General features: G+C 67.3%; 57 protein-coding genes (1 of these 57 only partly in view). 6 read left to right on the forward strand and 51 right to left on the reverse strand.

The genetic code is table 11. The annotated features are described in order from the left end of the window. The 8 genes from FHR84_RS09110 to infA form a co-directional block, all read right to left on the reverse strand. Window positions 1-258, reverse strand: the 5' end (the start) of a protein-coding gene (locus FHR84_RS09110) for a tRNA pseudouridine synthase A (RefSeq protein ID WP_179535058.1). Its footprint begins 621 nt before the window's first position; only the first 258 of its 879 coding nucleotides appear in the window; it begins with the start codon at window positions 256-258; its stop codon lies beyond the left edge, outside the window. A gap of 17 nt (window positions 259-275) precedes the next feature. Beyond that, entirely contained in the window at window positions 276-806 is a 531-nt protein-coding gene (gene rplQ / locus FHR84_RS09115) for a 50S ribosomal protein L17 (RefSeq protein WP_179535059.1), read from the reverse strand. Between the two features lie 46 nt (window positions 807-852). Further along, the gene (locus FHR84_RS09120) at window positions 853-1,974 is read right to left on the reverse strand and encodes a DNA-directed RNA polymerase subunit alpha (RefSeq protein WP_142078188.1); all 1,122 of its coding nucleotides are present in this window, start codon (window positions 1,972-1,974) and stop codon (window positions 853-855) included. A gap of 152 nt (window positions 1,975-2,126) precedes the next feature. After that, complete coding sequence (gene rpsD / locus FHR84_RS09125; RefSeq protein ID WP_017976781.1) at window positions 2,127-2,732, reverse strand: 30S ribosomal protein S4; 606 nt, start codon at window positions 2,730-2,732, stop codon at window positions 2,127-2,129. 23 nt (window positions 2,733-2,755) lie between these two features. Further along, complete coding sequence (gene rpsK / locus FHR84_RS09130; RefSeq protein ID WP_017976782.1) at window positions 2,756-3,160, reverse strand: 30S ribosomal protein S11; 405 nt, start codon at window positions 3,158-3,160, stop codon at window positions 2,756-2,758. A gap of 23 nt (window positions 3,161-3,183) precedes the next feature. Next, entirely contained in the window at window positions 3,184-3,561 is a 378-nt protein-coding gene (rpsM, locus tag FHR84_RS09135) for a 30S ribosomal protein S13 (protein ID WP_142078189.1), read from the reverse strand. A gap of 222 nt (window positions 3,562-3,783) precedes the next feature. Then, entirely contained in the window at window positions 3,784-3,897 is a 114-nt protein-coding gene (rpmJ, locus tag FHR84_RS09140; RefSeq protein WP_026152744.1) for a 50S ribosomal protein L36, read from the reverse strand. A gap of 53 nt (window positions 3,898-3,950) precedes the next feature. After that, window positions 3,951-4,172 (reverse strand): translation initiation factor IF-1, encoded by a 222-nt coding sequence (gene infA / locus FHR84_RS09145; protein WP_017976785.1) that lies wholly within the window; start codon window positions 4,170-4,172, stop codon window positions 3,951-3,953. Between the two features lie 462 nt (window positions 4,173-4,634). Here infA and FHR84_RS09150 point away from each other — a divergent pair, with 462 nt between their 5' ends. Then, window positions 4,635-5,291 carry a class I SAM-dependent methyltransferase gene (locus FHR84_RS09150; RefSeq protein WP_343075210.1) on the forward strand — a complete coding sequence of 219 codons (657 nt, stop codon included), beginning with the start codon at window positions 4,635-4,637 and terminating at the stop codon, window positions 5,289-5,291. A gap of 165 nt (window positions 5,292-5,456) precedes the next feature. Here the strand turns inward: FHR84_RS09150 and map are convergent, their stop codons facing one another. The 30 genes from map to FHR84_RS09300 form a co-directional block, all read right to left on the reverse strand. Further along, complete coding sequence (gene map / locus FHR84_RS09155; RefSeq protein ID WP_179535061.1) at window positions 5,457-6,245, reverse strand: type I methionyl aminopeptidase; 789 nt, start codon at window positions 6,243-6,245, stop codon at window positions 5,457-5,459. 217 nt (window positions 6,246-6,462) lie between these two features. Then, window positions 6,463-7,017 carry an adenylate kinase gene (locus FHR84_RS09160; protein WP_179535062.1) on the reverse strand — a complete coding sequence of 185 codons (555 nt, stop codon included), beginning with the start codon at window positions 7,015-7,017 and terminating at the stop codon, window positions 6,463-6,465. 282 nt (window positions 7,018-7,299) lie between these two features. Next, window positions 7,300-8,610, reverse strand: a complete 1,311-nt coding sequence (gene secY, locus FHR84_RS09165; RefSeq protein ID WP_179535063.1) for a preprotein translocase subunit SecY — start codon at window positions 8,608-8,610, stop codon at window positions 7,300-7,302. A gap of 406 nt (window positions 8,611-9,016) precedes the next feature. Then, window positions 9,017-9,466 carry a 50S ribosomal protein L15 gene (gene rplO / locus FHR84_RS09170; protein WP_179535064.1) on the reverse strand — a complete coding sequence of 150 codons (450 nt, stop codon included), beginning with the start codon at window positions 9,464-9,466 and terminating at the stop codon, window positions 9,017-9,019. Then, window positions 9,466-9,648, reverse strand: coding sequence for a 50S ribosomal protein L30 (gene rpmD, locus FHR84_RS09175; RefSeq protein ID WP_179535065.1), 183 nt, complete (start codon window positions 9,646-9,648; stop codon window positions 9,466-9,468). Before rpmD ends, rplO begins: the two co-directional genes overlap by 1 nt. A gap of 4 nt (window positions 9,649-9,652) precedes the next feature. Beyond that, window positions 9,653-10,264, reverse strand: a complete 612-nt coding sequence (gene rpsE / locus FHR84_RS09180) for a 30S ribosomal protein S5 (protein WP_179535066.1) — start codon at window positions 10,262-10,264, stop codon at window positions 9,653-9,655. A 65-nt stretch (window positions 10,265-10,329) separates the two neighbouring features. Continuing rightward, the gene (rplR, locus tag FHR84_RS09185) at window positions 10,330-10,737 is read right to left on the reverse strand and encodes a 50S ribosomal protein L18 (protein ID WP_218862604.1); all 408 of its coding nucleotides are present in this window, start codon (window positions 10,735-10,737) and stop codon (window positions 10,330-10,332) included. Between the two features lie 2 nt (window positions 10,738-10,739). After that, the gene (gene rplF, locus FHR84_RS09190) at window positions 10,740-11,279 is read right to left on the reverse strand and encodes a 50S ribosomal protein L6 (protein ID WP_179535067.1); all 540 of its coding nucleotides are present in this window, start codon (window positions 11,277-11,279) and stop codon (window positions 10,740-10,742) included. A gap of 16 nt (window positions 11,280-11,295) precedes the next feature. Next, window positions 11,296-11,694 carry a 30S ribosomal protein S8 gene (gene rpsH, locus FHR84_RS09195; protein WP_179535068.1) on the reverse strand — a complete coding sequence of 133 codons (399 nt, stop codon included), beginning with the start codon at window positions 11,692-11,694 and terminating at the stop codon, window positions 11,296-11,298. 258 nt (window positions 11,695-11,952) lie between these two features. Further along, window positions 11,953-12,138 carry a type Z 30S ribosomal protein S14 gene (locus FHR84_RS09200; protein WP_092525981.1) on the reverse strand — a complete coding sequence of 62 codons (186 nt, stop codon included), beginning with the start codon at window positions 12,136-12,138 and terminating at the stop codon, window positions 11,953-11,955. 43 nt (window positions 12,139-12,181) lie between these two features. Further along, window positions 12,182-12,757, reverse strand: coding sequence for a 50S ribosomal protein L5 (rplE, locus tag FHR84_RS09205; protein ID WP_017976796.1), 576 nt, complete (start codon window positions 12,755-12,757; stop codon window positions 12,182-12,184). A 3-nt stretch (window positions 12,758-12,760) separates the two neighbouring features. Further along, window positions 12,761-13,075 carry a 50S ribosomal protein L24 gene (gene rplX / locus FHR84_RS09210; protein WP_179535069.1) on the reverse strand — a complete coding sequence of 105 codons (315 nt, stop codon included), beginning with the start codon at window positions 13,073-13,075 and terminating at the stop codon, window positions 12,761-12,763. Then, the gene (gene rplN / locus FHR84_RS09215; RefSeq protein WP_017976798.1) at window positions 13,075-13,443 is read right to left on the reverse strand and encodes a 50S ribosomal protein L14; all 369 of its coding nucleotides are present in this window, start codon (window positions 13,441-13,443) and stop codon (window positions 13,075-13,077) included. Before rplN ends, rplX begins: the two co-directional genes overlap by 1 nt. 127 nt (window positions 13,444-13,570) lie before the next feature. After that, the gene (gene rpsQ, locus FHR84_RS09220; RefSeq protein ID WP_179535070.1) at window positions 13,571-13,855 is read right to left on the reverse strand and encodes a 30S ribosomal protein S17; all 285 of its coding nucleotides are present in this window, start codon (window positions 13,853-13,855) and stop codon (window positions 13,571-13,573) included. Further along, window positions 13,852-14,094 (reverse strand): 50S ribosomal protein L29, encoded by a 243-nt coding sequence (gene rpmC, locus FHR84_RS09225; protein ID WP_017976800.1) that lies wholly within the window; start codon window positions 14,092-14,094, stop codon window positions 13,852-13,854. Before rpmC ends, rpsQ begins: the two co-directional genes overlap by 4 nt. Then, window positions 14,094-14,513 (reverse strand): 50S ribosomal protein L16, encoded by a 420-nt coding sequence (gene rplP / locus FHR84_RS09230; protein ID WP_017976801.1) that lies wholly within the window; start codon window positions 14,511-14,513, stop codon window positions 14,094-14,096. The genes rpmC and rplP overlap by 1 nt, the downstream gene beginning before the upstream one ends. Window positions 14,514-14,516: 3 nt before the next feature. Then, window positions 14,517-15,431, reverse strand: a complete 915-nt coding sequence (gene rpsC / locus FHR84_RS09235) for a 30S ribosomal protein S3 (RefSeq protein ID WP_092525977.1) — start codon at window positions 15,429-15,431, stop codon at window positions 14,517-14,519. Continuing rightward, on the reverse strand, window positions 15,431-15,853 hold the full coding sequence (gene rplV, locus FHR84_RS09240; protein WP_017976803.1) for a 50S ribosomal protein L22: 423 nt from the start codon (window positions 15,851-15,853) through the stop codon (window positions 15,431-15,433). Before rplV ends, rpsC begins: the two co-directional genes overlap by 1 nt. A 69-nt stretch (window positions 15,854-15,922) precedes the next feature. Then, window positions 15,923-16,204 (reverse strand): 30S ribosomal protein S19, encoded by a 282-nt coding sequence (gene rpsS / locus FHR84_RS09245; protein ID WP_017976804.1) that lies wholly within the window; start codon window positions 16,202-16,204, stop codon window positions 15,923-15,925. Between the two features lie 18 nt (window positions 16,205-16,222). Continuing rightward, complete coding sequence (gene rplB / locus FHR84_RS09250; RefSeq protein WP_179535071.1) at window positions 16,223-17,062, reverse strand: 50S ribosomal protein L2; 840 nt, start codon at window positions 17,060-17,062, stop codon at window positions 16,223-16,225. Window positions 17,063-17,110: 48 nt separating this feature from the next. Continuing rightward, window positions 17,111-17,410: a 50S ribosomal protein L23 gene (gene rplW, locus FHR84_RS09255; protein ID WP_017976806.1), complete on the reverse strand. Its 300-nt coding sequence runs from the start codon at window positions 17,408-17,410 to the stop codon at window positions 17,111-17,113. Then, the gene (rplD, locus tag FHR84_RS09260) at window positions 17,407-18,105 is read right to left on the reverse strand and encodes a 50S ribosomal protein L4 (RefSeq protein ID WP_179535072.1); all 699 of its coding nucleotides are present in this window, start codon (window positions 18,103-18,105) and stop codon (window positions 17,407-17,409) included. The genes rplW and rplD overlap by 4 nt, the downstream gene beginning before the upstream one ends. Continuing rightward, on the reverse strand, window positions 18,105-18,755 hold the full coding sequence (rplC, locus tag FHR84_RS09265; RefSeq protein ID WP_142078199.1) for a 50S ribosomal protein L3: 651 nt from the start codon (window positions 18,753-18,755) through the stop codon (window positions 18,105-18,107). Before rplC ends, rplD begins: the two co-directional genes overlap by 1 nt. A gap of 51 nt (window positions 18,756-18,806) precedes the next feature. After that, window positions 18,807-19,112, reverse strand: a complete 306-nt coding sequence (gene rpsJ, locus FHR84_RS09270; RefSeq protein ID WP_017976809.1) for a 30S ribosomal protein S10 — start codon at window positions 19,110-19,112, stop codon at window positions 18,807-18,809. Between the two features lie 524 nt (window positions 19,113-19,636). Continuing rightward, on the reverse strand, window positions 19,637-20,830 hold the full coding sequence (gene tuf / locus FHR84_RS09275) for an elongation factor Tu (protein ID WP_179535073.1): 1,194 nt from the start codon (window positions 20,828-20,830) through the stop codon (window positions 19,637-19,639). 160 nt (window positions 20,831-20,990) lie between these two features. Further along, window positions 20,991-23,093, reverse strand: coding sequence for an elongation factor G (gene fusA, locus FHR84_RS09280; protein ID WP_179535074.1), 2,103 nt, complete (start codon window positions 23,091-23,093; stop codon window positions 20,991-20,993). 78 nt (window positions 23,094-23,171) lie between these two features. Beyond that, a complete protein-coding gene (rpsG, locus tag FHR84_RS09285; protein WP_017976812.1) occupies window positions 23,172-23,642 on the reverse strand; it encodes a 30S ribosomal protein S7 in 471 nt (156 codons plus the stop codon). Then, on the reverse strand, window positions 23,642-24,016 hold the full coding sequence (gene rpsL / locus FHR84_RS09290; protein ID WP_017976813.1) for a 30S ribosomal protein S12: 375 nt from the start codon (window positions 24,014-24,016) through the stop codon (window positions 23,642-23,644). The genes rpsG and rpsL overlap by 1 nt, the downstream gene beginning before the upstream one ends. Window positions 24,017-24,516: 500 nt before the next feature. Next, entirely contained in the window at window positions 24,517-28,836 is a 4,320-nt protein-coding gene (locus FHR84_RS09295) for an ADP-ribosylglycohydrolase family protein (protein WP_179535075.1), read from the reverse strand. A gap of 207 nt (window positions 28,837-29,043) precedes the next feature. Beyond that, complete coding sequence (locus FHR84_RS09300; protein ID WP_179535076.1) at window positions 29,044-29,520, reverse strand: carboxymuconolactone decarboxylase family protein; 477 nt, start codon at window positions 29,518-29,520, stop codon at window positions 29,044-29,046. Window positions 29,521-29,565: 45 nt separating this feature from the next. On the opposite strand from FHR84_RS09300, the gene pdxR reads away from it, so the two are divergent. Together pdxR and FHR84_RS22340 are read left to right on the forward strand one after the other, a co-directional pair. Next, window positions 29,566-31,011: a MocR-like pyridoxine biosynthesis transcription factor PdxR gene (gene pdxR, locus FHR84_RS09305; protein ID WP_179535077.1), complete on the forward strand. Its 1,446-nt coding sequence runs from the start codon at window positions 29,566-29,568 to the stop codon at window positions 31,009-31,011. Between the two features lie 108 nt (window positions 31,012-31,119). Continuing rightward, window positions 31,120-31,563: a DUF6319 family protein gene (locus tag FHR84_RS22340; RefSeq protein WP_179535078.1), complete on the forward strand. Its 444-nt coding sequence runs from the start codon at window positions 31,120-31,122 to the stop codon at window positions 31,561-31,563. Between the two features lie 174 nt (window positions 31,564-31,737). On the opposite strand, the gene FHR84_RS09315 is transcribed toward FHR84_RS22340, so the two are convergent. Then, on the reverse strand, window positions 31,738-35,649 hold the full coding sequence (locus FHR84_RS09315) for a DNA-directed RNA polymerase subunit beta' (protein ID WP_179535079.1): 3,912 nt from the start codon (window positions 35,647-35,649) through the stop codon (window positions 31,738-31,740). A gap of 92 nt (window positions 35,650-35,741) precedes the next feature. After that, a complete protein-coding gene (gene rpoB / locus FHR84_RS09320) occupies window positions 35,742-39,224 on the reverse strand; it encodes a DNA-directed RNA polymerase subunit beta (protein ID WP_179535080.1) in 3,483 nt (1,160 codons plus the stop codon). Window positions 39,225-39,906: 682 nt separating this feature from the next. Here rpoB and FHR84_RS09325 point away from each other — a divergent pair. Together FHR84_RS09325 and FHR84_RS09330 are read left to right on the forward strand one after the other, a co-directional pair. After that, a complete protein-coding gene (locus FHR84_RS09325; protein WP_179535081.1) occupies window positions 39,907-43,152 on the forward strand; it encodes a CHAT domain-containing protein in 3,246 nt (1,081 codons plus the stop codon). Window positions 43,153-43,210: 58 nt separating this feature from the next. After that, the gene (locus FHR84_RS09330) at window positions 43,211-44,140 is read left to right on the forward strand and encodes an ADP-ribosylglycohydrolase family protein (protein WP_179535082.1); all 930 of its coding nucleotides are present in this window, start codon (window positions 43,211-43,213) and stop codon (window positions 44,138-44,140) included. Between the two features lie 154 nt (window positions 44,141-44,294). On the opposite strand, the gene FHR84_RS09335 is transcribed toward FHR84_RS09330, so the two are convergent. From FHR84_RS09335 to FHR84_RS09385, 11 genes are read right to left on the reverse strand one after another with little or no spacing between them, the layout of a single operon-like run. Beyond that, window positions 44,295-45,353, reverse strand: coding sequence for an ICP22 family protein (locus tag FHR84_RS09335; protein ID WP_179535083.1), 1,059 nt, complete (start codon window positions 45,351-45,353; stop codon window positions 44,295-44,297). Between the two features lie 49 nt (window positions 45,354-45,402). Further along, entirely contained in the window at window positions 45,403-45,933 is a 531-nt protein-coding gene (locus FHR84_RS09340; protein WP_218862607.1) for a hypothetical protein, read from the reverse strand. A gap of 38 nt (window positions 45,934-45,971) precedes the next feature. Then, window positions 45,972-47,081, reverse strand: a complete 1,110-nt coding sequence (locus tag FHR84_RS09345; RefSeq protein WP_179535085.1) for an MlaD family protein — start codon at window positions 47,079-47,081, stop codon at window positions 45,972-45,974. Further along, the gene (locus tag FHR84_RS09350; RefSeq protein ID WP_179535086.1) at window positions 47,081-48,376 is read right to left on the reverse strand and encodes an MCE family protein; all 1,296 of its coding nucleotides are present in this window, start codon (window positions 48,374-48,376) and stop codon (window positions 47,081-47,083) included. Before FHR84_RS09350 ends, FHR84_RS09345 begins: the two co-directional genes overlap by 1 nt. Next, a complete protein-coding gene (locus tag FHR84_RS09355; protein ID WP_179535087.1) occupies window positions 48,376-49,617 on the reverse strand; it encodes an MCE family protein in 1,242 nt (413 codons plus the stop codon). Before FHR84_RS09355 ends, FHR84_RS09350 begins: the two co-directional genes overlap by 1 nt. Then, a complete protein-coding gene (locus tag FHR84_RS09360) occupies window positions 49,614-50,594 on the reverse strand; it encodes an MCE family protein (RefSeq protein WP_179535088.1) in 981 nt (326 codons plus the stop codon). The genes FHR84_RS09355 and FHR84_RS09360 overlap by 4 nt, the downstream gene beginning before the upstream one ends. Continuing rightward, complete coding sequence (locus FHR84_RS09365; protein ID WP_179535089.1) at window positions 50,591-51,616, reverse strand: MCE family protein; 1,026 nt, start codon at window positions 51,614-51,616, stop codon at window positions 50,591-50,593. Before FHR84_RS09365 ends, FHR84_RS09360 begins: the two co-directional genes overlap by 4 nt. Next, window positions 51,613-53,004, reverse strand: a complete 1,392-nt coding sequence (locus FHR84_RS09370) for an MCE family protein (protein ID WP_179535090.1) — start codon at window positions 53,002-53,004, stop codon at window positions 51,613-51,615. Before FHR84_RS09370 ends, FHR84_RS09365 begins: the two co-directional genes overlap by 4 nt. Beyond that, window positions 53,001-53,840 carry an MlaE family ABC transporter permease gene (locus FHR84_RS09375; RefSeq protein ID WP_179535091.1) on the reverse strand — a complete coding sequence of 280 codons (840 nt, stop codon included), beginning with the start codon at window positions 53,838-53,840 and terminating at the stop codon, window positions 53,001-53,003. Before FHR84_RS09375 ends, FHR84_RS09370 begins: the two co-directional genes overlap by 4 nt. Window positions 53,841-53,844: 4 nt before the next feature. Further along, a complete protein-coding gene (locus FHR84_RS09380; protein ID WP_179535092.1) occupies window positions 53,845-54,636 on the reverse strand; it encodes an ABC transporter permease in 792 nt (263 codons plus the stop codon). Continuing rightward, window positions 54,633-55,898 (reverse strand): ATP-binding cassette domain-containing protein, encoded by a 1,266-nt coding sequence (locus FHR84_RS09385; protein WP_179535393.1) that lies wholly within the window; start codon window positions 55,896-55,898, stop codon window positions 54,633-54,635. Before FHR84_RS09385 ends, FHR84_RS09380 begins: the two co-directional genes overlap by 4 nt. Window positions 55,899-56,216: 318 nt before the next feature. On the opposite strand from FHR84_RS09385, the gene FHR84_RS22850 reads away from it, so the two are divergent. Then, window positions 56,217-56,339 carry a hypothetical protein gene (locus FHR84_RS22850; RefSeq protein WP_281361284.1) on the forward strand — a complete coding sequence of 41 codons (123 nt, stop codon included), beginning with the start codon at window positions 56,217-56,219 and terminating at the stop codon, window positions 56,337-56,339. The last annotated feature ends 463 nt before the right edge of the window (window positions 56,340-56,802 follow it).

Below are 56,802 nucleotides of genomic sequence, written 5' to 3' on the forward strand. Positions count from 1 at the left end.
CGGGGCCAACGGGACCACGTCGACGTGCACCACCTGGTGATCGGCGTGCACCCCGGAATCGGTGCGCCCCGCGACCACCACGGAACCGACGACCTCCCGCCCGGGGGGTTGTTTGCTCAGAGCGTCCTCGAACAGCCCCTGCACGGTGCGCAAACCGGGCTGACGAGCCCACCCCGAGAAGTCCGCCCCGTCGTAGCACAGATCGATGCGAATACGAACGAACCCGCCCTTCCCGGAGGAATTGGCGGGTTCGTCCACAACGCGTTCGGAAGAGATCAGGACTCGTCCTTTTTCTCGTCCTTGTCTTCCGGGGTCTCCTCCGCCGTCTCCTCGGACGCCTCGGCGGCCTCGGAGGACTCGGCGGGGGCCTGCTGCCCCGCGTCCGCCGCGGACTGCTGGTCCTTGGCGAACTTGGTGCCGCGGGCCGCTTCCGCCTCGGAAGTGGCCGTCTTCTCGTTGACCAGCTCGATAACCGCCATCGGGGCGTTGTCACCCTTGCGCGGCATCGTCTTGACAACCCTGGTGTAGCCACCGGGGCGGTCCGAGAAGAACGGACCGATCTCGGCGAAGAGCTTGTGCACGACGTCCTTGTCCCGGATCGTCTTCAGCACCTCGCGGCGATTGTGCAGGTCACCCTTGGTGGCCTTGGTGATGAGTCGCTCGGCGAGCGGTTGGACCCGCTTCGCCTTCGCCTCGGTCGTGGTGATCCGCCCGTGCTCGAAAAGCGCGGTGGCCAGGTTCGCCAGGATCAGCCGCTGATGCGACGGCGACCCGCCGAGACGCGGACCCTTCGTTGGGCTGGGCATCGGTTGCTCCTCTCAAGGTGCGGCCGGAAACCAGTCCGCGAAGCGGTTAGAGCTGTTCCGTCTCCGCGTAGTCCTGACCGTCGTCGTCATAGCCGTTTTCGAAGCCGCTGTCGTATCCACTGTCGAGACCGGTGTCGAAACCGCCCGTGGACATCTCCTGCGGCATACTCGTCTCTTCGGACCAGCCCTCGGAGGGATACTCGGCGGCAGCGGCCGACGGGTCGAATCCGGGCGGGCTGTCCTTCAGGGTCAGCCCCAGGCCGACCAGCTTCATCTTGACCTCGTCGATGGACTTCGCACCGAAGTTACGAATGTCCAACAGGTCGGCCTCGCTGCGCGAGACCAGCTCCCCGACGGTGTGGATCCCCTCGCGCTTGAGGCAGTTGTAGGAACGCACCGTCAGATCGAGGTCCTCGATCGGCATGGAGTAGGCGGCGATGGTGTCCGCCTCCGCCGGCGAAGGACCGATCTCGATGCCCTCGGCGTCGACGTTGAGCTCCCGTGCCAGCCCGAACAGCTCGACCAGGGTACGCCCGGCCGAAGCGACCGCGTCACGTGCGGTCATCGAGGGCTTGGTCTCGACGTCGAGCACGAGTCGGTTGAAGTCCGTACGCTGTTCGACACGAGTCGCCGTCACGTCGAAAGAGACGTTCCGCACCGGCGAGTAGATCGAGTCCACGGGAATCCGGCCGATCTCGGCACCGGACTCCTTGTTCTGCGCCGCGGGCACGTAACCGCGGCCCCGCTCGACCACGAGCTCGATCTCCAGCTTGCCCTTCGAGTTGAGGGTGGCGATGTGGAGATCGGGATTGTGTACGGTCACACCGGCGGGCGGAACGATGTCGGCGGCGGTGACGTCACCGGGGCCCTGCTTGCGCAGGTACATGGTGACCGGTTCGTCGTCTTCGGAACTGACCACGAGTTCTTTGATATTCAGGATGACGTCGGTAACGTCCTCCTTGACCCCCGGAATCGTGGTGAATTCGTGGAGCACACCGTCGATACGCAGGCTGGTCACGGCCGCACCCGGAATCGAGGACAGCAGGGCACGGCGGAGCGAATTGCCGAGGGTGTAACCGAAGCCGGGCTCCAGCGGCTCGAAGGTGAACCGGGAGCGCGTCTCCGAAATAGGCTCCTCGGACAGTGAGGGTCGCTGGGAGATGAGCACTGTCGTTTTTCCTTTCCACACGGCGCCCGCCATTTTACGCCGAAGGGATGGCGTGCCCGCTGCGAACAGTGGGCGAGGCGGGGACGCCTTCGCGCCCCCACCCGTACCGGGCTACGGAGCAGCCATCGACACGGTAGCCGCTCCGCCCGGTATCACTTCGAGTAGAGCTCGACGATGAGCTGCTCGGTGACCGGCGTATCGATCTGCGCCCGCTCGGGCAGCTGGTGCACGAGAATACGCAGCGAGGACGGCACCACCTGCAACCACGCCGGGCAGGGCCGCTCGCCCAGGGTCTCCTTGGCGATGATGAACGGCGTCGTGTTCAACGACTTCGACTTGACGTCGATGATGTCGAACTTCGAGACCTGGTAGCTCGGAATGTCGACCTTCCTGCCGTTGACCAGGAAGTGACCGTGGTTGACCAACTGGCGGGCCTGCCTGCGGGTACGTGCGATCCCCGAGCGGTAGACCACGTTGTCCAGCCGGCCTTCCAGCAGCTGCAGCAGGTTGTCACCGGTCTTGCCGGGCCTGCGGTTGGCCTCCTCGTAGTAGGAGCGGAACTGCCGCTCCAGCACTCCGTAGGTGAAGCGGGCCTTCTGCTTCTCCTGCAGCTGCAGCAGGTACTCGGTCTCCTTGATGCGACCACGGCCGTGCTGCCCCGGCGGGTACGGACGACGCTCGAACGACTGGTCGCCGCCGATGAGGTCAACCTTCAACCGGCGGGACTTGCGGGTCGCGGGACCGGTGTAACGCGCCATTGGTGTCTACTCCTTTCCCGCTGTCAGACCCGGCGCCGCTTCGGCGGGCGGCAGCCGTTGTGCGGCTGGGGGGTCACGTCCTGGATGGTGCCCACTTCGAGGCCTGCCGCCTGTAGTGAGCGGATCGCCGTCTCACGTCCGGACCCCGGTCCCTTGACGAAGACGTCGACCTTCTTCATGCCGTGTTCGGCGGCCTTGCGAGCAGCGTTCTCCGCGGCCATCTGAGCCGCGAAGGGCGTGGACTTCTTGGAGCCCTTGAAGCCGACGTGCCCGGCGGAAGCCCAGCTGATCACCGAACCGACGGTGTCGGTGATCGAGACGATCGTGTTGTTGAAAGTGCTCTTGATGTGCGCTTGTCCGTGCGCTACATTCTTTTTCTCTTTACGCCGGACCTTCTTGACGGCGCCGGCGCGCCCCTTCGGTGGCATCGCTGTTCAACTCCTCGCGAGGCTTACTTCCTGGCCTTCTTCTTGCCTGCGACCGTCTTCTTCGGTCCCTTTCGGGTACGGGCGTTGGTCTTGGTCTGCTGCCCGTTCAGCGGCAGGTGACGACGGTGCCGCATTCCGGCGTAGGAACCGATCTCGATCTTCCGGCGAATATCGGCCTGGACCTCGCGGCGAAGGTCACCTTCGACCCGGTAGTTGTTCTCGACTTGCTCGCGCAACGCCGAGAGCTGGTCGTCGTCGAGGTTCTTCGCACGGGTGTCGAAGGGGATACCCGTCGTCTGCAGAATCGTCTTCGACCTGCTGCGGCCGATGCCGTAGATGTAGGTCAGCGCGACCTCGACGCGCTTGTCGCGCGGGAGGTCGACGCCAGCGAGCCTTGCCATTTGGCAGGTACTCCTCACTCGTCGTTCCAGGTCTGCTCCCCGACCGTCCTCGTGTGCCCGGTTCCCGTCGAACGTCCGCGCCGGGAACGCCCGTCGGGACCACGCCTTACACGAAGCCCCGGCCTGGTTCCGGAGGTGAACCGACCCAACTCCCGGGCCGGCAGGTTACGGGGAGGTCCCTTGTCGGTCTGTGGTTTTGTCCGCGACCGCGTTACTGCCCGGTCAGCCCTGGCGCTGCTTGTGCCGCCCGTTGCTGCAGATCACGAGGACCCGTCCGTGACGACGAATCACCTGGCAGTTGTCGCAGATCTTCTTCACACTCGGTTTGACCTTCACGGCCGTGCTCTCCTGATCGCGAAGCGTGTCCGTAAACCCGGACACCGTGGAGGTCACTTGTAGCGGTAGACAATGCGCCCACGGGAGAGGTCGTAGGGAGACAGCTCCACGACGACCTTGTCCTCGGGCAGGATGCGGATGTAGTGCTGGCGCATCTTGCCACTGATGTGCGCGAGGACCTTGTGGCCGTTCTCCAACTCGACACGGAAGGTCGCGTTGGGGAGCGGCTCGATCACCCGACCCTCGACCTCAATGGCCCCGTCCTTTTTGCCCATGTCCTCCGCGTTTCGTGACGGTGACAGTTCATCTTCTCGGTAGCGTGTACCGCTTCATTACCGCTGGACGCCGGAGCCGGCACCTAGGGCAGACCCACTCCGCGCGCGGTCCGCAGGCCCTGCCGCCACCGACGCGTTAGCCTCGACGACATACCGCAGGAACCACGGCCGTTCCGTAGCGAAAACCGTGCCCTGACCCGCCCAGCGGACCATGGCCGCTCCTGCGAGCAGAACGGCATGACGAACCGACGCCACGTGTGCGCCGGTACTCCACTGTACGCGCACGCGCGAATGCCACCCAAATCGGGGCTGGACATCGCCGCACAGCGCACCCGGAGTCGCCCTACGAACACAAAGAGTATCAGCCGAAAGGCCACTACAACATTTCTCACCACGGCACGGCCTGTCGGTATGATCGAGGTTCGGCCGGCACCGCGCCGGGTACGCGTATCGAGGAGAACAGTGACCGCCCAGCACCACGGCCGACACTCGCCGACACACCGCACGCCCGGCAGAACCACCCTGGCCGAGTACCGACGGTTCCTCCGCACCGCGCTGCGCAGCCCCGCCACCGTAGGAGCAGCCACCCCCACCTCGCAGGCCGTGAGCAGGACCGTGGCTCAAGTCGTCCCCCGCACGGGCTCTCCCGTGGTGGTCGAGCTGGGCCCGGGGACGGGGTCGCTCAGCGGTGCGATTCACCACCGTCTCCCGGAGTCGGGCCGACACGTCGGAATCGAGCTCGACGAAGGGCTCGTACGGCACCTGCGCGCCAATTACCCCCGGATGGAAACCATCCACGCCGACGCGCGCGACCTGCGCGGGGTGCTGGACAGGCTCGGAGTCGGAGCGGTCGACGTGATCGTCACCAGCATCCCCTGGGCGCTGCTGCCGGAAGACGCTCAGGAGGACATCCTGCGGCAGTGTCACGAGGCCCTGACCCCCGCAGGCGTCTTCACGGCCCTCACCTACCTGCCGATGCAGCACACCCCGACGGGACGTCGATTCGGCACCCGGCTGCACTCCGGATTCGACGAGGTGCTCATCCACGCCACCTGGCGCAACCTGCCCCCGATCCTGCACTACACCTGCAGACGCCCGCTGCAGGCGACCGAGCAGTAACCGGAACTCTTCTCCGGTTCCGCCCGCACCGCCGCGGGCTCTCCCGCGCCGCTCTCGCGAGCACGGCCCCGACGTCGTGCAGAACCGCTGCCCGAGGTCGGGGCGCCCGCGCACGAGCCCGCGAGAAGTTCCGCTCGGCAACCGCCCACGACGGGGCGGAAAACATCAGTCAGCGGCGGTGAGCACCCAGGGACCGTCCTCCGTGATCGCCACCGTGTGCTCCCAGTGCGCGGCACGCGAACCGTCCACCGTCACCACGGTCCACTCGTCGTCCATCTCCTCCGTGTCGGGCGGGCCGAGCGTGAGCATGGGCTCGACGGCCAACGCCATGCCCGCCCGGAGCTTCGGCCCCTTCCCCGGCTTGCCCAGGTTCGGCAGGAAGGGCTCCATGTGCATCCGGGTACCGATCCCGTGGCCGCCGTACTCGGCGATGATCCCGTAGTCGATCCCGTCCGAGGAAGCGGCTGCCCGCGCCGCCGACTCCACCGCGTGCGAGATGTCGGTCAACCGGTTGCCCTCGGCCACCTTGTTTATGCCCGCCCACATGGCACGCTCGGTTGCCGCGGACAGCGCCCGGTCGCGTTCACCGACCGAACCGACCATGATCGTCACGGCCGAGTCGCCGTGCCAACCGTCCAGGATCGCCCCGCAGTCCACCGAGATCAGGTCGCCGTCCGCCAGCACCTCCTTCTCGGAGGGGATGCCGTGCACGATCTTCTCGTTGATCGAGGCGCAGATCGAGCCGGGGAAACCGTGGTAGCCCTTGAAGGAGGGGATCGCACCCGCGTCGCGGATCACGCTCTCGGCGACGGAATCGAGTTCGGCGGTGCTGACACCGGGCTTGGCCCGCTCCGTCACAGCCGAGAGGGCCCGCGCGACGAGGAGCCCCGAGGCGCGCATCGCCTCGATCTCACCGCTGCTCTTGAGTTCGATTCCCTTACCTCGACGCAACATCGCGCCCCCTCCCGTCAAGTCGACGGCTTCTCACGAACATTTTTCTGCTCAGGTGCGCGTCGTCCCGGAGCCCGCAGGCGCGGACTCGGACGAACCGAGTGGCCGGATCCGTTCCGCGCCACGCGGACATCCGCTCGCGCGAAGGCCCGGAGCCCGGTTCACCCGCGCCACCCGGTCATCCGCACCGAAGACGATCCGGCCCCGGAGCAATCGGTCGTCAGCTACGGGCGCGCAGGGATTCCAGCGCCCGCGACGTGACCTCCTCCACCGGGCCGAACGCGTCGATCGTGATCAACTTGTCCTGGTAGTAGTCCAGCAACGGGGCCGTCTCCGAGTCGTACACGTCCAGCCTGCGCCGGATGAGCTCCTCGGTGTCGTCGGACCGCCCGCGCTCCAGCAGTCGACGAACGAGCTCTTCACGCGGGACCTCGAACTGCACGACAGCCGTCAGCTGCATGCCGTTCTCGGCGAGGATGCCTCCGAGGACATCGGCCTGCGGAGTGGTGCGCGGAAATCCGTCGAGCAGGAAGCCCTCGGCCGCGTCGGCCGCGGTGAGCCGCTGACGCACCATCTCGTTGGTGACCTCGTCCGGCACCAGTTCACCGGCGTCGAGGTAGCTCTTGGCCTCCTTGCCCAGCGGCGTGGCGTTGTCGATGTTCTCCCTGAACAGGTCGCCACTGGAAATGTGGGGGACCGCGAGATGTTCACTCAGCACGGCCGCTTGGGTGCCTTTGCCCGCACCGGGCGGGCCGACCAGAACCAATCGCACCAAGGGTCTGCCTCCGAATCCGTGATGATGGCTTGCGCCACCGTTTGGCGGGCGCTTACGTCCCGTCTGTCATCGCACGTCCGCATCTCCGATGTCGCGGGATGGGCTCCGCGGCAGTAACCGGTTGTGCGGACACCGAGCGATCGACACCGTAACCGAACCTGCCGATTCCGCCATGGGCGCCGCTCGAAGTGTGGGAAACCACTCCCGTGGTCGCCCGCACTCGCGGGACGAACGGCAGGCCCGGAGAACGGAGGGGAAGCCACCCGCACGGACCTCCCGATCCTACCGGAGGAAACCCTCGTAGCTGCGCTGCGTGAGCTGGCTCTCCACCTGTTTGACCGTGTCCAGCCCCACGTTGACCATGATCAGCACCGCGGTGCCGCCGAACGGGAAGTTCTGCGCACCACCCTGTCCGCCGGTGACTCCGAGGAAGAAGTTCGGCAGGACCGCGATGATGCCCAGGTACAGCGCTCCGGGAAGCGTGATCCGGGACAGCACGAAGCTGAGGTACTCCGCGGTCGGACGTCCCGGCCGGATGCCGGGGATGAAGCCCCCGAACTTCTTCATCTCGTCGGCGCGTTCCTCTGGATTGAACGTGATCGAGACGTAGAAGTAGGCGAAGAAGATGATCATCGCCATGTACAGCAGGATGTGCACCCAGCTGGACGGATCGACGATGTAGGTCTGGATGAACCGCGACCACCACGTGTTCTGGTTGCCGGCGAGCTGACCGAGCAGCTGCGGCAGGTAGAGCAGGGAGGAACCGAAGATGACCGGGATGACACCGGCCTGGTTCACCTTCAGCGGCAGGTAGGTGGAAGTGCCGCCGTACATCCTGCGCCCGATCATGCGCTTGGCGTACTGCACCGGTATGCGCCGCTGCGCCTGCTCGACGAACACGACGCTGGCGATGATGACCAGTCCGAAGGCGCAGATGACGGCGAAGACGAAACCGCCGCTGTTGTTCAGGATCTTGCCGCCCTCGGAGGGGATGCGGGCCGCGATCGAGGTGAAGATCAGCAGGGACATCCCGTTGCCGACACCGCGTTCGGTGATCAGCTCGCCCATCCACATCAGCAGTACCGCGCCCGCGGTCATCGTGACGACGATGACCACCATGTTCAGCACGGAATTGTCCGGAATGACCTGTTCCTGGCAACCGGGGAAGAGCTGCCCGCGTACGGCCAGCGCGACGATGCCCGTCGCCTGCAGCACGGCCAACGCCACGGTGAGGTAGCGGGTGTACTGCGTCAGCTTCGCCTGACCGGACTGACCTTCCTTCTTCAGCTGCTCGAACCTTGGAATCACCACCTGCAGCAACTGCACGATGATGCTGGCGGTGATGTAGGGCATGATCCCGAGGGACAGCACCGACAGCTGAAGTAGTGCTCCGCCGCTGAAGAGGTTCAGCAGCGAGTAAACGCTCTGGTTCTCGCCTTCCAGAGCCTGCACACACTGCTGGATGTTCGGGTAGGAAACCCCGGGGGAAGGAATCGTGGCACCGAGCCGGTACAGCACGACGATCCCCAGTGTGAACAGGATCTTCCGGCGCAGATCCGGCGTTGTCAGAGCCGAGCGGAATGCGCCGAGCACGCAGACCTCCTGTGCGCGAGCCGGTAGTCACCGGCCGGTGTCGGTGGCCGACTCACGAGTCGCCCACGGCTGGATTCCGTCAGCAGTGCCGTCTAACACGGAACTGCCGAACGGACTCTAACAGCATTCGCCCGATCTTTCGTAGCCACCTACACACAGCGGCGACAAACCGACAACCGTCCGATACCGACAGTGTTCACCGAGTCCGCGACCGACGAGCCCGCCGGAGCGGCACGAGCGGAGGCGGGAGCGTTCCTCTCCCCTCCCCGCACCGGCCGCGGGAATTCGACCGTGTGAACACGAAAACGGGGCCGGCCGCCCATGGGTCGACCGGCCCCGTCCGAGACCGACGATCACGCGCCGTCGAGTCGGGTGGGCTCACCCCCCGAACGAAGGTCGCGGATCTTCAGCGCTCCTGCTTGGTGGCACTGCCACCCGCTGAGGTGATCTTCTCCCTGGCGCTGCCCGTGAACGCGTGCGCGGTCACGTCCAGCTTCACACCATCGAGATCACCATCACCGAGGATCTTGACGCGCTCGCCCTTCTTCAGCAGACCGACACCGATCAGCTCGTCGATGCCGACCGTGCCGCCCTGCGGGAAAGCCTGGGCCAGCTTGCCCACGTTGATCCCCTGGTACTCGACCCGGCTGGGGTTCTTGAAGCCACGCAGCTTCGGCAGCCGCATCTGCAGCGGCATCTGGCCACCCTCGAAGCCGGGGGCCACTGTCTTACGTGCCTTCGTGCCCTTCGTACCGCGGCCCGCGGTCTTGCCCTTGGAAGCCTCACCGCGGCCGACACGAATCTTGCCGCGTTTGGCCCCGGGGGCAGGCCGCAGATCATGAATCTTGATGACCATTACTCGACCTCCTCGACCGAAACAAGATGGCCAACCGTGTCGACCTGGCCGCGAACCGTGGAAGTGTTCGGACGGGTGACGGTCTGGCCGATCCTGCGCAACCCGAGAGTACGCATGGTCTCCCGCTGGTTGGGCTTACGACCGGCCAGCCCGCGCAGCTGGGTGATCTTCAACTGGCTCATCGGTTCAGACCTCCTGACCCGCGCGCTGACGCAGCATCCGGGCCGGAGCGACGTCCTCCAGCGGCAGACCGCGCCGAGCGGCGACCTCCTCGGGGCGCTGCAGTTCCCTCAGCGCCGTGATGGTCGCCTGCACGATGTTGAGCGAGTTACCGCTGCCCAACGACTTGCTCAGCACGTCGTGCACGCCCGCGCACTCCAGCACCGCGCGGACGGGACCACCGGCGATGACACCGGTACCCGGACTGGCCGGGCGCAGCAGCACCTTGCCCGCGGCGTCCTCGCCCTGCACCGGGTGAGTGATCGTGCCGGCGACTCGCGGAACACGGAAGAAGTTCTTCTTGGCTTCCTCGACTCCCTTGGCGATGGCGGAAGGCACTTCCTTGGCCTTGCCGTAGCCGACGCCGACGAGGCCGTCACCGTCGCCACAGACGACCAGCGCGGTGAAGCTGAAACGCCTACCGCCCTTGACGACCTTCGCGACCCTGTTGATGGTCACGACACGCTCGAACTGCGGGGATTTTTCCTGGGCCGCCCCGCCACGGCCACCGTCGCGGCGGTCCTTGCGGTCTTTGCCGCCGGATTCCGAACCGCCTTCACGCCGAGTGCGTCCAGGCATCAGGCGTCCCTTCCGTTACGTGCTGTCATCCTTCGTACGACGACGATGTGGTTATTGCGCACTTCTCAGAACTCCAGACCGCCGCCGCGCGCAGCGTCCGCGAGGGCGGCTACGCGGCCGTGGTAGGCGTGGCCGCCACGGTCGAAAACCACCTTCTCGATCCCTGCTTGGCTCGCACGCTCGGCGACCAGCTCGCCGACCCGTGTGGCCTTGGCCTTCTTGTCGCCCTCGAACGTGCGCAAACCGGCCTCCAGCGTGGTGGCCGACGCCAGGGTGTGTCCGATCGTGTCGTCGATGACCTGCGCGACGATGTGCCGTGTCGAACGGCTGACGACCAGACGGGGGCGCTGAGGCGTGCCGCTGATCTTCTTGCGAATCCGGACGTGCCGCTGGGTGCGGGCACGGCGACGCACGGTCGCGATGCTCTTGCCCACCGGCTTGCGCTTCCTGGTGGCTGTGGTGCTCTCGCTCATGGTCACTTACCCGTCTTCCCGACCTTGCGGCGAATGGTCTCACCCGCGTAACGCACGCCCTTACCGTTGTAGGGCTCGGGCAGGCGCAGCTTGCGAATCCTGGCGGCTACCTCTCCGACGAGCTGCTTGTCGACGCCCTTGACCGACAGCTTCGCCGGACCGTCCGTGGCGAACTCGATTCCCTTCGGGGGCTCCATGACCACCGGATGGCTGTACCCCAGCGAGAACTCGAGACTCTCGCCCTTCTGGACCACGCGGTAACCCACGCCCTGGATCTCGAGGTCCTTCTGGAAGCCCTGGCTGACCCCGAGGACCATGTTGTTGATCAGGCTGCGCGAAAGGCCGTGCAGCGAGCGATTGGCCCGCTCGTTGTCCGGACGCTTGACCAGCAGCGAACCGTCGGAGTCCTTCTCGACCCAGATCGGCTCGGAAATACGCTGGTGCAGTTTTCCCTTGGGACCGTTCACCGTAACCGCCTGGCCGTCGATATCGACCTCGACGCCGGAGGGAACGGTGATCGGCAACTTACCGATGCGCGACATACCGTAGTCTCCTCCTTCACCAGACGTAGGCGAGGACTTCCCCGCCCACACCATTCCGCATCGCTTGCCGGTCCGTCTGCAGACCGCTCGACGTCGAGATGATGGCGATGCCGAGCCCCCCCAGAACCTTCGGCAGGTTCGTGGACTTGGCATACACCCGCAGCCCGGGCTTGGAAACCCGGCGCAGCCCGGTAATGGACTTCTCGCGGTTGGGCCCGTACTTGAGTTCCACGACCAGTTCCTTGGTCTTGGAACCGTCCTGCACGCGAGAGCCGGCCACGTAGCCCTCGCGTTGAAGAATGTCGGCGATATTCGACTTGATCTTGGAGTGCGGCATCACGATCTCGTCGTGGTAAGCGCGACTCCCGTTGCGCAGACGTGTCAACATGTCTGCGATCGGATCGGTCATCGTCATGGTGACCTTGTCAACCTTTCTCGTTCGGTTCCCCGGACCCGGATACCGCGTTTCCCGCACGATCCGATGAACGCGGTTCGGTGAACGCGGTCTGGATCCTGGCCTAAACGAAGTCGGGGATACTGGCTCCGCACGCTCGGAACCGCGTTCCGAGTACGAGCGGACCGTTGTCGTCGCGAGCCTGTTGCCGGGCTGCCGCCACTGGTTCGGAGGGCCCGACGAGACACCCTGCACAGGGGTCGTCCCGTCGTCACGACCTCACCAGGAAGACTTGCTGATCCCCGGCAGCTCGCCGCTGTGGGCCATCTCGCGGAAGCAGATCCGGCAAAGGCCGAATTTGCGAAGGACCGCGCGGGAACGCCCGCAACGCTGGCAACGAGTGTAGCCACGCACCCGGAATTTCGGCTTGCGTGCCGCCTTGTTTATCAGTGCTTTCTTGGCCATCGGCTCAGTTCTCCTAGTCTCGATCCGCAGCGACGGCCACGAGTCACTGTTCCCGGAACGGGAAGCCAAGCTGCCGCAGCAGCGACCTGCCTTCTTCGTCGGTGGTGGCCGTTGTCACTACCGTGATGTCCATACCACGCGCCCGGTCGATCGAGTCCTGATCGATCTCGTGGAACATCGACTGGTCGTTGAGACCAAACGTGTAGTTGCCGTTACCGTCGAACTGCTTCGGCGACAAGCCCCGGAAATCACGGATACGCGGCAGGGAAATCGAGATCAGGCGATCGATGAACTCCCACATCCGCGCACCGCGCAGAGTCGCCCGTGCGCCGATCGGCATGCCCTCGCGGACCTTGAACTGCGCGATGGACTTGCGCGCCTTGCGTACTTCCGCACGCTGACCGGTGATGATCGCGAGATCGCGGACGGCACCCTCGATCAGCTTGCTGTCCCGCGCGGCATCGCCCACACCCATGTTGACGACGACCTTGACCATACCCGGAACCAGCATCGGGTTGGAGTACCCGAATTCCTCGTTCAGGGCCGGGACGATCTCGTCGCGGTAGCGGGCCTTCAGCCGCGGGACATTCCTCTCGGTGTTCTTCTCCGTGGTGGTCACGAGTTAGATGTCCTTACCGTTGCGGCGAGAGATCCGAACCTTCTTGCCGTCCTCGCCGGTGCGATAACCAACGCGAGTGGGCTTGCCGTCCGAGTCCAGGACCATCACGTTGCTGACGTGGATCGGCGCTTCCTGCGTCACGATGCCGCCGGACTGCGCGCCCCGTTCGGTCCGGGAGACCCGAGTGTGCTTCTTGATCTGGTTCACACCCTCGACCAGCACACGCTCCCGGTTGGGGAAAGCCTGGATGACCTTGCCCCTGGCGCCCTTGTCCTTTCCGGCGGTAACGACGACCGTGTCGCCCTTCTTCACCTTCATCACAGCACCTCCGGCGCGAGCGAGATGATCTTCATGAACTTCTTGTCACGCAGCTCGCGCCCGACGGGTCCGAAGATACGGGTACCGCGCGGGTCGCCGCCCGGCCTGATCAGGACGGCGGCGTTCTCGTCGAAACGGATGTAGGAACCGTCCGGACGACGCTTTTCCTTCTTCTGGCGGACGATTACCGCCTTGACCACATCGCCACGCCGGACGCCGGCGGCCGGAATGGCCTCCTTGACCGTGGCCACCACCACGTCACCGATGCCCGCGTAGCGTCGACCCGACCCACCGAGGACCCGGATCGTGAGGATCTCCTTGGCCCCGGTGTTGTCGGCGACTCGCAGTCGCGACTCCTGCTGGATCACGTTTACTCCTGACCCTAAGTTTCCGCACCTCGTGCGCGGAGACACTCTGGCATGCCCGATTTCCGACCCGGCATGCGCGGTCACAACAACCTGCGGGGGGCTTCGTTGCCGCCCCCCGCAGGTGGCGTTACTTGGCCTTCTCCTGGATCTCGACCAGTCGCCAACGCTTCGTTGCCGACAGCGGACGAGTCTCCATCAACAACACCCGGTCGCCGACGCCCGCTTCGTTGTTCTCGTCGTGCGCCTTGACCTTGGTGGTCTTGCGCATGATCTTGCCGTAGAGCGGGTGCTTCTTACGGTCCTCGAGAGCCACCACGATCGTCTTGTCCATCTTGGACGAGACGACGTGGCCCTCGCGGGTCTTGCGCTGGTTGCGCTGTTGATTCTGCTCTTGGGTCACTGTTTCGCTCATGCCGCGCCCTCCTCGGCGCCCTCAGGAGACACCGACAGGCCCAGCTCACGTTCACGCATGATCGTGTAGATCCGAGCAATGTCCCTGCGAACGACGCGCAACCGTCGGTTGTTCTGCAACTGCCCAGTCGCCATCTGGAAACGAAGGTTGAACAGTTCTTCCTTCGACTCTCGCAACCGGGAAACGAGCTCCTCGTCGTTGAGTTCCCGGAGCTCCGTAGCGGTGACACCAGCCGCCATCAGAAGTCACCACCCTCGCGGGACACGATCTTGCACTTCATAGGAAGCTTGTGGACCGCGCGCCTCAGTGCCTCGTAAGCGATTTTCTCGTTCGGGTAGTTCAGCTCGAATACGATCCGACCCGGCTTGACGTTCGCGATCCAGTATTCCGGCGAACCCTTGCCCGAACCCATGCGGGTTTCGGCGGGCTTCTTCGTCAGCGGGCGGTCCGGGAAAATGTTGATCCAGACCTTGCCACCACGCTTGACGTGCCGGGTGATCGCGATACGTGCCGATTCGATCTGCCGGTTCGTCACGTAGGCTTGTTCCAGCGCTTGGATGCCGTACTCGCCGAAGTTGATCCGGGTGCCGCCCTTGGCGAAGCCCTTACGCTTCGGCGCGTGGCTCTTGCGCCACCTGACCTTGCGTGGGACGAGCACGTCTCAGTCCTCCGTCTTCTGTTCAGCGTGCGGCTCGCTGACAGCCGGAGCGTTCTCGACGGCGGCGTCCGTCGCCGTCTGCTCCTGCTGCGGGCTCTCCGAGGATCCTCCGGACTTCGAGCCGCCCTTCGCGGCACGGCCGCTCTCGGTACCCACGTTCGTCGTGCCGGAGGCACCCGAACGACGCCGGCCACCGCGCTCAGAGCGGCCACCACGGCCACCCTCGCGGCCGCCGCCGCCCTCACCGCGCGGCGGGCGCACCTCGGACTCCTGCTGCTTCTGCTTCAGGCCGCCGATGAGCTCGCCCTTGTAGATCCAGACCTTCACACCGATACGGCCGAAGGTCGTACGGGCCTCGAAGAACCCGTAGTCCATGTCCGCACGCAGCGTGTGCAGCGGCACCTGACCCTCACGGTAGAACTCCGAACGGGACATCTCGGCCCCGCCGAGCCTGCCGCTGCACTGCACCCTGATCCCCTTGACCTGGGACGAGCGCATGGCCGACTGGATGCCCTTGCGCATCGCCCTGCGGAAGGACACCCGGTTGGACAGCTGCTCGGCGATGCCCTGCGCGACCAGCTGGGCATCGGCCTCGGAGTTCTTGACCTCGAGGATGTTGAGCTGAACCTGCTTGCCGGTCAGCTTCTCCAACGAACCGCGAATCCGGTCCGCCTCGGCACCACGCCGGCCGATGACGATCCCCGGACGGGCGGTGTGAATGTCCACCCTCACCCGCTCACGGGTGCGCTCGATCTCGACCTTGGAGATCCCGGCGCGTTCCATCCCGCGGGAGAGATGACGGCGGATCTTGACGTCCTCCGCGACGTACTCCGCGTACTGCTTGTCGGCGTACCAGCGAGACTTCCAGTCCGTGGTGATGCCGAGCCGGAAGCCGTGCGGGTTGATCTTCTGACCCACTACCGGGCACTCCCCTTCTGGCTGCGCTTACGAGACTTGCCCTGCCCCTTCGGCTGGCGCGACTCGACCTCGACCGTGATGTGGCTGGTCCGCTTCCGGATACGGAAGGCGCGGCCCTGGGCGCGCGGACGGAACCGCTTCAGCGTCGGGCCCTCGTCCACATACGCGCGGTGCACCCACAGCGTGCTCGGATCGAGCGCGTTGTTGTTCTCCGCGTTGGCCATCGCACTGGCGAGCACCTTCGACACCTGACCGCTGGCGGTCTGCGGAGCGAATTTGAGCACGTCCAGGGCTTCACTGGCGCTACGGCCCCTGATGAGATCGACCACGCGGCGCGCCTTCATCGGCGCCACGCGGACGAAGCGGGCCCGCGCCACCGCACGCGGGTTTTCCGCGGCACTGTCGTCGGTACGGGCATTCATCCTGTTACCCCTTTGCCCCGGGTCGCCAGACTGGTTCGACGACCCGGCTCGTTCGTGTCACAAACCCGCTCAGCGGCGGCGAGACTTCCGGTCGTCCTTGACGTGACCCTTGAAAGTACGGGTCGGTGCGAACTCGCCGAGCTTGTGTCCAACCATGTTCTCGCTGATGAACACCGGCACGTGCTTGCGGCCGTCGTGGACGGCGATCGTGTGCCCCACCATGTCCGGAATGACCGTGGACCGGCGCGACCAGGTCTTGATCACCGTCTTCTTGTTGGACTCGTTCAGAGCGTCCACCTTTTTGAGCAGGTGGTCGTCCACGAACGGGCCCTTCTTCAGGCTACGTGGCATCGGTCGTTACCTCCCTGCTCAGCGCCGCTTCTTCTTGCCGGTGCGGCGGCGCCGAACGATGAGCTTGTCACTGGGCTTGCTTCGGCGACTGCGGCCCTCGGGCTTGCCCTTCGGGTTGACCGGGTGCCGGCCACCGGAGGTACGTCCCTCACCACCGCCGTGCGGGTGGTCGATCGGGTTCATGACGACACCGCGAACAGTGGGACGCCTGCCCTTCCAGCGGCTACGCCCCGCCTTACCCCAGTTGATGTTGGAGTGCTCGGAGTTGCCGACCTCGCCCACCGTGGCCCGGCAGCGCACGTCGACGTTGCGGATCTCGCCCGAGGGCATCCGCAGCTGGGCGTACGGACCTTCCTTGGCCACCAGCTGGACCCTGGTGCCCGCCGAACGCGCGATCTTCGCCCCGCCGCCCGGCCGCAGCTCGATCCCGTGAATCACGGTGCCGGTGGGGATGTTGCGCATCGGCAGGTTGTTGCCCGGCTTGATGTCGGCACGCGGACCGCTCTCCACCATGTCGCCCTGGCGGACCTTGTCCGGGGCGATGATGTAGCGCTTCTCGCCGTCCCTGTAGTGCAGCAGCGCGATACGCGCACTGCGGTTGGGGTCGTATTCGATGTGGGCGACCTTGGCCGGCACACCGTCCTTGTCGTTCCGACGGAAATCGATCACGCGGTACGCACGCTTGTGACCGCCACCCTGGTGACGAGTGGTGATCCTGCCGTGTCCGTTCCGGCCGCCCTTACCGTGCAGCGGACGGACCAGCGACTTCTCCGGATGAGATCGGGTGATCTCGGAGAAATCGGCCACGCTCGAACCGCGACGACCCGCGGTCGTCGGCTTGTACTTGCGAATGCCCATCTCTATCGCAGTCCTCAGTCTCCTTCGACGTGCCCTCTACCGCCCGGTTCAGGCGGTCTGGCCGCCGAAGATCTCGATCGGCTTGCTATCGGGGGACAGCGTCACGATCGCCCGCTTGGTGTCCTTGCGCTTGCCGAAGCCCGTGCGGGTGCGCTTGCGCTTGCCCTGTCGGTTGATCGTGTTGACACTCTTGACCTGCACGCCGAAGATCTTCTCGACCGCGATCTTGATCTCGGTCTTGTTCGAGCTCGGGCGGACCAGGAACGTGTACTGGTTCTCCGAAAGCAGTGCGTAGCTCTTCTCGGAGATCACCGGCGCGATCAGGATGTCTCGCGGATCGGGGATCACTGGTCTGCCTCCTCAGCCTGACTCGAAGTCGCGTCGGGGGTGACCGCGGTCTTGGCCGAGCGCTTCGGCGACCGCTCGGCGACGAAGCGCTCGAAGGCCCCCTTGCTGAACACGACGTCGTCGTTGACCAACACGTCGTAGGTGTTCAGCTGACCGGGGTCGAGGACATGCACGTGAGGCAGGTTCCGCAGGCTCAGCCATGCGGTCTCCTCGGTGCTGTTGAGCACCACCAGCACACGCCTGGCGTCGGTCACACCCCGCAGCGTCGCTTTGGCTTCCTTGGTGGACGGCTTCTCGCCGCCCGTCACCTCGGTGACGACGTGTACCTGGCCGGCGCGGGCACGGTCGGACAACGCACTGCGCAGCGCGGCCGCCTTCATCTTCTTGGGGGTGCGCTGCGAGTAGTCCCTCGGGGTGGGCCCGTGCACGGTGCCGCCACCGACGAACTGCGGGGCACGGATCGAGCCCTGCCGAGCGTTACCGGTGCCCTTCTGCCGGTAGGGCTTCTTGCTGCCGCCTGCGACCTCACCGCGGGTCTTGACGGAGTGCGTTCCCTGGCGGGCCGCGGCCAGCTGAGCCGTGACGACCTGGTGCATCAGCGGCACGTTCGCCTTCGCGTCGAACAGCTCCGCCGGCAGGTCGACCTGCCCGTCGGTGTTCCCGTCCGGTGTGCGGACGTCGAGCTTAGCGGCCATCACGCACCACCCTTCGTAGAGCTCTTGACCAGCACGAGGCCGCCGTTCGGCCCGGGGATCGCTCCCTTGATCAGCAGCAATCCGGACTCGTCGTCGACCCGGTGCACCTTGAGGTTCTGGGTGGTCACGCGCTTGCCGCCCATGCGACCCGGCATCTTCTTGCCCTTGAACACCCGTGCGGGGTAAGCGCAACCACCGATGGAGCCGGGCTTACGGTGCACGGCCTGCGTACCGTGGCTCTGCCCCTGACGGGCGAAGCCGTAGCGCTTGACCGTACCGGCGAAACCCTTGCCCTTGCTGGTACCGACCACGTCCACGTTCGCGCCGGACTCGAACACGTCAGCGGTCAGCTCCTGACCGAGTTCGTAGTCCTTGGCATCCGAGGTGCGCAGCTCGACCAGGTGACGCCGCGGCGTCACACCCGCCTTGGCGAACTGGCCGCTGCGCGGCTTGCTCACCTTGCGCGGATCGATGGCGCCGAACGCCAGCTGGACGGCCTGGTAACCGTCGTTCTCCTTGGTACGGACCTGGGTAATCAGGTTGGGCCCGGCCTGCACGACCGTCACCGGGACCACCCGGTTGGAGTCGTCGAAGACCTGGGTCATCCCGAGCTTGGTGCCCAGAATCCCCTTCATCTGCCTTTCAGACATGGCTCTCGTTCTCTCCGCCGCCTGTCACTGAACCGAATGCGCGTCGACCGCTCACTGGATATTCACATCGACACTGGCCGGAAGATCGATGCGCATGAGCGCATCCACCGTCTTCGGCGTCGGCTCGACGATGTCGATGAGCCGCTTGTGCGTGCGCATCTCGAAGTGCTCCCGCGAGTCCTTGTACTTGTGCGGGGAGCGGATAACGCAGTAGACGTTCTTCTCGGTGGGCAGCGGCACCGGCCCGACAACCGAAGCGCCGGTGCGCGTCACGGTCTCGACGATCTTACGCGCGGACGCGTCGATCGCCTCGTGGTCGTAGGCCTTGAGCCGGATGCGGATCTTTTGTCCCGCCATAGTGGCTTGCCGTTCCTCTAGTCTCGTGCCGCTAGTACCTAGCGCGGTGCGTAGACCCGACGTCGCTGCTTTTTCGCCCGCGAGCACGTGTGGAACACACGCGTCCGGCTATCTCACAGCGCGGCGCCACGGTCCGCAGCCCGCCCCTGTTCAGGTGTCTGGGTGCCCGGTACACGCGGTCGGGCGTGTCGCCCACGCGATGCAAACCGGTCCCATCGATCCACGCCGATGAGATGGATCCGCAGGGATCCGTACACCTCGGGTTGCCACCTATATCGGCCCCGGCCGGAACGTCTGTCCGGCGGCACCCGCGCAACCGGAACGCCGGTCCGCGAAGTGAATCACGGGCACGGCGTGCCCACATCAGGGCGGCCGGGCCGAATCACGATCCCGAGTTCACGGGTTCGTCGCCTCGGTCCAGCCGCCCTGAGAGGCAACCCATTCAGGGTGACACACCGGATGTGCCACCCCGAACCGGGGGTGGGGGTTCCGAACCGGTGCTCACCGGACGGAACCCCCGCCCGTCACTTGTTGACCTTGATGACGCGGCCCGCGCCGACCGTGCGGCCGCCCTCGCGGATCGCGAAACGCAGCCCTTCCTCCATCGCGATGGGCTGGATGAGCTGCACGGACATCTCCGTGTTGTCACCGGGCATGACCATCTCGGTGCCCTCGGGCAGGGTCACCACACCGGTCACGTCGGTGGTACGGAAGTAGAACTGCGGACGGTAGTTGTTGAAGAACGGCGTGTGCCTACCGCCCTCGTCCTTGGACAGGATGTAGACCTGTGCCTCGAACTCGGTGTGCGGGGTGGTCGTCCCCGGCTTGATGACGACCATACCGCGCTCGACGTCCTCGCGCTTGACACCGCGCAGCAGCAGACCGACGTTGTCGCCGGCCTGACCCTGGTCGAGCAGCTTGCGGAACATCTCGACACCGGTGACGGTGGTCTTGATCGGCTTGTCCTTGATGCCGACCATCTCGACCTCTTCGTTCACCTTGATGACACCGCGCTCGACACGGCCGGTGACCACGGTCCCGCGACCGGTGATGGAGAAGACGTCCTCCACCGGCATCAGGAACGACTGGTCGGTGGCCCGGGTCGGGTCCGGGACGCTGGCGTCCACCGCGTTGAGCAGCTCCATGATCTTCTGGCCCCACTCGGCGTCGCCCTCGAGCGCCTTGAGTGCGGAGACCCGGATGATCGGAACGTCGTCACCGGGGAAGTCCTGCTCGCTGAGCAGCTCGCGGACCTCCATCTCGACGAGGTCCATGATCTCCTCGTCGTCGACCATGTCGGCCTTGTTCAGGGCGACGAGGATGTACGGCACGCCGACCTGCTTGGCGAGCAGCACGTGCTCACGGGTCTGCGGCATCGGACCGTCGGTCGCAGCCACAACCAGGATCGCACCGTCCATCTGGGCGGCACCGGTGATCATGTTCTTCACGTAGTCCGCGTGGCCCGGAGCGTCCACGTGGGCGTAGTGCCGCGCCTCGGTCTGGTACTCGACGTGCGCGATCTGAATCGTGATCCCGCGGTCCTTCTCCTCCGGCGCCTTGTCGATGTCCTCGAAAGGCGTGTAGGGGTTCAGGTCCGGGTGGTTGTCGTGCAGGACCTTGGTGATAGCCGCGGTCAGGGTGGTTTTGCCGTGGTCAACGTGACCGATGGTCCCGATGTTGACGTGCGGCTTGTCCCTCTCGAACTTCGCCTTCGCCACTGGAATGTCCTCCTGGACTCGTCATCATTTCCGCCGTACGACGAGCTCCGACCGCGCGCCCTCCCGCGCGGGGACCACGTATCGGGCGGAGTCCTGTCGGGTTGTGACACCGGTCCACCCCTGGAGCTCGGACGTGGACCGATATCGGACTACGACGGAGTTACTCCCCCGTAGCCTTCGCGATGATCTCCTTGGCCACGTTCGCCGGAACCTCGCCGTAGGAGTCGAACACCATCGAGTAGTTCGCGCGGCCCTGCGTCTTGGAACGCAGATCGCCCACGTATCCGAACATCTCGGACAGCGGCACCAACGCCTTGACGACGCGGGAACCGCCACGCTCCTCCATGGCCTGAACGTGACCACGGCGGGAGTTGAGGTCGCCGATGACTTCACCCATGTATTCCTCGGGTGTCGTCGTCTCGACCGCCATCAACGGTTCGAGCAGCGCCGGGCTTGCCTTGGCGGCCGCCTCCTTCATCGCCATCGAACCGGCGACCTTGAACGCCATTTCCGAGGAGTCGACCTCGTGGTACTGGCCGTCCACCAAGGTCATCTTGACACCGACCATCGGGTAGCCCGCCAGCACACCGATCTGCATGGCGTCCTGGGCACCTTCGTCCACCGAAGGAATGTACTCGCGGGGGATGCGCCCACCGGTGATCTGGTTGTCGAACTCGTAGGTCGCGCTTTCCGCGGACTGCTCGATCGGCTCGAGGTTGATCACCACACGGGCGAACTGACCGGAACCACCGGTCTGCTTCTTGTGGGTGAACTCGTGCTTCTCGACGGTCTTGCGGATCGTCTCGCGATAGGCGACCTGCGGCTTGCCGATGTTGGCCTCGACCTTGAAATCGGTCTTCATCCGATTGACCAGGACCTCGAGGTGGAGCTCACCCATGCCCTTGACAATGGTCTGACCGTTTTCCTCGTCGTACTTGACCTGGAAGGTCGGGTCCTCTTCGGCGAGTTTCTGGATCGAGGTCGACAGCTTTTCCTGGTCGGCCTTGGTCTTGGGTTCGATCGCGACCTCGATGACCGGATCCGGGAAACTCATGGACTCCAGGATGACCTGGTTCTGCGGATCGCAGAGCGTGTCACCGGTGCTGGTGTCCTTCATCCCGACCACCGCGTAGATGTGCCCGGCCTGTCCCTCGTCGACCGGGTTCTCCTTGTTGGAATGCATCTGGAAGAGCTTTCCGATGCGCTCCTTGCGGTCCCTGATCGGGTTCATCACCTGAGCGCCCTGCGAGATCTTGCCGGAGTAGACCCGGACGTAGGTGAGCTTGCCGTAGAAGGGATGGACGGCGACCTTGAACACCAGCGCGGAGAACGGCTCCTCGGTGCTCGCCTCGCGGGAGGTCTCCGCACCGGAACCGGGCAGCGTGCCCTGCACGGCGGGGATGTCCAGCGGCGAAGGCAGGTACTCGACCACGGCGTCCAGCATCGGCTGCACGCCCTTGTTCTTGAACGCCGTCCCGCACATCACGGGGAACGCCTCTTGGTTCAGCGTGAGCGTGCGGACGCCCTGCTTGATCTGCTCGGCGGTGAGCTCCTCACCGCCGAAGTAGGCCTCCATCAGCTCCTCGCTGGACTCCGCGACGGACTCGAGCAGCTCGCTGCGGTACTCCTTGGCCGTCTCGACGAGGTCCGCGGGGATCTCCTCGATCTCGTACGTGGAGCCCTTGGCCACGTCACCGCGCCAGGTCAGCGCCTTCATGCTGACCAGGTCGACAACGCCCTCGAAGTCGGACTCGCTACCGATCGGCAGCTGCAGTACCAACGGCTTGGCGTCGAGCCGCTCCCGGATGGTGCCGAGCGTGAAGTAGAAGTCGGCGCCCATCTTGTCCATCTTGTTGACGAAGCAGATGCGCGGAACTCCGTACTTGTCCGCCTGGCGCCAAACCTGCTCGGACTGGGGCTCGACCCCCTCCTTGCCGTCGAACACCGCGACGGCACCGTCGAGCACGCGCAGCGAACGCTCCACCTCGGCCGTGAAGTCGACGTGCCCGGGGGTGTCGATGAGGTTGATCTGATGCTGTTGCCAGAACGTCGTGGTAGCAGCCGAGGTAATGGTGATACCCCGCTTCTGCTCCTCCGACATCCAGTCCATCGTCGCGGCGCCGTCGTGCACCTCACCGAGCTTGTAGTTGATCCCGGTGTAGTACAGCACCCGTTCGGTCGTGGTGGTCTTGCCCGCGTCGATGTGGGCCATGATGCCGATGTTGCGGACCTTGGTCAGGTCGGTCAGCACGTCGCGTGCCACGAGTTCGTCCCCGTTCCTACAGCAAGCCTGAAGCTGTCGAATCGGTGAGCCGAGGCGGGCAATATAGCCGACCCGGCGTCACCACCGATAATGAGCGAAAGCCTTGTTCGACTCCGCCATCTTGTGCGTGTCCTCGCGCTTCTTGACACTCGCACCGAGACCGTTGCTGGCGTCGAGCAGCTCGTTGGTAAGGCGCTCGATCATGGTCTTCTCACGGCGCTGGCGGGCGAAACGCACCACCCAGCGCAGAGCCAGCGTGGTCGAACGACCGGCGCGCACCTCGACCGGAACCTGATAGGTCGCGCCACCGACACGGCGGCTGCGCACCTCCAGCGAGGGCTTGACGTTGTCCAACGCGCGCTTGAGCGTCACGATCGGATCGGTGCCGGTCTTCTCACGGCAGCCTTCCAGCGCCGAGTACACGACACGCTCGGCCAGCGAACGCTTCCCGTCCACCAGGATCTTGTTCACCAGCTGGGTAACCAGAGGCGAACTGTAGACGGGATCGGAATCGACTGACCGCTTGGGGGCGGGACCCTTGCGGGACATCAGCTCTTCTCCTTCTTCGCTCCGTACCGGCTGCGAGCCTGCTTGCGGTTCTTCACACCCTGGGTGTCGAGCGAACCGCGAATGATCTTGTAGCGGACGCCGGGGAGGTCCTTCACACGGCCGCCACGGACGAGCACGATCGAGTGCTCCTGCAGGTTGTGCCCCTCACCGGGAATGTAGGCGGTGATCTCGACACCGCTGGTGAGCTTGACACGCGCAACCTTGCGCAGCGATGAGTTGGGCTTCTTCGGAGTAGTCGTGTACACGCGTGTGCACACTCCGCGGCGCTGCGGACTTCCCTTGAGCGCCGCTGTGGTGACCTTCGAGGCCTTGTCGTGGCGGCCCTTACGGACCAGCTGCTGGATGGTGGGCATGGACCGGCTTTCTTCTCGAGCGTTCGTGTCTTGGTGGTACTCGTTCACGGCAGCGCTCGTTCGAGCACCGTTCGCACCCCTGGCGCCGAGCACCGCTTACCCAGGTCTTTGTTGTACTTGGGTCTCCTCACGCCCCACATCCGCGACACGAGGTCGGGCGTGTCGCCCGTTCCTCGGCCGTTTGGCGGGGCGGCGTCCCAGCGGGTGCGCACCCCGGTGGGCCGTCAGGAGAGTTCCGCACCATCCACGGGCGCTCCCCCGCCGACCACGCGGGCGGTTCTCGCGCACGGACATGCGGAGTGACCCGAGGGGTTGCGGGTCCAAGTCACAAAGATACCTGCCCCGTTTGCAGGGGGTCAAAACGGGGGTGTCCACCTGCGCCACGAACGTCTCTCCCGCGACTCTACCCACCGGGGCAAGAGCCGACGGCTCGCCAGGTCACCACCGGCGGGGTCCGGCGCCCGCTCCCGCGGAGCGGGCGCCGGACCGAGCGGCCGCGGTCACTTCTCCGTCGGGTCCCCCGTCAGATCGAGTTCCCCGGCGCTGACGCTGTTGATCCTGCGGGGCGCGGGCTTCGGATGACGCTCCTCGGCGGACATCGGCTCGGCGGCCCCACCGTACTGCCCCTCGGTGGGAGGACCTGACGGCTCCGCCCCCGGCGCCGGGTCCTGCCGCCCGCTCGTCCCGGCGGAGTGCTCCGCGCCGCTCCGCTCCTTCACGGCGGGCTCCTCCGCGACGGTCTCCCCGGGACCCGCTTCCTCCCGAGCACCGGACGACTCGGTCACCACGGGGAGGACGTTCGTCTCCCGCGCGTCACCGTCCGGGGCGCGCTCCGCAGGAGCACCGTCCACACTCACCCCTTCGGATGAATCCGTTCCGGGAGCCACCGCTACCGCAACAGTGCTGTCCCCCGGTTCCGTGAACGACTCCGGCTCCGCGAACGACTCCGCGGATTCCCCGCGCTCCTCGGCGACCGCGCTCGCCGCGCTCCGCTCCGCGGGCACGGCGGGGTCCTCGTGGACGCTTCGCTCCTCCCGGGGGACGTGCTCGCCGGCGACCGCCGCCTGCGGCTCCGGGACGTGAGGCGCCTGCCACTGCCGAGCGCTGTCGTCCGCACCCCGCGAAGACGTGGAACCAGCGTGGAAAGCGGGAGCGGGGACCCCCACCGGGTCCCGCGCGGCTTCGCTCCCCTCCTCCGAGCCGGTCTCCCCCCGGTCCGGGGAGGCCTTCCACGAATCCGCGCCCTCCTCGGCAACGACCGCGGAGGAGGGGCCGACCTCACTCTCCGAGGGGGGTTCCGGAACACGACCACTCGTCCGAACCGGATACCTGCGCCGCCAGTCGCTGTCCCCGTCCGTGGTGTCCGCGGTGCTCTCCTCCGGACGCAACCGGGAGTCGAACGCGGCCACGCAGTCCATGGCCATGCGTTCCACGGTCCCCCTCAGCTCCAGCTCGGCCATCCAGTCGACCGGAAGGGAACCGACTCCCAGCGCGGCGCCGACGATGCTTCCGCACACCGCGCCCGTGGCGCTGCTGTTCCCCGAATGACCGACCGCGGTCCGCAGGGCGGTCCGCACGTCCTCCGCGGTGAGGGCGGCGCACACGGCGATCCCGAGCGCCTCGTCCGCGCTCCTGCCCGCGCCCAGCTGCCCTCCGAGCTCCTCGGGACTCGGGACACCGGAGGCAGCCAGCTCCGCGGCCCCGGCCAAAGCGGCGGTGGTGTCCTCGTGGCCCTGCCAGGTCTCCAAGACCTGCAGAGCCAGCCAGACCCCGTCGTCCAGTCCCCTGCCGAGCACGACCTGTTGCACGATCACCGCGAGCGCCCCGGCAGGCAGGTAACCACTCGGGTGCCCGTGCGTGAGCGTCGCGATCCGCACACCCAGTTCGAAGACCTCGGCCGGTTCGGACGACCAGAACGCTGCCGGGGTGGCGCGCACCAGCGCTCCGCACCCCGTGGAGTTGTCCACCGGAGCGGACTGGTCACCCTGCGCCGAACGTTCCCCGAAGGCCTCCAGCTCCGCGTACACCGACGCACCCGGCGAGCGCACGGCGAACAACTCGGGCACCCCGACGAGCCATCCGTCCGGAGCGGGGTGATCGACGGTCAGCTCGCCCACGGCCCACTGCCAGTCGACCCCCTGGGTGTACAGCCAGCGCTGACTCGCCAACCGCACCTCGCGGAAGGGGTCCGCCGCCCGGGCCGCACGCGCCTCGCGAGCGCGGATGAGCCCCTCGCAGGTGAACAACGCCGTCTGGGTGGCGGCCGTGGCCGCCCCGCGCGTTCCCGCGTACTCGGGCAGCCCGGACGGACCCTGTGGGCCGTGCCAGGCTGCGATCTCCGCGGCCGAGGCCTCGGTGAGCCCCGCCCCCAGCGCGTCGCCCGTGGCGCTTCCGAGCAGACATCCCAGGATCCGCTCGGTCGCGGAGGGCACCTCGGCGGCGGACTCCTCCACGACCGCGTGCTCGCCCCCGGCGCCCGCAGGCACCGCCGCGGACTGCTCCTCCGCCCGCGGTGAGGGCTCCGCCTCCTGCGACTCGTCCTCCCCGCCGACGAGTCGTTCCACGGCCCCGCTCTCCATGTACGGAACCGAGGCGAACGGTTCGAAGGAGATCGGCAAGGGGGTGTCCTCCCCACGAGGCCGGTCCCGCTCGGCGGGCTCCTCGCCCGTCTCCCCCGCGTCCGCGGCCGAGGCCCTTTCCCGCTCCTCCTCCGCACCGGGAGTCGTTCCCGCCGAACCCCGACGGGGACGGTGCTCCGGCAACGGGGGGAGCTCGTCGATCCCGGGAAGCTTGATGCGTGGCGTCTCGCCGGTTCCGCCGCTCGCTTCCCCGGCAGCGTGCCAATCCGGGGGCGCGGTGACCACCCCGAAGACCTCGTCCGCCTTCCCCCGCTGCACACGAGGTTGCCGTGCCCCCTCCTCCGCGGGCGGTTCGCCCGCGAAACCACCGCTGTCGGCCGCGCTTCCCGCCGGATCGGTCTCCACGGGCTCGGCCTCTTCCTGGAAAGCCTCTTCGGAGTCGCCCTCCGCCGCCGCGGACTCCCCGGGCCCGGCGGCCGCGGAACCGGAGTCTTCGGGGAGCACCTCCCCAGCCGGGGCACGTTCCGGGGAGGAGACCGCGGGAGCGGCCCCTTCCCGGTCCGGAGCCGACGGCTCCTCGGACGGACCGGGAACTTCCCCGCCCCCCTCCGGAGCGGCTTCCTCCTCGCCGGTGGGGGCGCTCGACGGCGTTGGCCTCACCAGCAGGATCCGGTCGGTCCCCTGGTCGGTTTCCCCCGTCGCGGATTCCCGGTGCCGCTCGGCGAACTCCGCGCCCAACTCCTCAGCGGGAGGCTCACCTCCCCGCACGGGCCCCGCCCCCTCGGGAGCCGAGCTCTCCGTCTGCTCGCGCTCCCACGGGGCGGTCACGCCACCCGCGAAGGGCACACCGCGCGGTTCCGTGTCGGCGTTTTCCGCTCGCTCGGCTTCCTCGGCGGTGCCTGCGGGGGCGCTCTCCGCGGAGTCCTGCCGGACGGACGGCTCGGCAGGAGTCCCGGCCTCCTCCGCATCGGCGACCACGGCGGGCAGCACCTGGGTCGGCGGGGCCTGTTCCTCTCCCCGTCCGGAGGAAGCACCACCGGCTTCCACCGTCCAGTCGGGTGAGTCCAGCTCACGCCGCCCCCGTCCGCCCTCCGCGACATAACGGCGCGCCCACCTCGGTGGCGGCGGCGGGGCGAAGGCCTCCGCCGCGTCGGAAGCCAACGTCTCCAGCACCTCGCGGAGTTCGAGCTCGGCCGTCCAGCGCCCCGGGATCGCCTCCGCTCCGTGAACGGCTCCCGCGAGCTGCCCGGCGAGCGCACCGGCTACACCGCTGTCCGCGGAATGGTTCACCGCCGTGATCACGGCATCGGTGAAGTTCCCCGCCGAAGCGACGGCGGCGAAGGCGATGCCGAGCTCGCCCAGACCTTCGGACGGGCAGAACTCGATGTCCAACATGCGCGGGTCCGGTGGCTGCCCCTGCTGCGCGATGAACATGGCGGCGTGCACGGTCCGCAACACGGCCGCGGGAGGGGTTCCGTTCTCCAGGTGCGAGCGGTTGACCTCCCAGGAACGCACCGCCTCCCACAGCGGCAGACCGTTGAGCAGCCCGCCCAGCACGTCCGCGTGCAACGCGCTCGTGGCCCGTGTCTCGTAATGCGTCGTCAGCAAACGCGGCACGCGGGACGCCACCCCGGCGACCCGGCGGGCGTCGCCGCTCCAGACCATCAAAGGAGCGGTCCACACGAGGCAGTCGGCGAAGGCGCGTTCCCCGGCGGGGATCTCCTGCGCGGGTTGCGCCCCCGGCTCCCCCGGAACCCGGTCGACCAGAGTGGACAACAACCGCAGAGCGTTCCCACCCGGGTTGCGCGTGGAGAACAGCTCGGGCCGCCGCAGCAACCAACCCGTGGGCTCGGGGTGACTGCGCCAGTACCCGGCCATCGCATAGGGCCAGGGAACGCCCTGGGTGTGCAACCAGGCGAGGTGGTTCGAGCGGATCACCGGCAGCGGGTCCTGCTCCCCGGTGGCCCGCGCCCGCAGCAGGGCGTCCATGGTGAACACGGTCAGCTGCGACAGGTCGGACACGGCGCCCCTGCGCCCGAAGACCGGCAGGAAGTCCAGGACACCACGGCCGCCGAGCCACTGGCGGATCGCGGACAGACTCCACCCCCGCACGCCGGAGCCGAGCACGTCGCCCACCGCGCCGCCGAGCAGCGCGCCACGCAGTCGATCGGACCAGCTCAACGGCCGGGAAGCGGCGAAATCGCCGCCCACCTCACCCGTACGGGACCGGTTGTCACTCATCGGTGGTTTCTCCTGATCGGTTCGGTACTACCGGACCGGAACCCGGAAAAGCGCGGCACGCCCCCGGTGTGCCGAGGCCGAGCGAACGTGCGCGGGTCGCCCGGCACTCGTGCGATCACACAGGCCGCCCCCCCGGGGAGGCTCACCCGTTCCCGCCGTTCGTTCCGTGCGGGGCAGAGAGTACCAACCGTCGGCGCGTCGGGAGGATCACTCGGGAGATCGGGAATCCCGCCGCGGGGGTTGTGCCCGCGAGGTGATGGCCAACCTGTTCCAGGTGTTGATGCTCGTGGCCGCCCAGACGAGCGCGGCCAGCTCCGTTCCGGAGAACACCTTCTCCGCCCCCTGCCACGTCTCGTCCGACACACCGTCCTCGTGGATGAGGGTGACCTCCTCGGCCAGGGCGAGCGCGGCGCGCTCCCGCTCCGAGTACAGCTCCATCTCCCGCCAGGCCGGCAACACGTCGATGAGCCGCTCGTCCACACCGGACTTCCTGGCCTCCCCGAGGTGCATGTCCAGGCAGAAACCGCATCCGTTGAGCTGTGAGGACCGGATCTTGAGCAGCTCGTGGATCTCCGCTTCGACTCCGGCCTCGCGCAGTTCCGCGGCGACGGCCTCCTCCAGGCGCTTCATCTCCCGGTAAACCCGCGGAGTCAGCGCGGCCAGCTCCATGCGTTGTTGCGTCATGGTTCCAAGCTAGAACGCGCGGCGGCCGATATATGCTCCAGTTCGATGTCCACGAACGAGTCCAGTTCGTACCGCGCGAGTTCGCTCGGGCTCGACCTGCACCTTGAACTCCCCGCACGCCCGGGCGGTCGCACGCTGGCATCCGCGCTCAGGGACGCCGTGCGGAAGGGCAGACTGCCCGCAGGCAGCAGGGTTCCCTCCACGAGGGCGCTCGCCGCCGATCTGGGAATCTCCAGGGGCACTGTCACACGTGCCCACGAGCTCCTCGCCGCCGAGGGCTACCTGGTCGTACGACAGGGCTCCCCCACCACGGTCGCCACCGGCCCCTTCGACGAACCGAAACCCACCGGCATCCCCGCCACCCGCAGGGGCACCGAACTGCGCTGGGACCTGCTCCCCGGGAAACCGGACCTCAGCATGTTCCCCCGCCAGGACTGGACCGCGGCACAACACCGCGCGCTGCGCGCGGTACCGGCCGGGGAACTCGACTACGGAAACCCCTGCGGCCACCCCGCGCTGCGTACCGCGCTCACCGAGTACCTGGGCCGGGTGCGCGGAGTGCACACCACACCGGAGCAGGTCGTCGTCTGCGAGGGCCACCACCGCGCGCTCGCCGTGCTGAGCGCCGTGCTGCGGCAGCGTGGCACGCGCTCCGTCGACTACGAGGACCCGGCGCTGCCGAAGCTGCGCGGGATCCCCCGCGCCGAGGGGCTGGAGGTGCGCGCCGTCCCGGTGGACGCGGAAGGAATCGACGTCACCGGCATCGAAAGCCCCGCCGTCGTGGTCACCCCCGCGCACCAGTACCCGCTCGGCTCGACCATGTCCGCCCGCCGGAGGAAGGCGCTGTGCGAAGCGGCCGCATCCGAGCAACGACTGGTCGTCGAGGACGACTACGACGGCGAGTTCCGTTTCGACCGTGAACCCGTCGGAGCCCTGCAGCGGCTCGCTCCGCGAAACGTCGTCTACGCGGGAACGACGAGCAAAGCCCTCGCTCCCGGTCTCCGCCTTTCCTGGCTGGTGCTGCCTCCCGGCCTGGTGGGGCCGGTGTGGGAGGTCAAAGCGCACGCGGACCGGAACCCTCCGGTGTTCGACCAACTCACCCTGGCCGAAATGCTCCGCTCGGGAAGCTATGATCAACACGTGCGGCGCTGCCGCGCGGTCTACCGGCGACGGAGAAAGCAGCTCGTTTCCGCCATTCGTGAATCGGACACGCGGCACGAGCTCTACCCCGCCGGCATCGCGGCCGGTTTGCACCTGACGCTGCGCCTCGATCCGGACGGCCCCTCGGAGGAACGGATGTTGAAGCGTATGCGACGGCATTCGGTGGCTCTGGAAGGACTGGCCGAACACTGGATCGACGAAAGGCGGCGCCAGGACGGGTTGGTGATCGGCTACGCCGCCCCACCGGGGCACTCCTTCGGAAACTCCCTGCGCGCACTGCTCCGGGGCTTATCGGAACCCCGGGGCCGCGGCAGCACCCGGCAACCGTGAGATCCCGCCCGGGATCGTCAACGGCGGGTGCCCGCACCGCACGCGGGAACTTCGGAACAGGTGGTCCGTCCCGACCTTTTCCCGTCGGTGTCATTCGAGAGAGGAACAGTGAACGAACAACAAGACACACCCGCCGACCAGTCCGTGACCGAGCAGACGGTCGAGGAAACCCCCTCCGAGAAGCAGTCCGCCGACAACACCGCCCAGAACGGTGACAACGGCTCGGAGGAGCAGGGAACGCAGAAAAAGACCAAGGGGCGTAAGCAGAGCTCCGCGCGCAAGACGCGCTCGGTCGAGCTCACCCTGACGGTCAGCGGCACCGCCGAAGGAGAGTGGCAGGCCGATCTGACCCACGGGGGCAAGAAGATCGTGCAGGGGCTGCCCATCGCCGCCTCCTCCGTCTCCAAGGCGGCGGGCGAGCTGCACGACGACATTTCCGAGGCCATCGAGTCGTTGATCAGCGAAGCCAGGCAGCAGCACGAGGCCAGGCTCGCCGAGCTGGAGGCCGAACTTCAGCGGGTGCGCAAGACGCTGGAGGACCTGGAGAGCTGATCCCGGCTCTTCCGCGCCGGACCCCGCCGCGGCTCGCGTGCCGGCGACCGAGCGTTCCCGGTCCCCGGCACACGAGAAGGGGCTCCCTGCTCTGAGGAGACGAGCAGGGAGCCCCGGCGGGAAGGAGCGCGACCACGGGGCGAACCGAGCTCAGCCGGTTCGCCCCGTCCCGCGTCAGCGGTAGTCGCGTCCGAAATCGAAGTCGTCCAACGGGACCGCGGCACCGGTTCCGGGACCGAACACGTCCGGCGCGTAGTACCCGTCGTCGTAGGACGGGATCGCGTAGGCGGCCGCACGTGCTTCCTCGGTCGGCTGAACCTGGATGTTGCGGTACTTGTTGATACCGGTACCCGCCGGGATCAACTTACCGATGATGACGTTCTCCTTCAGGCCGATCAGCTTGTCGCTGGCGCCCTCGATCGCGGCGTTGGTCAGGATCCTGGTGGTCTCCTGGAAGGAGGCCGCCGACAGCCACGACTCGGTGGCCAACGAGGCCTTCGTGATGCCCATCAGGACCGGACGACCGGAGGCGGGGTCGCCGCCCTCGGAAACGACGCGGCGGTTCTCCGACTCGAACTGGGCACGCTCCACCGGGGACCCGGGGAGGAACTCGGTCGCACCGGAGTCGATGATGATGACCCGCCGCAGCATCTGCCGGACGATGACCTCGACGTGCTTGTCGTGGATACCGACACCCTGCGAGCGGTACACCTCCTGCACCTCGCGGACCAGGTGCAGCTGTGCCTCCCGCGGCCCGAGAACCCGCAGGATCTCGTGCGGGTCGACAGCACCCTCCATGAGGCGCTGGCCGACCTCGACGTGGTCGCCGTCCTCCACCTGACGCTCGGTGCCACCGACGTTGATCACCGCGAGCCGCTGCCGCTTCGACAGCTTGTCGTAGACGATCTCGTCGCTGCCGTCGTCCGGCGTCAGCGTCATCTTCCAGTAGCGGTCGTTGTCCTCCAGGCGGATCCGTCCGGAGGCATCGGCGATCGGGGCCTTGCCCTTCGGCAGCCTGGCCTCGAACAGCTCCTGGACACGCGGCAGACCGGCGGTGATGTCGTCGCCGCCGACACCGCCCTGGTGGAACGTACGCATGGTCAGCTGCGTACCGGGCTCACCGATGGACTGCGCCGCGACGATGCCGACGGCCTCGCCGACGTCGACCAGCTTGCCGGTCGCCATCGAACGCCCGTAGCAGTAGGAGCAGACACCGGAACCGGACTCGCAGGTGAGCACGCTGCGGACCCGCACGGTGCTCACACCGGCCGCGAGCAGGCTCTCGATGGCCGGGTCACCCAGGTCGGCACCACGGCCGAACAGGATGTTGCCCTCGGAGTCCTTCACGTCCTCGGCGGTCATCCGCGCGTAGACGCTGGTCTCCACGTTCTTCTCCCGGACGAGCTTGCCGTCCGGGGTGGTCTCCCCGATCGGCATGCGGATACCGCGGTCGGTTCCGCAGTCCAGCTCCCGCACGATGACGTCCTGCGAAACGTCCACCAGGCGACGGGTCAGGTAGCCCGAGTCGGCAGTACGCAGCGCGGTGTCGGCCAGACCCTTGCGGGCACCGTGGTTGGAGATGAAGTACTCCAGCACCGACAGACCTTCCCGGAAGTTGGTCTTGATCGGGCGGGGGATGTACTCACCCTTCGGGTTGGAGACCAGACCACGCATACCGGCGAGCTGGACGATCTGGGACATGTTCCCGGCCGCGCCGGAACGCACGATCATGCTGATCGAGTTGTCGTCCGGGAAGTTGTTCTCCATCGCCTCGGACACGTCGTCCTTGGCCGCGTTCCAGACCTTGACCAGCTCGGCGTTGCGCTCCTCGTGGGAGAGGGCACCACGCCGGTACCTCTTCTCGACCTGGTCGGCCTTGGACTCGTAGGAGTCCAGGATCTCCTTCTTGTTCGGCGGAACGAGCACGTCGGAGATCGCGGTGGTCACACCGGAGCGCGTCGCCCAGTAGAAGCCCGCGTCCTTGAGCTTGTCCAGCGTCTGCGCGACCGAGACCATCGGGTAGCGCTCGGCGAGATCGTTCACGATCGCACCCTGCGCCTTCTTGCCCAGCATCTTGTTGACGAAGGGGTAGTCATCGGGCAGCAGCTCGTTGAACATCACCCTGCCGAGGGTGGTGTCCATCGTCACCGACTGGCCGGACTCCCAGCCCTCCGGAGTCTCCTCCTCGGTCGGGACGATGTCGCGCATCCGGATCTTGATCCTGGCCTGCAGGTCCAGCGAACCGTGGTCGTGGGCCATGATCGCCTCGTCGTACGAGGAGTAGGCGTGGCCTTCCCCGGTCGCGCCCTCCTTCTCCCGAGTCAGGTAGTACAACCCGGTGACCATGTCCAGGCGCGGCATCGCCAGCGGACGCCCGGAGGCGGGCGAGAGGATGTTGTTGCTGGACAGCATCAGCACCCTGGCCTCGGCCTGAGCCTCGGCGGACAGCGGAAGGTGCACGGCCATCTGGTCACCGTCGAAGTCGGCGTTGAACGCCTCGCAGACCAGCGGGTGCAGCTGCACCGCCTTGCCCTCGACCAGCTGGGGCTCGAAAGCCTGAATACCCAGCCTGTGCAGCGTGGGGGCACGGTTGAGCAGCACCGGGTGCTCGGAGATGACCTCTTCGAGCACGTCCCAGACCTGCGGGCGCTGCCGCTCGACCATCCGCTTCGCGGACTTGATGTTCTGGGCGTGGTTCAGGTCGACCAGCCGCTTCATGACGAACGGCTTGAACAGCTCGACCGCCATCTCCTTCGGCAGCCCGCACTGGTGCAGCTTCAGCTGCGGACCGACGATGATCACCGAACGGCCCGAGTAGTCCACACGCTTACCGAGCAGGTTCTGCCTGAAGCGCCCCTGCTTGCCCTTGAGCAGGTCGGACAGCGACTTCAGCGGGCGGTTTCCCGGGCCGCTGACCGGGCGGCCGCGCCTGCCGTTGTCGAACAGCGCGTCCACCGACTCCTGCAACATCCGCTTCTCGTTGTTGATGATGATCTCGGGCGCGCCGAGGTCGATCAGTCGCTTGAGCCGGTTGTTGCGGTTGATGACCCTGCGGTACAGGTCATTGAGATCGGAGGTCGCGAAGCGGCCGCCGTCGAGCTGGACCATCGGACGCAGGTCCGGCGGAATGACCGGGATCGCACCGAGCACCATGCCCTGCGGGCTGTTCTTGGTGGTCTGGAAGGCCGCCACGACCTTGAGCCGCTTGAGAGCACGCAGCTTCTTCTGGCCCTTGCCGTTGCGGATGACCTCGCGCAGGCTCTCGGCCTCGGCGTCGATGTCGAAGTTGGCGAGCAGCGCCTCGATGGACTCGGCACCCATGCCGCCGGTGAAGTACTCGCCGTAGCGGTCGTAGAGCTCGCGGTACAGCGACTCGTCCGAGATCAGCTGCCTCGGCTCGAGCTTGGTGAAGGTCTCCCAGATCTCGTCGAGCCTGTCGATGTCGCGCTGCGCGCGCTCGCGGATCTGCCGCATCTCGCGCTCGCCGCTCTCCTTGACCCTGCGGCGAACGTCGCTCTTGGCACCCTCGTTCTCGAGCTCGGCGAGGTCGGACTCCAGCTTCTGTGCCCGCGTCTCCAGGTCCGAGTCCCGCTGGTCGGCGATGTTCTTGCGCTCGACCCCGATCTCGCTTTCCAGGGTCGGCATGTCGTTGTGCCTCATCTCGGTGTTGACCGAGGTGATCACGTACGACGCGAAGTAGATGATCTTCTCGAGGTCCTTGGGCGCCAGGTCGAGCAGGTAGCCCAGACGGCTGGGCACGCCCTTGAAGTACCAGATGTGGGTGACCGCGGCGGCCAGCTCGATGTGGCCCATCCGCTCACGCCGCACCTTGGCACGAGTCACCTCGACACCGCAGCGCTCACAGATGATGCCCTTGAACCGGACACGCTTGTACTTGCCGCAGTAGCACTCCCAGTCCCGGGTGGGGCCGAAGATCTTCTCGCAGAACAGCCCGTCCTTCTCCGGCTTCAGCGTGCGGTAGTTGATGGTCTCCGGTTTTTTGACCTCGCCGTACGACCACTGGCGGATCTCATCGGCGGTCGCCAGTCCGATACGGAGTTCGTCGAAGAAGTTGACGTCAAGCACGTCGGGTCTTCTCCCTTGGTTGGGTGTGTGCCGGGTGGACGTGGGGCCGGTCCGCGGGGACCCCGTGGGATCCCCGCGGACCGGCGACGAGGTCAGTTGACAACGTCGTCGACCGAGGGCGCCTCGTTCTTGGACAGGTTGATGCCGAGGTTGGCGGCTGCCCGTTCGAGGTCCTCGTCGTCACCATCGCGCATCTCGATGGCGGCGCCGTCGCTGGAGAGCACCTCGACGTTCAGGCACAGCGACTGCAGCTCCTTGAGCAACACCTTGAACGACTCCGGAATACCCGGTTCGGGAATGTTCTCGCCCTTGACGACCGCCTCGTAGACCTTGACGCGCCCGAGCACGTCATCGGACTTGATCGTAAGCAGTTCCTGCAGCGTGTAGGCGGCGCCGTAGGCCTGCATGGCCCAGCACTCCATCTCACCGAAGCGCTGGCCGCCGAACTGGGCCTTACCGCCCAGCGGCTGCTGGGTGATCATCGAGTAGGGCCCGGTCGACCGTGCGTGGATCTTGTCATCCACCAGGTGCAACAGCTTGAGGATGTACATGTACCCGACCGCGACGCGGTGCGGGTACGGCTCGCCGCTGCGTCCGTCGATCAGCATCGCCTTGCCGTCGCCGTCCACGATCTGCTCACCGTCGCGGTTCGGCTTCGTGGAGCCCAACAGCCCGGTGATCTCCTCCTCACGGGCACCGTCGAACACCGGGCTGGCCGTCTTGGTTCCCGGCTCGACCTCGTAGAGCTCGTCCGGGATCTTCGAGGCCCAGTCCGGATCACCGTTGATCGACCACCCCTGGGAGGCGATCCACCCGAGGTGGGTCTCCAGCACCTGACCGATGTTCATACGGCGCGGCACACCGTGGGTGTTGAGGATGATGTCCAGCGGGGTGCCGTCCTTGGTGAACGGCATGTCCTCAATCGGCAGGATCTTGCCGATAACACCCTTGTTGCCGTGCCTGCCCGCGAGCTTGTCGCCGTCCTGGATCTTGCTCTTCTGAGCCACGTAGACCCGGACGAGCTCGTTGACTCCCGGCGGGAGCTCGTCGTCCTCCTCGCGGTTGAACACGCGGACGCCGATGACCTTGCCGGTCTCGCCGTGCGGAACCTTCAGCGAGGTGTCCCGGACCTCCCTGGCCTTCTCGCCGAAGATGGCCCGGAGCAACCGCTCCTCCGGAGTCAGCTCGGTCTCGCCCTTGGGCGTGACCTTGCCGACCAGGATGTCGCCGCCCTGCACCTCGGCACCGATGCGGACGATGCCGCGCTCGTCGAGGTCGGAGAGCACGTCCTCGGAGACGTTCGGGATGTCCCTGGTGATCTCCTCGGAACCGAGCTTGGTGTCCCTGGCGTCGACCTCGTGCTCCTCGATGTGGATCGAGGTCAGCACGTCGTCCTGCACCAACCGCTCGGAGAGGATGATCGCGTCCTCGTAGTTGTGCCCCTCCCAGGGCATGATGCCCGTCAGGAGGTTCTTGCCCAGAGCCATCTCGCCTTGCTCCGTGGAGGGGCCGTCGGCGATGACCTGGCCGGACTCCACCCGGTCGCCCTCTTCGACGATCGGCTTCTGGTTGATGGAGGTTCCGTGGTTGGACCGCGCGAACTTCTGCAACCGGTACGTGCGCCGGTTGCCGTCGTCGGCCATGATCGTGATGTAGTCGGCGCAGGACTCCTCGATCACACCGGCGTTCTCCGCGGTGATCACCATGCCCGCGTCCACGGCCGCACGCAGCTCCATACCGGTTCCGACCAGCGGGGAGTCACTCTGCAGCAGCGGCACCGCCTGGCGCTGCATGTTGGCGCCCATCAACGCGCGGTTGGCGTCGTCGTGCTCGAGGAACGGCAGCATCGCCGTGGCCGCCGAGACCATCTGCCGCGGCGAGACGTCCATGTACTCGATCTCGGTGGGAGCGAGCAGCTCGACCTCGCCACCCTTGCGCCTGCCGAGCACGCGCTCCTCGAGGAAGTTCCCGTCCTCGTCGATCGGCGTGTTCGCCTGCGCCTTGGTGTAGCGGTCCTCCTCGTCGGCGGTGAGGTAGTCCACCTGCTCGGTGACCACACCGTCCACGACCTTGCGGTACGGGGTCTCGATGAACCCGAAGGGGTTGACCCGGCCGAAGGTGGCCAGCGAACCGATGAGACCGATGTTCGGCCCCTCCGGCGTCTCGATCGGACACATTCGACCGTAGTGCGAGGGGTGCACGTCACGGACCTCGACACCGGCACGTTCCCTGGAGAGACCACCCGGCCCGAGCGCGGAGAGCCGCCGCTTGTGCGTCAGCCCGGCCAGCGGGTTGGTCTGGTCCATGAACTGGGACAGCTGCGAGGTGCCGAAGAACTCCTTGATCGCCGCGACCACCGGCCGAATGTTGATCAGCGTCTGCGGGGTGATGGCCTCGACGTCCTGGGTGGTCATCCGTTCCCGGACGACCCGTTCCATCCGGGAGAGCCCCACACGCACCTGGTTCTGGATCAACTCACCGACGGTGCGGAGCCTCCGGTTACCGAAGTGGTCGATGTCGTCGAGCTCGACCGGGACCTCGTTGCCCTCCTGGCCCATCGAGTTCTCACCCGCGTGCAAGCGCACCAGGTACTCGATGGTGGTGGCGATGTCGTCCTCGGTGAGCACGCCCGTCGTGAAGGGCAGTTCCAGGCCGAGTTTCTTGTTGACCTTGTACCGACCGACCCTGGCCATGTCGTAGCGCTTCTCCTTGAAGAAGAGGTTCTCCAGGAGGGTCTGCGCGCTCTCCTTGGTCGGCGGCTCGCCCGGACGAAGCTTGCGGTAGATGTCCAGCAGGGCCTCGTCCTGCCCGGCGGTGTGGTCCTTCTCCAGGGTCGAGAGCATGGTCTCGGAGAAACCGAACCGCTCGCGGATGCCCTCCGCCGTCCAGCCGAGCGCCTTGAGCAGCACGGTGACCGGCTGACGGCGCTTGCGGTCGATCCGCACACCGACGGTGTCACGCTTGTCGACGTCGAACTCGAGCCAGGCGCCCCGGCTCGGAATGATCTTCGCGCTGTAGACGTCCTTGTCCGTCGACTTGTCGACGGTCTGATCGAAGTAAACGCCGGGAGAGCGAACCAGCTGGGAGACGACGACACGCTCCGTGCCGTTGATGATGAACGTTCCCTTGTCGCTCATCACGGGGAAGTCCCCCATGAAGACGGTCTGGCTCTTGATCTCGCCGGTCGTCTGGTTTATGAACTCCGCTGTGACGAACAACGGAGCCGCGTAGGTCATGTCCTTGTCTTTGCACTCCTCGATGGAGGCCTTGACCTCGTCGAAACGCGGGTCGGAAAAGGACAGCGACATGGAGCCGGAGAAGTCCTCGATCGGGGAGATCTCGCTAAGAACCTCTTCCAGCCCGCCGGCGGGCGCTTCCTCGCCCGCATCGACCCGGCGCTGGAACCAGGCCTCGTCACCGACGAGCCATTCGAAGGATTGTACCTGCAGATCCAGTAGGTCGGGTACTTCCAGCGGCTCACGGATCTTCTCGAATGAGACCCGCCTGGGGGCCCCAGGGATCCCCCTCGTGAAGTTGGAAGCTGCAGAGACCTTGGTCGCGCGGGAGACTGCCAAGATGCGTCCTTCCGGGACTCTGAACTGGCTGCAACCGCCTTCGGACTCGGTGGTCCGAATAGCACGGCTGTCAAGGGTGCAATGGCGCCCACGTTCCAAAGCCCCAGCTCAGGGTCACCAATAGTTGGTCCTCGAGCGGGGAACGGGGAAAGCGGGCAGCGCAACGTAGTAGTCTAGCTCGCGTATAGCTCGCTGTCGAGAGGGGGCCTTCAGCATCCCTCTCCGCGGTCACCGCATCGCCCGCTTGGTCTTCCGCTTCAGCGTGTTCGCGAATAAGCCTGACCGTCCCGCGCCCGTGAGTCAAGGGATCAAAGTTGCTTCACTCCCGTGGTGGAAAACACGATCACCCGTAGTGACTGCCCACCACGTCGTGCGCTCCTCCGGTTACTCTACGCCCCCGACCGGCGATCGGCTCACGGAGCCCGGGACCCACCGCCACCGGGGGCGGCCCACCGGCTCGCGCACGGACCGAACGTGCGGTGTTCCCAAACTCCGGACGCCGCACGCGGATTTTCCACCGATACCCCGGCGAGAAGACAGAAGACGCTCGTATCGTCTCCCCCGAGCCGGTGAAGATCCGCGAGCGGGGACCGAACGCGGGGCCACGATCTTACGCGACACCGGCTGCCCCCTCGAGGAGCCGGCCTCGGTTCCGCACCAGCGGTGACACGGGAGAACAAGGATGGACAACCAGGTGCACCAGCAGAATCAGCCGTTCCACGGGAGCGATCACTCCTCCGGACCACCTCCCGAGCACTCCGCGGGCACCGGCAACAGCTGGTTCGACAACGCGGAGGAGGCGGCACCCGCACGGCCCGGGCAGTCCGACCACTCCGCTCCCGGAGGCCGTCCCGCCGCCGAAGGCAGGCAGGCTGCCGAGGAGCAGACCCCCGAGCAGCGCTACGCCGACGCCCTGGCCGCGCTCAACCACATGATGGCCACCTTCGACTTCAAAGCGCTGTCCTGGGTGACCGAGGTGCTGCGCGCCACGGCGGGCGCCCTGCCGGAAACCGACCCCTCCCGGCCGAGCGTGCTCAACAACCTGGGCAGCGCCGCCCAGCTCGCCCACCTGGCCTCCGGTGACCTGGCCCACCTCGAGGACGCCGTCACCTACTACCGCTCGGCAGCGGACTCCGCGCGCCGTGACGACCCCGACGCGGTGCTCTACCTGTGCAACCTCGCACTGGCGCGCACGGACTGCGCCAACCGCAAGGGATCCGTCGAGCAGGCCGCCGACGCCGTGCAAGCCGCCAGGCGTGCCGCGGAACGACTGGACCGGATCCCCGCCACGGGCGGTGGCGCCGGGGACGGCGGACGGCACCGCACCACGGCGCTGGTGCGCCTGGGCAACGCGCTCAAGTCGCACGCGCGGCTGGCCTCCGACAACGATTCGGACGACGAGTCCGTCGACGTCTTCCGGGCGGCGCTGCGCGAAACGGTCGGAGGCGACGGCGGACAGCGCGGCGGGGACCCGGAGCTGCTGATCAGCCTGGGCACGGCTCTGCTGCGCAGGCACGAGCGGAACGCGGAACCCAGCGATCTCGACGAGGGGATCAAGTACCTGAACAACGGGGTGGAGTCACTTCCGGACGGACCGCACCGGAACTCCATGCTGCTGCGCTTCGCGGAGGCGCTGCGACTGCGCTACCGCCAACGCGGTGACCTGACCGACCTGCAGTCGGCCATCGACGAGCTCTTCGGCATGCTCGACGCCCTGGACCCGGGCAACCCGCTGCTGGGCAAGCTGGTCTGGAACCTCGCTTCGGCCACCGTGGAACACCTGGACAGCAGCGGGGAGCACGGGAACCTCTACCGGGCGCTCCGGGCGATCAGCCCGAAGATGCGCGACCTCGCAGGCGACGACCCGAACCGCGCCGTGGCACTCGCGGGCTACGGGGCGCTCGCCCGCCGCCACTACCTGCACGGCGGCAACACGGCGGCGCTGGACACGGCCGTGGCGGCGGGCGAGGCCGCAGCGGAGGCCGAGGCCCCGGACGCGAAGCAGTGCGCGGTGCTGAACTCGTTGGCTTCCACGCTCATAACCAGGTTCGAACGCGCGAACGAGCAGGAGGACCTCGACCGCGCGACCCGGACGGCACAGCAGGCGCTGAACGCCTCCGAGGCGCGTACCGCTCCGCAGTACACCGCCTACGCCCAGCTGGGGGTGGTCGCGGTCCACAGGCACCGGATCAGCGGGCAGAACGAGGATCTGGAAACGGCCATCGAGATGTTCGACCGGGCGCTGATCGCCATGCCCGATTCGGCTCCGGAGCGGGTCTCGGTTTCCACGCACCTCGGTCGCGCGCTGCAGACGCTCTACCGCCGCACGGGCAGACGGAAACTCTACCGCTGGGCACGCAGGACGTTGACCGAAGCGGCGGGCCTCTCCACCGGGCCCGCCGACCAGCGGCTCAGGGCCGCCAACCTGTGCGGAAGGCTCGCGGCTCACGCGCACCGCTGGTCGGAAGCACTCGAGTCGTTCGCGCTCGCGGTGGAGCTGCTCCCGCTGGTCGCCCAGGGCAAGCGGGCGGTGGCCACCCCCGGCGTGCAGCGCCGCTGGGCCCACGTGACCGCCGACGCGGCGGCGTGCGCGCTGGAGGTCGGGAAACCGGAGCGGGCCGTCGAACTGCTGGAGCACGGTCGTGCGGCGCTGTTCTCCGAGCTGCTCCCCGGAAGCGGGGAGCTCGGCAGGCTGAACCACTCCCACCCGGAGCTGGCCACCGACGCCGTGCGCCTGCGCAGGCTGTTGGACCGGCCGAACGAGGAGCCCATCCTGGGCGGGCCGGACATCGTCGAGGACGTGGAGCGGCGACGCTGGTTGGCCGAGACCTGGGACGACCTCCTGAACGAGATCCACGCCGAACCCGGGCACGAGCAGACCATGGCTCCCCTGCCCTTCTCCAGGCTGGCCGAGGCCACCGACCAGGGCGCGGTCGTGCTGATCAACCTGAGCAAGTACCGCTCGGACGCCATCGTCGTCTTCGGCGGGCGCGCCCTGGTGGTCGGGTTGCCCTCGGCTTCACCCGAGCTGGTGGAAAAGCACGCCGAGACGATACTGGGTGCCGCTCAGCAGGGACAACGCACCGCGGAGAACGAGAACGCCCTTTCCGAGACCCTGGACTGGCTGTGGCGCAACGTCACCCGTCCCGTGCTCGACCGCATGGGCTACACCCGCACACCCGCTCAGGGGGTGCGCTGGCCGCGGCTCTGGTGGAGCCCGCAGGGAGCGGCCGCCTTCCTGCCGCTGCACGCGGCCACCTCGGAGGAGGGGGATTCCACGCTGGACAGGGTCGTCTCCTCCTACACCCCGGGGCTGCGCACCCTGCTGGACACCGAGCAGCGGGAGGAGTACGACAACGGCCCGGGGCTGATCGTGGGCCCGCCCGATCAGCACGCCCCCGAGCACCCGACCAGGATCCCGGCACGCCACTGGCCCTCGGCACCCGTGCTGTCCAGCGGGGAGCACACCGCCGAGGACGTGCTCGCGGCGCTGGAGCAGCACCACTGGCTGCACGTCTGCGAACCCAGCACCCAGAACGCCGCGCAACCCGCGGCGAGTCTGGTGCTGGACCGGGAGGACCGCGAGCGGTCCCTGAGCCTGCTCGATCTGGGACAGCACGACTTCGGCAACGCGCGGTTCGCCTGCCTGGCCCGCTGCCGCACCAGGGAAACCCCTTCGGCCGCCACCTTCACGCTGGCCGACGCGTTCGCCTTCATCGGTTTCGCCCACGTGGTCGGCACCCTCTGGGCCGTTCACCGCGGGGCCTCCGAGGACGTGATCTCGGCCCTGTACGCGGAGATCTCCCAGGACGGGAAGTTCAACGCCACGTGGACCCCCACGGTGCTCAACGCGCTCGTCAGGCGACTGCGTCGCCGCTATCCGGACACCCCGACGCTGTGGGCGGGCTACATTCACACGGGTGGGTGAAACACCACCCGGCCCGGACAACGGGGACACGGAAGCGGAGACGTACGGGAGTCGAGACGTGAACGCTGGAGATCGGCGGGACCGAGCAGCGGGGCTGCTGCTCGGCGCGGCGCTGGGGGATGCACTGGGGGCCCGGTTCGAGGGCATGTCCGCCGTCCGCGCCGAGCGGTTGGACGAGGTCGAGACCTCCGGGGAGGAGCTGCGCTACACCGACGACACGGTGCTGACCCTCGTGCTGGCCGAACACCTCGTCGAGCAGGAGCCCGGAAGCGGAATCCGCAGCCAGGACCTGGCGCTCGGCTTCGCGCGGGCCTGGCGTGCCGAACCGGGGCGGGGCTGGGGCGGCAGCATCGGCAACGTCTTCCGCGCGGTGCTGGCCGGCTCGGAGTGGAGCAGCGCTGCGCGGAGCTCCTTCGGCGGACAGGGGTCCTACGGCAACGGGGCGGCCATGCGCGTCTCCCCCGTGGCACTCGTGGCTCCGACCGCCCCGGAGGCCGCCGCCCTGGGGCAGCGCAGCGGGGAGGTCACCCACGCGCATCCGGACGGTTCGCACGCCGCCGCCGTGCAGGCGTGCGCCGTCCACCTCGCGCTGTCCACGACGCCGGGCACCGCTTTCGACGCGGACCGGTTCCTCGACGGGGTGGCGAGCTGCTGCCCGGACTCACGCTGGATATCCCTGCTGGAGCGGACACGGGCGACCCCGCGCTCCAGCTCCCCCGGCGAGGCGGCCGAACGGCTCGGCAACGACGTGACGGCCCCCGGTTCGGTGCCGCTGGCCCTGTTCGCCTTTCTGCGCCACCCGGACTCACCCCGGGAAGCAGTCCGCTTCGCCATAGCGGCGGGCGGGGACACCGACACCATCGGCAGCATGGCCGGGGCGCTGGCCGGAGCGCGTTGCGGTGCCACGGCACTTCCTCCGGGGCCGCTGCGGCGCCTGGAGGGCGCGGCCCGCCTGCGGGAGCTGGGTTCGCTGCTCGCGAGCGGATGAGACCACGAGCGTCCGCGGGTTCTCCCGCGTCGCTCTCGCGAGGAGGGCCGACGTGACGCAGGTGGCTCCCCGACGCCGGGGGCTCGGCGGAGCGGGGGCCCGCGATGGGTTCCGCCGAGCAACCACCTACGCCAACCGAGTCAGCAGAGCTCCACTACCGGACGAACTGCGACATGTTGGAGATCTTCCACTCCCCGTCGCGCTTTTCGGCCTGCACCGTCAACTGGGCGGGGTACACACCGCCGTCGTCGCTCTTGGTGCTCGTGGCGTCCTGGTTCACGAACAGCAGGACCTCGGCACGGTCTCCCTCGAGGAGGGTCACTCCCGACCTGGTGACGGTGCTCGTGAGCACCATCTTCTGCTCGGGCGCCTGCTCGCGCACCGTTTCGAACATCTTGTCGTACTGATCCACGGCCTTCCCCACCAGCAAGTTCTCGGCCGCCTTATCGGTTTTGCCCACATTGGAGTAGTCGTAGGAGAACAGTTTTTCCACCGCGCTGCCGACCTGCCCCTTGACCTCACTGGTGGTGGCCTCGTCGACGAGGGCCGCGTTCGCGGAGGGGCCTTCGTGCCGCAGCGCGTGGGCGGCGGCGTGGAACCAGTACGCGAGCCCGCCGAAACCGAGGGCGAGCACCAGCAGCACCGCCGTCAGCGCGACCGGTTTGTCGCCGGGGGCGAATCCGGATCGGATCCTCGCCCCCGCCCCCCTCCGCGCGCGCCCTTTCCGGCTGCCGGGGAGTTCGTCGGTGGGAGAATCGGCGGTCTCCCGCTGCTCGGCCGTACCGGAGTCCTGCCCCTCCGCGGATTCGTCCCGGGACTCGCCGGTCCCGTCCCGTGGTTCGGGGTCCTGCCCGGAGATCCCGGAAGCGGTGCTCGCCCCCTCCGCAGTGTCGTCTCCCGGAGCGTCCTCCGGAGCGGCGTCGTCCTCCGGAGCTGGGCCGGCCGCGGTCGCGGCCTCCCCCGAGTTCTCCACGGCGGTCGCCGCGGACCCGACCTCATCCACCGCCCCGGTTTCCGGGACCGTCCCTCCGGGCTCCTCCCCACCGGTCGCGCTCGTGTCCTGCCGGACGCTCTCCTCGATGGTTGTGCCGTCCTCCCGGGGGGACGCGTCCTCCGCGACGGTGTTCGTGCGGTTTCTCGTTCCGGCGACGCGCGGCTTGCGCGCCGGGGAACCGCTCTGGCGGCGACGTGGAGTACTGCGGGAAACGCTCACGGCGATCTCCTTATGACCCGACCGGCTACGCAAAGTTCTGCTGTGAGTTCTAGATCGAGGTGGGGGTCATCCTGCTCATCTTCCACCCCTGCCCGGTTCTGGTGAGCTCCGCGCGAACCCGCCAGCGGCTGGTGGACGGCTTTCCGTCCGCGGGTTCCTTGGTGATCTTGTAGCTCGCGATCATCCGCGCCTTGCCCTCGCGGGTGTTCAGCTCGGTCAACGCCGACTCCAGCACCTCGGCCCGCATGGCCACCTTGTTCTCGGTTATTCGCTCGATCCGCTGGTCACGGCTGCCCTCGAGCACGTCACGCAGCGGCCCGGTGGTGCCGTTGAGGGCCTGGTCCATGTCCTGCTGCGCCTGCCGGTGGTCGATCGAGTTGTAGTTGATCACCGCCTGTCTGCCCGCGCTCAGCACCCGATCGCGGGTGGCGGCCAGCTCGACGGAGGAGTCGTTCGCCGCGAGCGCCCAGGAAACACCGAATCCTCCGGCCGCGAGCACGCTCACGGCCAGCAGGACGGACGCCGCCAGCATCGGCCACCTCCGCCCGGAGAGGTTCCGCGTCGAACCTGCCGTGTTCATGACGATTCCCTTCACCCCGACAACTCGAACAGAAAATCTCAATCGCCCCGGCCGTCCGGAGCGTTCCGGCCTCCGCGCACCGCCGTCGGACTGTCCTCGGGTACCTCGCAGCGCGCGTCGCTGTTCAACGGAACCGGAGTCAGCTCGTTGCCCGCTCTTCGCTCGGTTCCCTCGTAGACGCAGGGCATCGGGTCGAATGCGTTGAGCACCAGGCCGAAGTGCGCCGAACCGTCCCCCGGAGCCACGGTGAACCCTCCCGCGGACACGGCCGGATAGGTCACGAACATCTGCTCCAGCCCGGCCGCGTTGTCCTCCAGGGCCCGGGCCGTCGGTATCCCGTTGGCCATGAGCGAGGAGAGCTTCGGGCCGGTCCGCCGCAGCACACCGCTGACCTCCTCGGCAGCCGGGGTGCCGCGGTTCAGGATCGCTCGGATGTCGCCGTCGGACTTCTCGAGCTGCTCGGAGACCAGCCGGAGGTCCTCGCTGAACGACCGGACGGCCGAGGCCTGATCGTTCTGGGTGCCGAGCACGGTGGTGGTGTCCGCGAGCAGCTTCTTGGTCTGGGGCAGGTGCGCTTCGGCCTCCGCGGTGAACTCGTCGGCGGTGTCCAGCACCCGCTGGAGCTCGTCCCCGTTCCCCTCGAAGGCGGTGCCCAACTCGTCCACCACCGTGCGCAGCGAGTCCTCGGGCACGGACTCGACGAGGGAGTCCACGTTGTGCAGCAGGTCCTCGACGGGCAGCGGGGTGGTGGTGTCCTGTTCCCGGACGACCGAGCCATCGTGCAGGTACGGCCCGTCGGAGCTCCTCGGGCGCAGGTCCACGTACTGCTCGCCGACGACCGAGCGGTTGGCCACGACGGCCCGCACGTCGGTGGGGATCCGCGGTGCGGACGGTTCGATGTCCAGGGGGACCTCGACTCCGTCCCGGGTCAGTTCGAGCTCGCCGACCCTGCCCACCTGAACTCCCCGGTAGGTCACCTCGGCGTTGGGGAAGATCCCGCCCGAGCTGGCGAGCTGAACCGTGACCACGTACCCCCTGGGGCCGAACAGCCGGTCCAGTCCCGCGTATCTGGCTCCGGCGTAGCTGACCCCCACCAGTGCCACGGCGAGGAAGGCCGCGATCTGCACGCGTACTTTGCGGGTGAGCATCAGTCACCTCCGAACAGGAAGCCGAAAAAGCCTCCGCCGTCGGACGACCCGTCGTCGGACGAGGGGTCCCGTTCCGGCTGCTTGGTGGTCCCGCCGCCGGAGCTGTCCCCGGATCCGTCCGGTTCGACGGGGTCGGGCCGGTTCCCCCCGGAAAGCGGCAGGGGCAGGTCGGGCAGCTGCGAGCTCTCGGACTCGTTCGGCAGGTCGACCAGGGGCTGCCTGCTGCGGCCCAGGTTCTCGGTCACCCGGCTCAGGTTCAGGTCGACGTCGATGTGCAGGTTGGTGTAGTCGCCCTTGATACCTTCGACCGCCGCGTCCGTGAACGGGTAGGTGAACAGGATCTCCAGCGATTTCGGCAGGTCCGAACCGGCCGCCGCGAGGTTGCGCAGCACGGGTTGCAGGTTCCGGAGGTTGTGCAGGATGTCCTGCCTGGTGCTGTCGATCACGTCGGTGGCCACGCCGGAGAGCTCGTCCAGCGACTCCAGCATCGTCACCAGCTGGTCCCGCTGGTCGTTCAGCACTTTCAGCCCGGGTTCCAGGTCGTTCAGCGCCGTGTCGATGTTTCCGCGCTGTTCGCGGAGCGTGGCGCTGAGCCGGTTGACGCTGTCCAGGGCCGCCGTGATCTCGTCCTTGCTCCCGTCGAGCTCGGACACCAGGCGGTCCGTTCTGGACAACAGGTCGCGCACCTCGCCCTCCCTGCCGTCCAGCGCCTTGTTGAGCTCCTCGGCTATGTTCTGCACCTTCCCGATCGCACCGCCGTTGAGCAGCATGGAAAGCGCCCCCAGCACCTCCTCGACCTCGGGGCCGCGTCCCGTGCGTTCCAGCGGAATCAGGTCGCCCTCGCCCAGCTGCTTCCGGGCGGCCTCCGATTCCGGGGGCTTGTACAGCTCCACGTACTTCTCGCCGAGCAGGCTGGACTGCTCGATCTTGGCCAGGGCGTCGCGCGGCAGCTCCACCTCGTCGTTGACCACCATGGTCACTTCCGCCTGCCAGGACTCGTCGGTGAGCTCGACGTTCGAGACCCGGCCCACGGGCACGTCGTTGACCCGCACGCCCGCGTTCGGGACGAGGTCGGTCACGTCGTCGAACCGCGCCTTGATCGTGTAGGGCCTCTCGCCCACGTCCGCCCCGCCGGGCAGCGGAAGGCTGTGCACGCCTTTGAAACCGCCCAGCCCGCACCCCGCGGTGAGCAGCAGCGTGCCGAACAGCGCCAGCAGCACCCCCGGAAGCCGGCGGCGCGAAGCCGAGCCTCCGCGGTCGTGGCTCGCCCGTGCGATTCCATCGGTTTCCGACATCAGCCCTGTCCTCCCGATCCGGAGCCGTCCGAGTCGCCGAAGACCCTGTCGCTGCTGGTTCTCAGCGGCAGCGGAAGATCGGGCCGCTGGCCGCGCTGCAGCTTGGAGATCGTCTCCGCCGGGTTGGGCAACTTCCCTCCACCGTCCAGGAAGTTCTGCGCGGACTCGCAACCGGAACGCAGCCCCTCGGGCACGTTGGCCAGCTCCGAAGCGTCGTTCCCGCTCTCGGGGCGAACCTGCTTGAGGAGTTTGCACAGCAGCACCAGCGGCGGTTGCCGCAGCTCGTTGAGATTCGCCCTGGTGTCCAGGGTTCCCGAGGCCGCGTTGTACGAGTTCTGCAGGTTGCCCAGGGCCAGCGGCGCTTTGGTCAGGGTTTCGCGCAGCGCCTTGTTCTGCCGGGAGACCACCTTGGCTATCGAGTCGAGCTGTTCGACGTTGCTGTGCAGCTTGTCCTTGTTGGTGCGCACGAAGGACTTCACCTTGTTCAGCGCGAGAGCCAACTCGGACAGCGCGGTGTCGAGGTCGTCCCGCTGGGAGGCGAGCAGCTCGTTGATCTCGCGCATCTGGCTGTTGAAGCGACGCACCTCGCCGTCGTTGTCGGCCAGGTTCGAGGTGACCTTCTGCAGTTTGTCCACAGTGGCGAAAAGGTCCTCGCTGCTGCCGGAGAGCGTGCTGCCGGCCTCGCCCAGATCGCGCAGCGTGCGCGAGATCAGCTCGCCGTTGCCCTCGAGGTTCTCCGCTCCGGTGTCGAGCATCTCGCTCAGCTCGCCGTCGGAGTTGGCTCCCTTCGGACCGAGCGCTTCGGACAGCTCGTTGAGACTGTTGTAGACCTCGTCGATCTCCACCGGGGTCACGGTCCGCTCGTTCGGGATGGTCGCCCCGTCCTTAAGCGTCGGCCCGTTCTCGTAGACCGGGGTCAGCTGCACGAAACGTCCGCTGACCACGCTGGGCGAGACCACGGCGGCTCCCGCGTTCGCCGGGATCTTCAGCTCGCGCCGGACGCTCATCTCCACCCGGACGCGTTCCGGCTGCGGCGTGACCGTGTCGACGCTGCCGACCCGCACTCCGAGGACCCGGACCTCACCGCCCTCGTACAGTCCGACCGCGTCGTCGAAGTAGGCGACGACACGGCGCTGGTCCACTCCGAAGAACACCCACCAAACGGCGACGCTGACCAGCAGGACGAACACGCTGCCCAGCGCGAGGCCACGGGTGAACGGAGGTTTGCCCAATCGGCTCATGGCAGACATCCCTCCTGGTTGACCGGGCCGACCGCGGGTGGAAGCAACCCGCAGAGATAGACGTCGAACCAGCGCCCGTTCCCGAGCACGTTGGAGAACAACCTGGTGAACGGGGCCATCCGCTCGATGCTCTTGCCCAGGTTCTCCTGGTTGTTCCGCAACAGCTTGGTGACCTGGTCCAGCTGTTCCAGCGCGGGCCGGAGCTGTTCCGCGTTGTCCTCGACCAGTCCGGTCAACTGCCTGGACAGTTCCGTCACCCCGTCGAGCAGGGACCTGATCGCGTCCCTGCGCTGTCTCAGCTCCTGCAACAACCGGTTGCTGTCCTGCAGCAGCTTCTCGATCTCGGTGTTGCGCTCGGCCAGCGTTCCCGCGACCCTGTTGGTCTTGCCGAGCAGCTCCTTCAGCTGCTTGTCGCGTTCGGAGATGGTGTTGGACAGCCTGGACAGGCCCTGCAGCGTGCCGCGCATCTCCTCCTTGGTCCCGGAGAAGGTCTCCGACAGCGTCCGGAAGCTTTCGGCCAGCTGCTCGGTGTCGACCTCACCGACCGTGTCGGACAGCTGCTCGAAGGTCTCGATCACGTCGTAGGGCGACATGGTGCGCTGCACCGGGATCGGTTTCGAGTGGTTCTGCTCCTGCTCGCCGCGCGTGTCCAGGGCGAGGTACTTCTTGCCGAGCAACGTGCCGACCTTGATCGCCGCGTGCGTCCGGTCGCCCACCCAGGCGTCCTCGACGTCGAAGGTGACCTTCACGTGCCCGTTCTCCAGTTCGACCCCGGTGACCGAACCGACCTGGACACCGGCTATCCGCACGGTGTCGCCCTCGGCCAGACCACCCGCCTCGCTGAAGTTGGCCGTGTAGGTGGTTCCCGACACGAACGGCAGGCTCTTGTAGTTCATCGCGAGCAGGATCCCGAGGGTCAGCACCAGCAACCCGGCCACGCCGATCTTGAGTGGATCCCGCTTCTGAAAGGACTTCATGGGCGACACCTCGGCTGGGTAACCGGCATCAAGGGCAGCGGGATCTCGGCCTCACCGACACCGACCTTCCCGGAGACCCCGCACACGTAGAAGTTGAACCAGGAGCCGTAGCTGGCCGTCTTGCTGATCGTTTCGAGCTTGCCCGGCATGTTCTGCAGGAACTCGCGCACGTCGGCCTTGTTCCGGTTGAGGTTCGCGGACACCTCGCGCAGCCCGGCGATGTCCTGCTTCAACGGCTCGCGGGCGTCCTCGGTGAACCCCGCCGTGGTGTGGGTCAGCTCGTCCATGGCCGTGATGGCGCCGCCCACGGAGTCCCGGTCGGCGGACAGCCCGGACACCAGTTCCTGCAGCTGGGCCACCAGCCCGGACAGTTCGCCCCGGCGTTCGTCGACGGTGCTCAGCACGCTGTTGAGGTTGGAGACCACCTCGCCGATCACCTTGTCCTTCTCGGCGATGGTCTTGGTCAGCGAAGCGGTGTGCGACAGCAGGCTCTCCACCGTTCCGGACTCGCCCTGCAGCACCTGCACGATCTCGTAGGAGAGCTTGTTGACCTCCTCCGGGGAAAGTGCCCGGAAGAGGGGCTGGAAACCACCGAGCAGGGCGTTGAGATCGAGGGGAGGGCTGGTCCGTTCCAGCGGGATGGTCGCTCCGCGTTCCAGCCGGTCGTCGACGGCTCCGGTGCCCTGCTCCAGCGCCACGTAGCGTTCGCCGATGAGGTTGCGCCACTTGACCGCGGCCTCGGTCGAGCTGGGCAACCGCCGTTCGGAAACGGTGAACTCGACCTCGGCCGTGCCGTGGTCGACCAGGTCGATGTTTTCCACCTGACCGACCCGAACCCCCGATATGCGGACGTCGTCACCTTCCTTCAGCCCCGTGACGTCGGTGAACAGCGCGGAGTACGGCTCCGAGCTCCGCAGGTTCTGGTTGGCGATGGTCAGTACCAGCACCCCGGTCGCCAGCACGGTGACGAGCACGAAGACCGTGAACTTGACCAGGGGGCCCGTGACCGAGCGGCCGTTCATCGGTAGCTCACCTCAGCTCCACGCAGCAGCGGGCCGACCAGCAGGGAACTCCAGTCCGGCACTTCCTCCGGGGGGACGCCCATGCTCGGTGCGAGCACGGTGGAGATGAACTTCTGCTCGGCTTCGGAGTTCGCCAGTTCACCGGTCCTCCCCGCGGACTGCGGGGAGGTGCCCGCGGGCGCCTCGCCGGAGGCCTCCTCGTCCGTCGGCAAGTAGTCCTCCCCGCCGGAAGGCGGGTTGACTCCTCCGTTGGAGGTCCGTGCCGGCGGCGGCTTGTACGAACCGTCCTTGACCGGCCCGTCCGGCGGGTACTGCGGGAAGGGGCTCGGCGCGTTCTCGAAGTTGTAGCACCGGGGTCCGCGCTCGTCCCGGTAGGTCGGCTCGTCCCTTCCCGGCACGTACTTCCCGCGGTCGGCGGTCACCTCCAGGGTGATGTGCAGTCCCGGCTCGTCCGTTCCCTTGCCGAAGGCACGGTCGATCCTGGGGACGAACTCGGCCATGTCGCGCAGGAAGCACCGGTACTCCGGGGCGTACTTGGCCAGCACGTCCGTGGTGGGCCGCGCCGCCGAGTTCAGCGTGATCAGGTTCTTCCGGTTTCTGTCCAGGAAACCGCGCAGGTCGTCGGAGGTGCGCGTGGTCTGCTCGGTGAGCTCTGCGAGGGCCTCGCGCTGCTCGACCAGGGTTTTCGAGGTGGTGGTCAGGTTGTTCAGCGCGTTGAGCACGTCGGGCGCTGCCTCGTCGTAGGTCTCGGCGACCCCGACCAGTTCGCGCAGGTTGCGTTTGAGGTCGGGGATGGCCGGGTTGAACCCCTCCAGGTAGCCGTTGAGCCGGGAGAGGGTTTCGCCCAGGTCGTCGCCGCGCCCCTCGAGAGCGGTGCTCAGCGCGTTGAGCGTGGACGACAGCTCCGAGGGCTTCACCGCGCGCAGCACCTCCAGCGTGTCGGAGAGCACGTTCTGCAGCTCGACGGAGGCCCCGGTGCGGTCCTGGCTGATCACGTCCCCTTCGGACAGGTGCGTTCCGGCCGGGTCCTCCGGCAGTCGCAGGGAGACGTAGCGCGAGCCGAACAGCGACTTCGGCAGCAGCAGCGCGCTCACGTTGGACGGGATCTTGTCGACCTTGTCCGGGTCGAGAGCCAGCCGCAGCAGCGCCCCGTCGCCGTTCGCGCTGACCCGGCGCACCTCGCCGACGAGCATGCCCCGCACCTTCACGTCCGAGCGCGGGCGCAGCTGGTTGCCAGCGGAGGCCGCACGCAACTCGACCTCGACCACCGGTTTGAAGGCCTTCTGGTAGATGGCCACGGTCAGGCTGACGAACAGCACCATGCACATCAGCAGCGCCAGGCCCATGAAGCGCCGCTTGACCGTGCTCGCCTTCCCGCGCGCGCTCATCCGGCGATCCGCACTGTCGTCGAGGAGCCCCAGATCGCCAGGCTCAGCAGCAGGTCGAGAACCGCCGTGGACACGATCGCCGTGCGCACGGCACGGCCGACGGCGATACCGACACCGGCCGGTCCGCCGCTGGCCCGGTAGCCGAAGTAGCAGTGCGTCATGATCACCACCACGCTGAATACGAGCACTTTTCCGAAGGACCACAGCACGTCCCCCGGGGGCAGGAACAGGTTGAAGTACTTGTCGTAGGTGCCGGGTGGTTGCCCGTAGACGAAGATCGTGACCGCTCTGGAGGCCAGGTAGGAGCTGAGCAGCCCGAGCACGTACAGCGGGATGACGGCCACGAAACCGGCCACTACCCTGGTGCTGACCAGGTAGGGCAGGCTGGGGATCCCCATGACCTCCAGCGCGTCGATCTCGTCGGAGATCCGCATCGCGCCCAGCTGGGCGGTGAAACCGGAGCCGACCGTGGCCGACAGCGCGAGCCCGGCCACCAGAGGGGCGATCTCGCGGGTGTTGAAGTACGCGGACACGAAGCCGGAGAAGGCCGCCGTACCGAGCTGGTTGAGCGCGGCGTAGCCCTGCAGACCGACCACCACACCGGTGAACATGGTCAGCCCGATCATCACGCCGACCGTTCCGCCGATGACCGCGAGGGCACCGCTGCCGAAGCTCACCTCGGCGAGCAGCCGCAGCACCTCCCTGAAGTACCTCAGGACCGCTTTGGGGATCCAGACCAGCGTCCGGAGGTAGAAGGACATCTGGTCGCCCAGGTCGTCCAGGGTCCGCAGTGGACGACCGGCGATCCTGCGCACCCGTCGGGAAATCGTGGCCATCCCCTCACAACCTCTGTGCCGGGAAGATCTGCAGGTACAGCAGCGTGATGATGAAGTTCACCGCGAACAGCAGCAGGAAGGTGACCACCACCGACTGGTTCACGGCCTCGCCCACGCCCTTCGGCCCCGGCGGCGGGTTGAGACCGCGGTGGGCGGCGACGACCCCGGCGATGAACCCGAAGATCAACGCCTTGAACTCGCCGATCCACACGTCGGAAAGCCGCGCCAGGGCGCCGAAGCTGGCCATGTAGGCCCCCGGGGTCCCGCCCTGCAGGATCACGTTGAAGAAGTAGCCGCCGAGCACTCCGACGACGCTGACCATGCCGTTGAGCAGCACCGCGACCAGCATCGCCGAGAGAACTCTCGGCACGACGAGACGCTGCACCGGGGACACGCCGAGCACTTCCATCGCGTCGATCTCGTCGCGGATCTTGCGTGACCCGAGGTCGGCGCAGATCGCCGAACCACCCGCGCCGGAGATGAGCAGCGCGGTGACGATGGGACTGGCCTGCTGGATGATCGCCAGCACGCTGGCCGCGCCGGTGAAGGACTGGGCCCCGAGCTGTTCGGTCAACGAGCCCAGCTGCAACGCGATGACCGCGCCGAAGGGGATGGCCACCAGGGCGGTGGGCATGATCGTGACCCCGGCGATGAACCAGCACTGCTGGATGAACTCGCGGAACTGGAAGGGGCGCTTCGGCAGCAGGCGGATCACGTCGAGTCCGAGGGCGAACAGCCTGCCGGTCTCCCGCAGCGCGCCCGCTCCCGGAAAGTTCGTTCGGGTGGGTGCGCTCACCGCTCACCCCGCTTACGGGAGAACCAGCGCCGCTTGCGGCCTCCCACGGTCTCCGGCTCGGAGTTCTCCGGGGCCGCGCGGGGGTGCGGGGTCGGACGGGGGCGCTCCGGTGCGGCTGAGGGCAGCTGGTCGTCGGCCGCCGCACCCTCCGGAGGCGTGTCCGCTGTGGACTGTTCCGGCAGCGTCGCGATCCGGTCCGTCGGCAGGGCGTCGGTCGGCAGGGTTCCGGAGACGGTTTCCGTTCCGCTCCCGCCCGGGGCGGCGGAGGCACTCGGTTCGGCCAGCCCGTAGCGCTCCCGCTCCCGCGGGGTGAGGCTGTTGACGACGGCCTGCCTCGCCCCGGGGTCCAGCGTGTCCAGGTTGGCCATCACCCTGTCCTGGCGGCGCCACACGGCGGCCCGCTCCGGGACTCCCGGGGAGATCCCCAGCTGCGGAATGATCTCGGGGACTCCCCTGTCCTCGCCGAGCTCGGCCAGCTCGGCAGCGGTCTGGCCGGAGTCCTTCTCCTCGCTCATGCCGATGGGGCCGGCTCGCCGGCCGTTGAGGAACTGCTCCACGGCGGGTTCGGTGGAGGTCAGCAACATCTCCCGCGGGCCGAACATGGCCAGGTGCCGCCGGTAGAGCATACCGATGTTGTCCGGGACCGTCCGCGCGGTGTTGATGTCGTGGGTGACGATCAGGAACGTCGCGTCGGTCTGGGCGTTGAGGTCGACGATCAGCTGGTTGAGGTAGGCGGTGCGCACCGGGTCGAGTCCGGAGTCCGGTTCGTCGAACAGGATGATCTCGGGGTCGAGCACCAGCGCGCGGGCCAGGCCGGCGCGCTTCTTCATACCGCCGGAGATCTCACCGGGCAGCTTGGTCTCGGAACCGACCAGGCCGACCATCTCCATCTTTTCCTGCACGATGCGCCGGACCTCGGTCTCGCCCTTGCTCGTGTGCTCGCGCAGCGGGAAGGCGATGTTGTCGTAGAGGTTCATCGAGCCGAACAGCGCGCCGTCCTGGAACAGCACGCCGAACAGTTTGCGCACCTCGTAGAGCTTGCTCTCCGAGCAGTCGCAGACGTCCACCCCGTTGATCAGGACTTTGCCGTGTTCCGGGGAGAGCAGGCCGACGAGCGCCTTCAGGAACACCGATTTCCCGGTCCCGGAGGGGCCGAGCAGCACACTGATCTCGCCGGTGGGCAGTGTCAGCGTGACGTCGGACCAGATGTTCTGCGACCCGAAGGACTTGGACAGCCCCTCGACGGCCACTTCGACACCCATCCACACCTCCACGTCGCTCATCGGCGCCCGCACCGGGGCATCGCTCGGATGTTGGGCTCAGAGCCGGGGTTCCGGACCCCAGGCCTGGTCTTGTGACACGTTTAACGGCAGTAGAACGCGTCACACCCCCAACGAGACCGGAGTGACGAGGGTTACTCCCAAGTTTCGAAGTACTTTCGCGGGTGATCCAGTTTTGCCTAAAACTGGGAGTTGTCCACAGCTACCGGAGAGACGATGAACGACTCACGCCGCCCGCTCCGGACACAGCCGGCCGCCCCTCTCGGAGCGGGGCTCGCTGTGGCACCGCTCCGCGGCTGTGTGTCCACATTCGACGATTCGGTCAGCTGGGCGGCCGAACCCGCTCTGGTGATGGCGTTCGGAACGGCCTGCGGACTGGTCCTGCTCGGCCCCCGGAAGAGGCTCGCGACCCGCCGGGACTGATGAAGCACCGATGAACCGCACGAGCGGCAGGTCAGGACAACGCCCGGCGCTTCCGCCGCAGGCCGCTCCGGCTCACCGCCGCTCTCCCGCCGGAGATCCCCGAGCAGCGTGAAGGCGCCGAAGCTGACGACCACGCATCCACTGCGCCTGCCCGAGAGGACCGAACATCACCACGTAGAGCACCGCGTTCCGGAGAACTGCCCGTCGCCACCACAGCAGGTACAGGTTCAACAGCAGCGCGCACACGGCCAGCGCCCACAGGGCCGGCTGCGTTCCGCTTCTCCGCGGTTCCCGGATCGAACGGACCTCCGATCGTCTCGTCTCGCGCGCCGAACGCCGCGCGAGAGAACGCTCCTGTCGGCGGGAATTCTCCGACCGGCTCGCCTCGTTGCGCCGCGGGGCCCTCGGACGGTTGACGTAGTGACAAAACCCATCGCCACCGGACCGAACGAGCGGATAGCAT

This window comes from Actinopolyspora biskrensis, assembly GCF_013408175.1.
Taxonomy (GTDB): domain Bacteria; phylum Actinomycetota; class Actinomycetes; order Mycobacteriales; family Pseudonocardiaceae; genus Actinopolyspora; species Actinopolyspora biskrensis.

What these genes read in the sequence shown, in the direction of transcription:
- rplQ (WP_179535059.1), bottom strand. Translation starts at nt 806, where the DNA reads ATGCCCAGCCCAACGAAGGGTCCGCGTCTCGGCGGGTCGCCGTCGCAT.
- rpsD (WP_017976781.1), bottom strand. Translation starts at nt 2,732, where the DNA reads ATGGCGCGTTACACCGGTCCCGCGACCCGCAAGTCCCGCCGGTTGAAG.
- rpsK (WP_017976782.1), bottom strand. Translation starts at nt 3,160, where the DNA reads ATGCCACCGAAGGGGCGCGCCGGCGCCGTCAAGAAGGTCCGGCGTAAA.
- rpsM (WP_142078189.1), bottom strand. Translation starts at nt 3,561, where the DNA reads ATGGCAAGGCTCGCTGGCGTCGACCTCCCGCGCGACAAGCGCGTCGAG.
- infA (WP_017976785.1), bottom strand. Translation starts at nt 4,172, where the DNA reads ATGGGCAAAAAGGACGGGGCCATTGAGGTCGAGGGTCGGGTGATCGAG.
- map (WP_179535061.1), bottom strand. Translation starts at nt 6,245, where the DNA reads ATGTTGCGTCGAGGTAAGGGAATCGAACTCAAGAGCAGCGGTGAGATC.
- rplO (WP_179535064.1), bottom strand. Translation starts at nt 9,466, where the DNA reads ATGGTCATCAAGATTCATGATCTGCGGCCTGCCCCCGGGGCCAAACGC.
- rpmD (WP_179535065.1), bottom strand. Translation starts at nt 9,648, where the DNA reads ATGAGCCAGTTGAAGATCACCCAGCTGCGCGGGCTGGCCGGTCGTAAG.
- rpsE (WP_179535066.1), bottom strand. Translation starts at nt 10,264, where the DNA reads ATGCCTGGACGCACTCGGCGTGAAGGCGGTTCGGAATCCGGCGGCAAA.
- rplR (WP_218862604.1), bottom strand. Translation starts at nt 10,737, where the DNA reads ATGAGCGAGAGCACCACAGCCACCAGGAAGCGCAAGCCGGTGGGCAAG.
- rplF (WP_179535067.1), bottom strand. Translation starts at nt 11,279, where the DNA reads ATGTCGCGCATCGGTAAGTTGCCGATCACCGTTCCCTCCGGCGTCGAG.
- rpsH (WP_179535068.1), bottom strand. Translation starts at nt 11,694, where the DNA reads ATGACGATGACCGATCCGATCGCAGACATGTTGACACGTCTGCGCAAC.
- FHR84_RS09200 (WP_092525981.1), bottom strand. Translation starts at nt 12,138, where the DNA reads ATGGCCAAGAAAGCACTGATAAACAAGGCGGCACGCAAGCCGAAATTC.
- rplX (WP_179535069.1), bottom strand. Translation starts at nt 13,075, where the DNA reads ATGAAGGTGAAGAAGGGCGACACGGTCGTCGTTACCGCCGGAAAGGAC.
- rpsQ (WP_179535070.1), bottom strand. Translation starts at nt 13,855, where the DNA reads ATGAGCGAAACAGTGACCCAAGAGCAGAATCAACAGCGCAACCAGCGC.
- rpmC (WP_017976800.1), bottom strand. Translation starts at nt 14,094, where the DNA reads ATGGCGGCTGGTGTCACCGCTACGGAGCTCCGGGAACTCAACGACGAG.
- rplV (WP_017976803.1), bottom strand. Translation starts at nt 15,853, where the DNA reads ATGAATGCCCGTACCGACGACAGTGCCGCGGAAAACCCGCGTGCGGTG.
- rpsS (WP_017976804.1), bottom strand. Translation starts at nt 16,204, where the DNA reads ATGCCACGTAGCCTGAAGAAGGGCCCGTTCGTGGACGACCACCTGCTC.
- rplB (WP_179535071.1), bottom strand. Translation starts at nt 17,062, where the DNA reads ATGGGCATTCGCAAGTACAAGCCGACGACCGCGGGTCGTCGCGGTTCG.
- rplD (WP_179535072.1), bottom strand. Translation starts at nt 18,105, where the DNA reads ATGGCCGCTAAGCTCGACGTCCGCACACCGGACGGGAACACCGACGGG.
- rplC (WP_142078199.1), bottom strand. Translation starts at nt 18,755, where the DNA reads ATGTCTGAAAGGCAGATGAAGGGGATTCTGGGCACCAAGCTCGGGATG.
- rpsJ (WP_017976809.1), bottom strand. Translation starts at nt 19,112, where the DNA reads ATGGCGGGACAAAAGATCCGCATCCGGCTCAAGGCCTACGACCACGAG.
- rpsG (WP_017976812.1), bottom strand. Translation starts at nt 23,642, where the DNA reads ATGTCCCGCAAGGGTCCCGCCCCCAAGCGGTCAGTCGATTCCGATCCC.
- rpsL (WP_017976813.1), bottom strand. Translation starts at nt 24,016, where the DNA reads ATGCCCACCATCCAGCAGCTGGTCCGTAAGGGCCGCCACGACAAGGCC.
- FHR84_RS09295 (WP_179535075.1), bottom strand. Translation starts at nt 28,836, where the DNA reads ATGAGTGACAACCGGTCCCGTACGGGTGAGGTGGGCGGCGATTTCGCC.
- FHR84_RS09300 (WP_179535076.1), bottom strand. Translation starts at nt 29,520, where the DNA reads ATGACGCAACAACGCATGGAGCTGGCCGCGCTGACTCCGCGGGTTTAC.
- pdxR (WP_179535077.1), top strand. Translation starts at nt 29,566, where the DNA reads ATGTCCACGAACGAGTCCAGTTCGTACCGCGCGAGTTCGCTCGGGCTC.
- FHR84_RS09325 (WP_179535081.1), top strand. Translation starts at nt 39,907, where the DNA reads ATGGACAACCAGGTGCACCAGCAGAATCAGCCGTTCCACGGGAGCGAT.
- FHR84_RS09340 (WP_218862607.1), bottom strand. Translation starts at nt 45,933, where the DNA reads ATGAACACGGCAGGTTCGACGCGGAACCTCTCCGGGCGGAGGTGGCCG.
- FHR84_RS09345 (WP_179535085.1), bottom strand. Translation starts at nt 47,081, where the DNA reads ATGCTCACCCGCAAAGTACGCGTGCAGATCGCGGCCTTCCTCGCCGTG.
- FHR84_RS09350 (WP_179535086.1), bottom strand. Translation starts at nt 48,376, where the DNA reads ATGTCGGAAACCGATGGAATCGCACGGGCGAGCCACGACCGCGGAGGC.
- FHR84_RS09355 (WP_179535087.1), bottom strand. Translation starts at nt 49,617, where the DNA reads ATGAGCCGATTGGGCAAACCTCCGTTCACCCGTGGCCTCGCGCTGGGC.
- FHR84_RS09360 (WP_179535088.1), bottom strand. Translation starts at nt 50,594, where the DNA reads ATGAAGTCCTTTCAGAAGCGGGATCCACTCAAGATCGGCGTGGCCGGG.
- FHR84_RS09365 (WP_179535089.1), bottom strand. Translation starts at nt 51,616, where the DNA reads ATGAACGGCCGCTCGGTCACGGGCCCCCTGGTCAAGTTCACGGTCTTC.
- FHR84_RS09370 (WP_179535090.1), bottom strand. Translation starts at nt 53,004, where the DNA reads ATGAGCGCGCGCGGGAAGGCGAGCACGGTCAAGCGGCGCTTCATGGGC.
- FHR84_RS09375 (WP_179535091.1), bottom strand. Translation starts at nt 53,840, where the DNA reads ATGGCCACGATTTCCCGACGGGTGCGCAGGATCGCCGGTCGTCCACTG.
- FHR84_RS09385 (WP_179535393.1), bottom strand. Translation starts at nt 55,898, where the DNA reads ATGGGTGTCGAAGTGGCCGTCGAGGGGCTGTCCAAGTCCTTCGGGTCG.